Annotated in this window: 44 protein-coding genes and 1 pseudogene (2 of these 45 cut by a window edge); 23 read left to right on the top strand and 22 right to left on the bottom strand. The window is 69.4% G+C overall.

Translation table 11 applies throughout. The features are described from left to right. From AC07PU_RS13950 to AC07PU_RS13965, 4 genes are all read left to right on the top strand, one after another. Positions 1–427 carry the end of an amino acid ABC transporter substrate-binding protein gene (locus AC07PU_RS13950; protein ID WP_203201111.1) on the top strand. It extends 608 nt beyond the left edge of the window, so 427 of the gene's 1,035 nt are visible here — the last part of the coding sequence; the start codon falls outside the window, past its left edge; its stop codon occupies positions 425–427. Further along, on the top strand, positions 424–1,431 hold the full coding sequence (locus tag AC07PU_RS13955; RefSeq protein ID WP_296782811.1) for an ABC transporter permease subunit: 1,008 nt from the start codon (positions 424–426) through the stop codon (positions 1,429–1,431). The genes AC07PU_RS13950 and AC07PU_RS13955 overlap by 4 nt, the downstream gene beginning before the upstream one ends. Continuing rightward, positions 1,428–2,504 carry an amino acid ABC transporter permease gene (locus AC07PU_RS13960; protein ID WP_296782809.1) on the top strand — a complete coding sequence of 359 codons (1,077 nt, stop codon included), beginning with the start codon at positions 1,428–1,430 and terminating at the stop codon, positions 2,502–2,504. The genes AC07PU_RS13955 and AC07PU_RS13960 overlap by 4 nt, the downstream gene beginning before the upstream one ends. A gap of 264 nt (positions 2,505–2,768) precedes the next feature. Next, complete coding sequence (locus AC07PU_RS13965) at positions 2,769–4,124, top strand: homoserine dehydrogenase (protein ID WP_495318159.1); 1,356 nt, start codon at positions 2,769–2,771, stop codon at positions 4,122–4,124. A 7-nt stretch (positions 4,125–4,131) separates the two neighbouring features. On the opposite strand, the gene AC07PU_RS13970 is transcribed toward AC07PU_RS13965, so the two are convergent. Together AC07PU_RS13970 and AC07PU_RS13975 are read right to left on the bottom strand one after the other, a co-directional pair. Then, on the bottom strand, positions 4,132–5,643 hold the full coding sequence (locus tag AC07PU_RS13970; protein WP_495318161.1) for a sodium:solute symporter family protein: 1,512 nt from the start codon (positions 5,641–5,643) through the stop codon (positions 4,132–4,134). Further along, positions 5,640–5,939 (bottom strand): DUF3311 domain-containing protein, encoded by a 300-nt coding sequence (locus AC07PU_RS13975; protein ID WP_495318163.1) that lies wholly within the window; start codon positions 5,937–5,939, stop codon positions 5,640–5,642. The genes AC07PU_RS13970 and AC07PU_RS13975 overlap by 4 nt, the downstream gene beginning before the upstream one ends. Before the next feature lie 203 nt (positions 5,940–6,142). Here AC07PU_RS13975 and AC07PU_RS13980 point away from each other — a divergent pair, with 203 nt between their 5' ends. From AC07PU_RS13980 to AC07PU_RS13990, 3 genes are read left to right on the top strand one after another with little or no spacing between them, the layout of a single operon-like run. Beyond that, positions 6,143–6,679: a helix-turn-helix domain-containing protein gene (locus AC07PU_RS13980; protein ID WP_093342133.1), complete on the top strand. Its 537-nt coding sequence runs from the start codon at positions 6,143–6,145 to the stop codon at positions 6,677–6,679. A gap of 13 nt (positions 6,680–6,692) precedes the next feature. After that, the gene (locus AC07PU_RS13985; RefSeq protein ID WP_495318165.1) at positions 6,693–7,061 is read left to right on the top strand and encodes a TIGR04076 family protein; all 369 of its coding nucleotides are present in this window, start codon (positions 6,693–6,695) and stop codon (positions 7,059–7,061) included. After that, positions 7,058–8,116 carry an aldo/keto reductase gene (locus AC07PU_RS13990; RefSeq protein WP_495318167.1) on the top strand — a complete coding sequence of 353 codons (1,059 nt, stop codon included), beginning with the start codon at positions 7,058–7,060 and terminating at the stop codon, positions 8,114–8,116. The genes AC07PU_RS13985 and AC07PU_RS13990 overlap by 4 nt, the downstream gene beginning before the upstream one ends. Before the next feature lie 13 nt (positions 8,117–8,129). Here AC07PU_RS13990 and AC07PU_RS13995 read toward each other — a convergent pair whose 3' ends face one another. Next, positions 8,130–8,540 (bottom strand): PPC domain-containing DNA-binding protein, encoded by a 411-nt coding sequence (locus AC07PU_RS13995; RefSeq protein WP_495318169.1) that lies wholly within the window; start codon positions 8,538–8,540, stop codon positions 8,130–8,132. 13 nt (positions 8,541–8,553) lie between these two features. After that, on the bottom strand, positions 8,554–10,224 hold the full coding sequence (pgm, locus tag AC07PU_RS14000; protein WP_495318171.1) for a phosphoglucomutase (alpha-D-glucose-1,6-bisphosphate-dependent): 1,671 nt from the start codon (positions 10,222–10,224) through the stop codon (positions 8,554–8,556). Between the two features lie 267 nt (positions 10,225–10,491). Between pgm and AC07PU_RS14005 the strand changes: the two genes are divergently transcribed. Further along, positions 10,492–10,827, top strand: coding sequence for a hypothetical protein (locus AC07PU_RS14005; RefSeq protein ID WP_296782794.1), 336 nt, complete (start codon positions 10,492–10,494; stop codon positions 10,825–10,827). Between the two features lie 200 nt (positions 10,828–11,027). Then, positions 11,028–12,380 (top strand): putative bifunctional diguanylate cyclase/phosphodiesterase, encoded by a 1,353-nt coding sequence (locus AC07PU_RS14010; protein ID WP_093342124.1) that lies wholly within the window; start codon positions 11,028–11,030, stop codon positions 12,378–12,380. A 70-nt stretch (positions 12,381–12,450) separates the two neighbouring features. On the opposite strand, the gene AC07PU_RS14015 is transcribed toward AC07PU_RS14010, so the two are convergent. The 11 genes from AC07PU_RS14015 to map all read right to left on the bottom strand — a co-directional run bounded on the left by AC07PU_RS14015 (position 12,451) and on the right by map (position 31,482). Next, the gene (locus AC07PU_RS14015; protein ID WP_495318174.1) at positions 12,451–16,773 is read right to left on the bottom strand and encodes a cellulose biosynthesis protein BcsC; all 4,323 of its coding nucleotides are present in this window, start codon (positions 16,771–16,773) and stop codon (positions 12,451–12,453) included. Then, complete coding sequence (bcsZ, locus tag AC07PU_RS14020) at positions 16,749–18,002, bottom strand: cellulose synthase complex periplasmic endoglucanase BcsZ (protein WP_495318176.1); 1,254 nt, start codon at positions 18,000–18,002, stop codon at positions 16,749–16,751. Before bcsZ ends, AC07PU_RS14015 begins: the two co-directional genes overlap by 25 nt. Positions 18,003–18,031: 29 nt before the next feature. Further along, the gene (gene bcsB / locus AC07PU_RS14025; RefSeq protein WP_495318178.1) at positions 18,032–20,449 is read right to left on the bottom strand and encodes a cellulose biosynthesis cyclic di-GMP-binding regulatory protein BcsB; all 2,418 of its coding nucleotides are present in this window, start codon (positions 20,447–20,449) and stop codon (positions 18,032–18,034) included. Beyond that, positions 20,446–22,677, bottom strand: a complete 2,232-nt coding sequence (gene bcsA, locus AC07PU_RS14030) for a UDP-forming cellulose synthase catalytic subunit (protein WP_495318180.1) — start codon at positions 22,675–22,677, stop codon at positions 20,446–20,448. Before bcsA ends, bcsB begins: the two co-directional genes overlap by 4 nt. After that, a complete protein-coding gene (bcsQ, locus tag AC07PU_RS14035) occupies positions 22,674–23,501 on the bottom strand; it encodes a cellulose biosynthesis protein BcsQ (protein ID WP_296782783.1) in 828 nt (275 codons plus the stop codon). Before bcsQ ends, bcsA begins: the two co-directional genes overlap by 4 nt. Positions 23,502–23,503: 2 nt before the next feature. After that, the gene (locus tag AC07PU_RS14040) at positions 23,504–24,058 is read right to left on the bottom strand and encodes a hypothetical protein (protein WP_495318183.1); all 555 of its coding nucleotides are present in this window, start codon (positions 24,056–24,058) and stop codon (positions 23,504–23,506) included. Then, on the bottom strand, positions 24,055–24,528 hold the full coding sequence (gene bcsD / locus AC07PU_RS14045; RefSeq protein WP_093342118.1) for a cellulose biosynthesis protein BcsD: 474 nt from the start codon (positions 24,526–24,528) through the stop codon (positions 24,055–24,057). The genes AC07PU_RS14040 and bcsD overlap by 4 nt, the downstream gene beginning before the upstream one ends. A 327-nt stretch (positions 24,529–24,855) precedes the next feature. Beyond that, a complete protein-coding gene (locus AC07PU_RS14050; RefSeq protein WP_495318185.1) occupies positions 24,856–26,880 on the bottom strand; it encodes a sensor domain-containing diguanylate cyclase in 2,025 nt (674 codons plus the stop codon). 4 nt (positions 26,881–26,884) lie between these two features. Next, a complete protein-coding gene (locus AC07PU_RS14055) occupies positions 26,885–27,904 on the bottom strand; it encodes a GGDEF domain-containing protein (protein ID WP_495318187.1) in 1,020 nt (339 codons plus the stop codon). A gap of 115 nt (positions 27,905–28,019) precedes the next feature. Continuing rightward, entirely contained in the window at positions 28,020–30,626 is a 2,607-nt protein-coding gene (locus AC07PU_RS14060; RefSeq protein WP_093342114.1) for a [protein-PII] uridylyltransferase, read from the bottom strand. 31 nt (positions 30,627–30,657) lie between these two features. Then, entirely contained in the window at positions 30,658–31,482 is an 825-nt protein-coding gene (gene map, locus AC07PU_RS14065; RefSeq protein ID WP_093342112.1) for a type I methionyl aminopeptidase, read from the bottom strand. A 185-nt stretch (positions 31,483–31,667) separates the two neighbouring features. Here map and purL point away from each other — a divergent pair, with 185 nt between their 5' ends. From purL to AC07PU_RS14085, 4 genes are all read left to right on the top strand, one after another. Continuing rightward, positions 31,668–35,699: a phosphoribosylformylglycinamidine synthase gene (gene purL, locus AC07PU_RS14070; protein ID WP_495318190.1), complete on the top strand. Its 4,032-nt coding sequence runs from the start codon at positions 31,668–31,670 to the stop codon at positions 35,697–35,699. A 350-nt stretch (positions 35,700–36,049) separates the two neighbouring features. After that, entirely contained in the window at positions 36,050–36,487 is a 438-nt protein-coding gene (gene rnk, locus AC07PU_RS14075) for a nucleoside diphosphate kinase regulator (protein ID WP_296799774.1), read from the top strand. A 133-nt stretch (positions 36,488–36,620) separates the two neighbouring features. Beyond that, positions 36,621–37,658, top strand: a complete 1,038-nt coding sequence (locus tag AC07PU_RS14080) for a Bug family tripartite tricarboxylate transporter substrate binding protein (protein ID WP_296782768.1) — start codon at positions 36,621–36,623, stop codon at positions 37,656–37,658. A gap of 1 nt (position 37,659) precedes the next feature. Continuing rightward, the gene (locus AC07PU_RS14085; RefSeq protein WP_495318192.1) at positions 37,660–38,502 is read left to right on the top strand and encodes an alpha/beta hydrolase; all 843 of its coding nucleotides are present in this window, start codon (positions 37,660–37,662) and stop codon (positions 38,500–38,502) included. On the opposite strand, the gene AC07PU_RS14090 is transcribed toward AC07PU_RS14085, so the two are convergent. The 7 genes from AC07PU_RS14090 to AC07PU_RS14120 form a co-directional block, all read right to left on the bottom strand. Next, positions 38,485–39,453, bottom strand: a complete 969-nt coding sequence (locus tag AC07PU_RS14090) for a helix-turn-helix domain-containing protein (protein ID WP_495318194.1) — start codon at positions 39,451–39,453, stop codon at positions 38,485–38,487. The two genes, AC07PU_RS14085 and AC07PU_RS14090, sit on opposite strands and share 18 nt — an antisense overlap. A gap of 112 nt (positions 39,454–39,565) precedes the next feature. Continuing rightward, on the bottom strand, positions 39,566–40,351 hold the full coding sequence (locus AC07PU_RS14095; protein ID WP_208509384.1) for a peptidylprolyl isomerase: 786 nt from the start codon (positions 40,349–40,351) through the stop codon (positions 39,566–39,568). Between the two features lie 135 nt (positions 40,352–40,486). After that, positions 40,487–40,771, bottom strand: a complete 285-nt coding sequence (locus AC07PU_RS14100) for a BolA family protein (protein ID WP_495318196.1) — start codon at positions 40,769–40,771, stop codon at positions 40,487–40,489. Between the two features lie 2 nt (positions 40,772–40,773). Next, positions 40,774–41,319 (bottom strand): septation protein A, encoded by a 546-nt coding sequence (locus AC07PU_RS14105; protein ID WP_093342103.1) that lies wholly within the window; start codon positions 41,317–41,319, stop codon positions 40,774–40,776. Positions 41,320–41,365: 46 nt separating this feature from the next. Beyond that, positions 41,366–41,779: a peptide-methionine (R)-S-oxide reductase MsrB gene (gene msrB / locus AC07PU_RS14110; protein ID WP_057597047.1), complete on the bottom strand. Its 414-nt coding sequence runs from the start codon at positions 41,777–41,779 to the stop codon at positions 41,366–41,368. Beyond that, positions 41,776–43,302 (bottom strand): protein adenylyltransferase SelO, encoded by a 1,527-nt coding sequence (locus AC07PU_RS14115; RefSeq protein ID WP_490875525.1) that lies wholly within the window; start codon positions 43,300–43,302, stop codon positions 41,776–41,778. The genes msrB and AC07PU_RS14115 overlap by 4 nt, the downstream gene beginning before the upstream one ends. Positions 43,303–43,362: 60 nt before the next feature. Further along, on the bottom strand, positions 43,363–44,475 hold the full coding sequence (locus AC07PU_RS14120; protein ID WP_495318199.1) for an AraC family transcriptional regulator: 1,113 nt from the start codon (positions 44,473–44,475) through the stop codon (positions 43,363–43,365). A gap of 189 nt (positions 44,476–44,664) precedes the next feature. On the opposite strand from AC07PU_RS14120, the gene AC07PU_RS14125 reads away from it, so the two are divergent. The 10 genes and pseudogenes from AC07PU_RS14125 to AC07PU_RS14170 form a co-directional block, all read left to right on the top strand. Next, entirely contained in the window at positions 44,665–46,407 is a 1,743-nt protein-coding gene (locus AC07PU_RS14125; RefSeq protein WP_495318201.1) for a carboxylesterase/lipase family protein, read from the top strand. Between the two features lie 235 nt (positions 46,408–46,642). Then, entirely contained in the window at positions 46,643–48,271 is a 1,629-nt protein-coding gene (locus tag AC07PU_RS14130) for a 3-(methylthio)propionyl-CoA ligase (RefSeq protein WP_495318203.1), read from the top strand. Positions 48,272–48,420: 149 nt separating this feature from the next. After that, complete coding sequence (locus AC07PU_RS14135; RefSeq protein WP_093342095.1) at positions 48,421–49,650, top strand: branched-chain amino acid ABC transporter substrate-binding protein; 1,230 nt, start codon at positions 48,421–48,423, stop codon at positions 49,648–49,650. A gap of 201 nt (positions 49,651–49,851) precedes the next feature. Beyond that, positions 49,852–51,084: a branched-chain amino acid ABC transporter substrate-binding protein gene (locus AC07PU_RS14140; protein ID WP_093342094.1), complete on the top strand. Its 1,233-nt coding sequence runs from the start codon at positions 49,852–49,854 to the stop codon at positions 51,082–51,084. A 78-nt stretch (positions 51,085–51,162) separates the two neighbouring features. Then, complete coding sequence (locus tag AC07PU_RS14145; protein ID WP_093342092.1) at positions 51,163–52,116, top strand: branched-chain amino acid ABC transporter permease; 954 nt, start codon at positions 51,163–51,165, stop codon at positions 52,114–52,116. Between the two features lie 4 nt (positions 52,117–52,120). Further along, on the top strand, positions 52,121–53,431 hold the full coding sequence (locus AC07PU_RS14150) for a branched-chain amino acid ABC transporter permease (protein WP_495318207.1): 1,311 nt from the start codon (positions 52,121–52,123) through the stop codon (positions 53,429–53,431). A gap of 3 nt (positions 53,432–53,434) precedes the next feature. Further along, a complete protein-coding gene (locus AC07PU_RS14155) occupies positions 53,435–54,211 on the top strand; it encodes an ABC transporter ATP-binding protein (RefSeq protein ID WP_093342089.1) in 777 nt (258 codons plus the stop codon). Position 54,212: 1 nt separating this feature from the next. Further along, complete coding sequence (locus AC07PU_RS14160) at positions 54,213–54,908, top strand: ABC transporter ATP-binding protein (protein WP_093342087.1); 696 nt, start codon at positions 54,213–54,215, stop codon at positions 54,906–54,908. Positions 54,909–55,095: 187 nt separating this feature from the next. Next, a complete protein-coding gene (locus tag AC07PU_RS14165; protein WP_431509033.1) occupies positions 55,096–57,198 on the top strand; it encodes a 3-hydroxyacyl-CoA dehydrogenase NAD-binding domain-containing protein in 2,103 nt (700 codons plus the stop codon). Position 57,199: 1 nt separating this feature from the next. Next, positions 57,200–57,671: pseudogene (locus tag AC07PU_RS14170) on the top strand (M20 family peptidase) (its annotated part continues 1,025 nt past the right edge of the window); the annotation flags it as partial.

Below are 57,671 nucleotides of genomic sequence, written 5' to 3' on the forward strand. Positions count from 1 at the left end.
GCTCGCCGGCCTGCGCAACAAGGAAGCGCAGAACCCCGACGACTACCTGATCCTGCCCGAGCTGATCTCCAAGGAACCGCTGGCGCCGCTGGTGCGCCGCGGCGACGACGAGTGGTTCGCGATCGCCAAGTGGGTGCCCAACGCGCTGATCGAGGCCGAAGAGGCCGGCATCACCGAGGCCAACGCCGAACAGCTCAAGGCCTCGAGCAAGGACCCCGCGCAGCAGCGCCTGCTGGGCGCCGGTGAAGACCTCGGCAAGCTGCTGGGCCTCGACAAGGACTGGTCCTACCGCGCGATCAAGGCCGTGGGCAACTACGGCGAGATCTTCGAGCGCAACGTCGGGCCGAAGTCGGTGCTGAAGCTGCCGCGCGGCTCCAACAACCTCTGGAGCAAGGGCGGCCTGATCTACGCACCGCCGGTGCGATGAGCCTGCGGGCCGCGGGCGGCGCGCGCCGCTCGGCCTGGCTGGCCTGGGCCGTGCAGGTGCTCTTGGTGCTGGCCGTGGTGGCCGGCGCCTTCTGGGTCGTGCACCATGCGCTCGAGGTGCTGCGCGCGCGCGGCGTGCGCTCGGGCTTCGACTTCCTCACCGAGCCCGCGGGCTTCGCGATCAGCGAGGGCTGGCTCGACTTCGAGGCCAGCCAGCCATCGTGGCGGGCCTTCCTCGCCGGCCTTGTCAACACCGTGCGCGCCGCGGTGCCGGCCGTCGTCTTCTCGGTGCTGCTCGGCACCCTGATCGGCATCGGCCGGCTCGCGCCGCACGTGCTGGTGCGCGGCATCTGCACCGCCTACGTCGAGCTGCTGCGCAACGTGCCGCTGCTGGTGCAACTGCTGATGCTGGCCTTCGTGATGGCGAACCTGCTGCCCGACCCGACCGAGCCGGTGCGGCTGCTGCCGGGCGTGTGGCTCAGCAAGGGCGGCCTCAGCGTGCCGTGGCCGGTGGCGGGCGAGGGCGGCTGGTGGCCCACGCACCTCGAATGGCCCGAGCGCGGCGACTTCGGCGTGAACGGCGGCGCGGCGCTGAGCCCCGAGTACGTGACCATCGTCGCGGGCCTGTCGCTCTACTCGGCCGCCTTCGTGGCCGAGATCGTGCGCGCGGGCATCCTGTCGGTGTCGCAGGGGCAGGTGCTCGCGGGGCAGGCGATGGGCTTCTCGGCGGTGCAGCTACTGCGCATCGTGATCCTGCCGCAGGCGCTGCGCGTGATCGTGCCGGCGCTCACGAACCAGGTGCTGAGCCTGGTCAAGAACTCCTCGCTCGCGGTGGCGGTCGGCTATCCCGAGCTGGTGTCGGTGGCCAACACCACCATCGGCGCGAACGGCCGCGCCTTCGAGTGCATCGCGATCATCATGGCGGTCTACCTGTTGCTGTCGCTCGTGATCTCGCTGGGCATGAACCGCTACAACGCGCGCGTCGCGCTGCGGGGCTGGCGATGAGGGTCGTGCGAGGCCCGATCGCCTGGCGGCACGAACTCTGGGGTTCGCCGCTGCGCACGCTTGCCACGCTGCTGCTCGCGGCGCTGTTGGCCTGGGCCGGCTGGCACCTGGTCGAGTGGGCCGTGGTGCACGCGGTGTTCCGCCCCGATGCCGAGGCCTGCCGGGCGGTGCAGCACGGCGCCTGCTGGGGCGTGGTGGCCGAGAAGTGGCGGCCGATGCTGTTCGGCCGCTTCCCTTATGAAGACCAGTGGCGCCCCGCGATCGCGGTCGCGCTGCTGTCGGCGGTCACGGTGCTCAGCGCCTGGCCGCGCAGCTGGCGCTGGTGGCTGCCGCCGTTGTGGCTGCTGGCGCTCGCGGCCTTCGTGCTGCTGATGCGCGGCGGCGTGTTCGGCTGGAGCCACGTGCCGACCAACCGCTGGGGCGGCCTGCCGCTGACCATCGGGCTCGCCGTGGTCGGACTGGCGCTGGCCTTTCCGCTCGCGCTGCTGCTGGCGCTCGGACGCCGCTCGGGCTGGCCGGTGGTGCGCACGCTCTGCGCGAGCTACATCGAGCTGGTGCGCGGCGTGCCGCTGATCTCGGTGCTGTTCATGGCCTCGTTCCTGCTGCCGCTGCTATGGCCCACGGGCTGGCAGCCCGACGTGCTGGTGCGCGTGCTGGCCGGGCTGTCGCTGTTCGTGGCCGCCTACCTGGCGGAGATCATCCGTGGCGGCCTGCAGGCCGTGCCGCGCGGCCAGACCGAGGTCGCGATGGCGCTGGGCTTCGGCCGCTGGCCGGTGCAGCGCGACATCGTGCTGCCGCAGGCGCTGCGGCTGGTCGTGCCGGCGCTGACCAACAACGTGGTCGGCACGCTCAAGGACACCTCGCTGGTCACGGTGGTGGGGCTGTTCGAGCTCACGGGCGCACTCGGTCTGTCGCTCGGCGGCGATCCGACCTGGCGGCCGTTCTACCTCGAGGGCTACCTGTTCATCGCGGCGATCTACTGGCTGCTGTGCTTCGGGCTCTCGCGCTACAGCGTGTGGCTCGAGGAGCGCTTGTCGGCCGTGCCGCGCGTGGTCCAGGCCGAGCCGGCCTGAAGCGTCCTGTACACTCCGCCCCCATGTCGTGTTTCCACCCCGCCTTCGCATCGAGCGCCGCCCTCATGGGCCGCATGATGCCGTCCGCTTCCGCGCGGACCGGATGGGCAATGGATGCACGAATGATTACCACCATTAACACCGCGGCCACCTGAGCACGCGCAGGTGGCCGTTCCGGCAGCCACCTGGTGATCGCTCTTCCCCCGAACGAATGAAACCCAGCTCTGGCAGCTGGGTTTTTGTTTTTGTCGTTTGGAGAAGCCCATGTACCGCGATCCCGTCCAGTCCCTCGAAACCGTCGTGCCCAGCCAGGCCATGCGCCCGCTGCGCGTGGGCATGATCGGCATCGGCACCGTCGGCTCGGGCACCTTCCGCGTGCTGGCACGCAATCACGACCAGATCGCCGCGCGCGCCGGGCGCGGCATCGAGATCGTCATCGTGGCCGCGCGCAACCTCGCGCGCGCCGCGGGCATCGTGGGCGAGGGCGTGGCGCTCACCGACGATGCGATGCGCGTCGCGACCCATCCCGAGCTCGACGTGGTGGTCGAGGTGGCCGGCGGCACCGGCGCGGCGCGCGACTGGGTGCTGGCGGCGATCGCCCACGGCAAGCACGTGGTGACGGCCAACAAGGCGCTGCTGGCCGAGCACGGCGGCGAGATCTTCGAGGCCGCGCGCCGCCACGGCGTGGCGGTGGCCTATGAGGGCGCGGTGGCGGTCAGCATCCCGATCGTGAAGGCGCTGCGCGAAGGCCTCGTGGCCAACCGCATCGAATGGGTGGCGGGCATCGTCAATGGCACCACCAACTTCATCCTGAGCAAGATGCGCGACGAGGGCCTGGACTTCGGCGCCGCGCTCGCACAGGCCCAGGCGCTCGGCTATGCCGAGGCCGATCCGACCTTCGACATCGAGGGCATCGACGCGGCCCACAAGCTCACGCTGCTCGCGGCCAATGCCTTCGGCATGCCGCTGCGCTTCGCCGACGTGCAGGCCGAGGGCATCACGGCGCTGCAGGGGCTGGACGTGGCCTGCGCTGAGCAACTGGGCTTTCGCGTCAAGCTGCTGGCCGTGGCGCGCCGCCGTGAGAAGGGCGTCGAGCTGCGCGTGCAGCCCGCGCTGGTGCCCGCCGAGCATCTGATGGCGCATGTGAACGGCTCGATGAACGCGGTGATGGTCAAGGGCGATGCCTCGGGCGTGACGATGTACTACGGCGCCGGTGCCGGCTCGGAACAGACCGCCTCGGCCGTGATCGCCGACCTGGTGGACGTGGCGCGGCTGGCCGGCACCCCGGCCGCGCAGCGCGTGCCGCACCTGGGCTTCCATGCGCATGCGATGAATGCGCTCGAGGTGCTGCCGCGCGCGGCGGTGCGCAGCGCGCACTACCTGCGCGTGCCGGTGCATGCGGCCGGCGGCATCGAGGCCGTGACGGCCTGGCTCGCCGGCCAGCAGGTGCCGGTGCGGCAGGTGACGCTGGCCGCGCCCTGTGCGGCCGGCGCGCAGGTGCTGGTGCTGACCGAGCCGATGGCGCAGGGCGCGCTCGATCTCGCGGTGCATGCGCTGCAGTCGCACCCGGCCGTGGCCGGCGCGGTCGCGACGCTGCGCGTGGAAACGCTGGAAGGCTGAAGCCCGCTCAGGCGGCGCGCATGGGCAGGCCGCCGGATGCGGCCCGCAGTGCCTCGTCGTCGAACTGCCCCAGTGCCAGCGCGGCGGCGCGCGGCCGTGCCGTGACCAGGCTCACGGCCACCACCACCGCCGCGTTGATCGCCATCGCGATCAGCCCGGCCTCCCATTGCGGCAGCGCGGTCGCCCAGAACTTCGCGGCCGGCGGCGCGAGCAGGGCCGCGAAGCCCGCGAGCAGCCCGGCCAGCACACCGAGCGCGCTGGTGCGCTTCCAGAGGAAGCCGAGGAACACGCCGGGTGCCAGCATGCCGATGGCCGAATAGGCGTCGAGCAGGATCTTCACCAGCGAGCCCTTCTGGCTGATCGACAGCCACACCGCGATCGCCGCGAAGCACACCAGCGAGCCGCGCGACAGCGCCAGCGCCGCGCCTTCGCCGAGCGCGGGCCTGAAGGGCCGCACCACGTTGCGCGTGAAGATCGAGCCGGCCGTCAGCAGCAGCAGCGAGCCCGGCGCCAGCGCCAGCAGGAAGCCGGTGCCCGCGAGCAGGCCCACGGTCCAGGCCGGGTAGCGGTCGGACACGAACTGCAGCAGCGCCGCGTTGAGGTTGCCGCCCGGCGGCTGCGTGCCCGCGATCAGCGCCGCGAAGCCCAGCAGGATGATGAAGAAATAGGCCAGCGAGTAGATCGGCTGCCAGATCGCGTTGCGCCGGATCGCGGTGGCGCTGTGCGCCGTGTACGACATCTGGAACAGGTGCGGGAACACCCAGTTGCCCAGCGCGATGTTGATGGCCGAGGTCATGAGCCAGATCGCGGTGGTCGGCGAGCTCGCATCGAGGCCCGGGAAGCTGCCGATGCCCGGATGCTTCGCCTCGGCCAGCGCGAACAGGTCGAGCAGCGAGGCCGCACCCACCTTGCTCGCCACCGTCACGCTCAGCAGCACCACGACCAGCACCATCAGCACGTCCTTCACGCCGGCCGCGAAGGCCGCCGAGCGCACGCCGGCCACGAACACGAAGGCGATTATCAACAGGCCCGCGCCGATGGTCGCGGCCTCGCTCGACACCGCGCCGTCGAGCGTGAGCTGCACGATCAGGCCCAGGCTCACGAGCTGGATCTGCACGTAGACCACCAGCGAGGCGATGCCGACCACGCCGGTGAGCACGCCGAGCCAGGGCGCCTCGTAGCGCGCGGCGAAGAAGTCGGACTGCGTGAGCAGGCGCCCGATGCGCCCCGCGCGCCAGATCTTCGGCATCAGCCAGTAGCCGACCGCATAGCTCATCGACACCGAGCAGAAGGCCAGGTAGGCCGGCGCGCCCAGCGCCCAGGCGTAGCCCGAGATGCCGAGCACCGCGAAGGTGGTGTAGACCTCGCCCGCGTTCATGAACCAGAACAGCAGGGTGCCGAGGCTGCGGCCGCCCACGGCCCATTCGGCCAAGGTGGCGGCGCGCCGGGTGCGGCGGCCGTAGGCGATGGCGCCCGCGACCGTGGCGAGCAGGATGGCCAGGACGATCGCGAGTTTCATCGTGCGCTCCCGTGGCCGTCGGTGCCGGCGTCCTGGTGCCGCGCGAGGAAGTCGGCTTCCTCGTCCTCCACGCCATGGCGCGCGTCGAGCCGGAACACCAGCGCGATCGCCACGCTCGTGAGCACGATGCCCGCCATCTGCCAGGCCATCGGGAACGGCAGGCCGAAGGGCCGCAGCGCGATGTCGTTGACCACGGGCGCGAGGCCGGCCTGCCAGACGAAGGGGAAGGCCAGCAGCCATCGGTAGGCGCGGCGGCTGGGAGGCGATGCGATGGAGGAGGGAGACGGGCCGGCCATTCGAAACTCCTGTGAAGTGCTGCTGCACGAGATGGGCGCGGAGTGTGCAGCGAAAGTGCACGAAGCACAAGCGGGTCGAGTTCGGGTTTTCCTTCTAAATAACGCGCCAATCCTGGGCGTTCAGCCAGCTTGACGTGCACCGTCATGGCACATAGCATTGCCTCATTCGTGCTGCCAGACTGCACAAAAGGAAATCCCCACCCATGATCGGCGAACGGCTCAAGGAACTGCGCACCGCACGCGGCCTCTCGTTGCGCGAGCTCGCGGCCCAGGCCGGCGTGTCGGCCACCTTGCTGAGCCAGATCGAGCGCGCGGTCACCGACCCCAGCCTTGAAACCCTGCGCCGGCTGGCGGGCGTATTCGGCGAATCGGTGTCCTCGCTGTTCTCCGACCCCGCGCCGCCCACCGTCTGGGTCAGCCGGCCGGGACGGCGCGCGATGCTCACGGCGCCGCAGGGCCAGGTCGCCTACGAGCGGCTGACCGCGGGCGTGGGCCAGCTCGAGGTGCTGCGCGCCGTGCTGCAGCCGGGCCAGATGTCGGCCGACGAGCCGCGCGGCCATGCCTCGGCCGAGTGCGTCTACGTGGTGGCCGGCGCGCTGGTGGCGCAGGTCGCGGGCGTCGACTACCCGGTGCAGGCCGGTGAGAGCATTTCCTTCGACGCGCGGCTGCCGCATCGCTACATGAACGCCTCGCAGGCACCGACCGAAATCATCCTGTCGGTGACGCCGCCCAATCCCTGAGCAGGAGCCTCCCATGAGCACACCGACCGATTCCGCGTCCGAGCGCAGCTTCACGCTGCACGACCTGCGCGTCGAGGTGGTCGCGCCCGAGGGCGCGCGCATCTACTGCGGCCAGCCCGGCGACCACTTCGAGCTGCGCGGCGAGATGCTGCACCTGCCGCCGGGGCAGGGCTTCTCGATCTACTCGCTGGGCGCGGTGCTGCCGCTGCTGGCCGCCAAGCAGCGCGCCACCGACGGCAACGACTGGATGAGCACCGACGCCGAGATCGCCTGTCCCGACCCGAACTGCCCCTCGCGCCTGCGCATCACGCGCATCGGCACGCGCGTCTTTCGCCACGCCGACACCACGGCCGTGGTCCACCCTTCCGACCTTCGATCATGAGCACCGTCCCCCGCACCGAACTCGCTCCCGGCTATTCCATCTCGCGCATGCTCAAGGGCGGCTGGCAACTCGCCGGCGGCCATGGCGGCATCGACCGCGCCGCGGCCATCGCCGACATGTCGGCCTACTACCAGGCCGGCATCACCACTTTCGACTGCGCCGACATCTACACCGGCGTCGAGGAACTGATCGGCGAGTTCCGCCGCGAGCACCGCGCGCGGCACGGCGCCGACAGCCTCGCGCAACTGCGCGTGCACACCAAGTTCGTGCCCGACCTCGCGCTGCTGCCGAGCATCGACAAGCGCCAGGTCGAACAGACCATCGACCGCTCGCTGCGCCGCCTCGGCGTGGAGCGGCTCGACCTGGTGCAGTTCCACTGGTGGGATTACCGCGTGCCGCGCTATGTCGAGGTCGCGCACTGGCTGGCCGAGCTGCAGCGCGCCGGCAAGATCGAGCTGCTGGGCGGCACCAACTTCGACACGCCGCGCGCGCGCGAGCTGGGCGACGCGGGCCTGCCGCTGCGCAGCATGCAGGTGCAGTACTCGCTGCTCGACCAGCGGCCGCGCACGCGGCTCGCGGCCTGGTGCGCGCAGGCCGGTGTGAAGCTGCTGTGCTACGGCAGCGTGGCCGGCGGTTTTCTCTCGGAACGCTGGCTCGGGGTGAGCGAACCGGACGAGCCGCTGGAGAACCGCTCGCTGGTCAAGTACAAGCTGATCATCGACGACTTCGGCGGCTGGGATCTGTTCCAGGCGCTGCTGCAAGCCTTGCAGAAGATCGCGCAGCGGCACGGCACCTCGCTGTCGGCGGTCGCGATGCGCTGGGTGCTCGCGCAGCCCGAGGTGGCGGCCGTGATCGTCGGCGTGCGCCGCGGCGACCATCTGCCCGACCACCTGCGCATGCTCGCGTTGCAGCTCGACGCGGCCGACCTCGCGGCGCTCGACGCGGTGCTCGCGCAGCGCCGCCCGGACAGCGGCGACGTCTACGAGGTCGAGCGCGACATCGAGGGGCGGCATGGCCGCGTCATGAAGTACGACCTCAACGACAAGCCGCACTGAGCTCCTGTCCGGCTCAGTCGCGCTCCAGCGGTTTCCCGTACATCCTCAGTTCGGCATAGCCCGTGGCCTCGTCGTGCTCGCGCGAGAAGCGCCATTCGGGCAGCAGCGCCAACAGCACTTCAGCGGTGGTGCGCACCACGCAGCCCGGCGCCGCATGGCCGCCCCAGACCCGGCCCTGTGCGTCCGCCACGCTGATGTGCAGGTGCGAACCCGTGGGCGAGAGCGAGCCCGCGAGCGTGAGGATCTCCAGGTCGCCCTCGAGTGCCGCGGGCTCGGGCGCGCCCGCAAAGCGGATCCGCGCACCGCGCAGGCTGCCGATGCCCGAGAGCACGAAGGCCGCGTCCACCGCCTGCTGCGCGAGCACGCGGTCGAGCGCCGCGCGCAGGTCGTCGCCGGGCGAGAGGCGCAGGGGCAGCGTGCGCATCGCGCGACCGGTGTCAGGGCGCCGCGAGCGCGCCGTCCACCACCTGCTGCGCTTCCTCGAGGATGCGCGCGAGGTGCTCCTGGCCCTGGAAGCTCTCGCCGTAGATCTTGTAGATGTTCTCGGTGCCCGAGGGACGCGCCGCGAACCAGCCGTTCTCGGTGATCACCTTCACGCCGCCGATGGCCGCGCCGTTGCCGGGCGCATGGCTCAGCACCTCGACGATCTTCTCGCCCGCGAGCTCGGTCGAGCGGATCTGCGCGGGCGACAGGCTCGACAGCCGCTTCTTCTGTTCGACCGTGGCCGCCGCGTCGACGCGGTCGGACACCGGCCGGCCCAGCGCCTGCGTGAGTTCTGCATAGCGCTCGCCCGGATCGCGCCCGGTGCGCGCGGCGATCTCGGCCGACAGCAGCGCCGGCACGATGCCGTCCTTGTCGGTGGTCCAGGCGGTGCCGTCGCGGCGCAGGAAGGTCGCGCCCGCGCTCTCTTCGCCGCCGAAGGCCAGCGAGCCGTCGACCAGCCCGTCGACGAACCACTTGAAGCCCACCGGCACCTCGTAGAGACGGCGGCCCAGGCGCTGGGCCACGCGGTCGATCATGCGGCTGCTCACCACGGTCTTGCCGACGGCCGCGGCGGCGGGCCAGTCGGGGCGGTGCGTGTAGAGGTAGTCGATCATCACCGCGAGGTAGCTGTTGGGCTGCATCAGGCCGCTGCTGCCCGCCACCACGCCGTGGCGGTCGTGGTCGGTGTCGCAGGCGAAGGCGATGCCGAAGCGGTCCTTGAGCGCGATCAACTGGTGCATCGCATCGGGCGAGGACGGGTCCATGCGGATGCGGCCGTCCCAGTCGAGCGACATGAAGCGGAAGGTCGGGTCGACCTCCTGGCTCAGCACCGTCAGGCGCAAGAGCTTGTAGCGCTCGGCGATCGCGGGCCAGTAGTGCACGCCCGCGCCACCCAGCGGATCGACGCCCAGGTCGATCCGAACGTCGCGGATGGCGTCCATGTCGAGCACCTGCGCGAGGTCTTCCACATAGGTGTTCAGGTAGTCGTGCCGGTGCGTGGTCGAGGCCTGGAGCGCCTGCGCCAGCGGCAGCCGCTTCACGCCCTGCAGGCCGTTGGCCAGAAAGCCGTTGGCGGCGGCCTCGACCGCCGAGGTGATGTCGGTGCCGGCCGGTCCGCCGTTGGGCGGGTTGTACTTGAAGCCGCCGCTCTCGGGCGGGTTGTGCGAGGGCGTGATCACGATGCCGTCGGCCAATCCGGTGGTGCGGCCGCGGTTGTAGACCAGGATCGCGTGCGACACCGCGGGCGTGGGCGTGTATTCGTCGTCCTGCGAGAGCATCAGCTCGACGCCGTTGGCCGCCAGCACCTCGACCGCGCTGTTGAAGGCCGGCGTGGAGAGCGCATGGGTGTCGATGCCGAGGAACAGCGGCCCGTCGATGCCTTTCTGGCGCCGGTAGTCGCAGATCGCCTGGCTGATCGCGAGCACGTGCCATTCGTTGAAGCCGTTGTCGAAGGACGAGCCGCGGTGGCCCGAGGTGCCGAAGGCCACGCGCTGCGCGGCCACCGAGGGATCGGGCCGGCCACTGTAGTAGGCCGAGATCAGTCGCGGCACGTTCACCAGCAGGTCGTGCGGCGCGGGCTGGCCGGGGAGGGCGGCGGGGGCCGAGGTCTTGGAGGCAGGGCTCATCGGTGTGTGTCCAGGGTTCTGAAGGCGGCGCCGGGCCGGGTGTTCCGAGGATACGGTGGCTGGCGCCGATGGCACAGTCGGAGATCGGCGCGTCATCTTCACTGGACCGGTCGCCGGATCGCATGCCAAGATTGCGCAAACGTTTCCCCTCCCGAATCCAGTAGGGAGATCGTGAATTTTGTCGATACTTTTGTTCTCGTTTCGCCCAGATCGCCCAAATTCGCGTCCGCGCCCGACTAAGCTACCCCCCGTTCAAGGAACCCCCGAATGCGCATCCACGGCCGACACTGGCTTTCTCTCACGGCGCTGCTCCTGCTGGCCGCCGGCTGCCAGGCGCCGCCCAAGGACCGTCCCCTCACCTCCGAGGTGCCGGAGCCGCCGGCCTTCGCGCCGCCGCCCGAAAGCTGTCTGGCCGAGGGCGTGCGCTTCGCGCTGGGCCTGCGCGTCACCGCGCCGCTGCTCGAGGAAATGCGCCAGCGCAGCGGCGCGAAGTTCGCGCGCACCCTGCTGGTCACCGACCCGTCCGACCCCGTGCTCGATCCGACCCGGCTCAACGTGAGGGTCGAACCCTCGGGCCGCATCGTGGGAGCGAGCTGCCAATAGAAGAGAGCCCGACCCGCCACTTCGATCCCGCTTCCCCGTTCCAGGCGCCGCATCCGCGAACGCTTGGGTGCCACGGTGTTGCGCGAAGACCGCGAACCTCACAATTCGCCCCGCACGGATCGCTCCACGGTCAGTTTTGAGAGAACAATAGATTGCGATTTTCCGGACTCAGCCCTTTGTCGACCAAGCAACCTCCCGCCATGGCCCTGCCGGATTCCGGACTCAACCGCCTTCCGCCCGATGAGGTGCTGCGCCCGCTGCTGGCCGACTGGGCCCGCGAGGGCAAGCGGCTGGCCATCGTCTGCTTCATCGACCTCGATCGTTTCGCCGACGTGAACCAGCGCCTGGGCATGGCCGGCGGCAATGCCGCGCTCGAGGAAGCACGCCGCCGCCTCAAAGCCCAGCTGCCGCGCGAGGGCCTGCTGGCCCATGTCGGTGGCGACGAGTTCGCGGCCGTGTTCGCGGGCATCGGCAATTCGCAATGCCACCAGGTGCTCGAACGCATGCTGGCCGCGCTGTCCGAACCCTGGGAATGGCGCGGCCATGCCGTCAGCCTCGAGGCCAGCCTCGGCGCGCGGCTGCTCGACGCCAGCGGCCCGCCGCCCGAGCTCGCGCTGCGCCAGGCCAGCCATGCGGCCTTCTTCGCCAAGCGCGCGGGCGACGGCCGGGTGCATTACTTCGACGCGCCGCAGGCCCATGCCGACGAGCAGATGGTGCGTGCGCGTCAGCGCATCCAGGAAGGCCTGGAGCGCGACGAATTCTTCCTCTGCTACCAGCCCAAGGTCGACATGCAGCGCGGCGTGATGGTGGGCGTCGAGGCGCTGATCCGCTGGCAGCATCCCGAGCGCGGCCTGCTGCAGCCCGGGCAGTTCGTGCCGCTCACCGAGGGCGACGAACTGGCCGAGCGCATGGGCGACTGGGTGATCGGCGCGGCCCTGCGCCAGGCGCACGAATGGCGTTCGGCCGGCCTGCGCACCGCGATCAGCGTCAACGTGAGCCCGCGCCATATGATGCGCTGGGACTTCGTCGACCGGCTCGCGCAGCATCTGGCGCAGTTCCCCAAACTGGGTGCCGGCACGCTCGAGCTCGAAATCCTCGAGACCACCGCCATCAGCAAGTTCTCCACCGTGGCCCGCTTCGTCGAGGCCTGCAAGGGCCTGGGCGTGCCGGTGGCCATCGACGACTTCGGCACCGGCTATTCCTCGCTGACCTACCTGCGCCAGTTGCCCGTGTCCTCGGTCAAGATCGACCAGTCCTTCATCCGCGGCATGCTCGAGAGCGAGCAGGACCGCGCGATCGTGCAGGGCATCCTCGCGCTGCTCAAGGCGCTGGGCCGCACGCCGGTGGCCGAGGGCGTCGAGACGCTCGAGCTCGGTGAGGCGCTGCTCGAGATGGGCTGCACGCTGGCCCAGGGCTACGGCATCTCGATGCCGCTGTCGGCCTGCGACATCCCGCAATGGGTGCAGGACTTCGAGCGCGTGCCGCTGTGGGGTCCGCAGCAACACCGCGCGCAGGCGGTGCCTGTCGCGGGGCCATCGGTCTCGGGCGGCTGAGCCCTCCCCAAAGAACAAAAGCCGCGCGAGCCCCTCGGGGCCGCGCGGCTTTTTCGTGGGCCGTCGCCGTTCAGAGCAGCGGCGTGTACGGCGACACCAGCGGCCGCAGCGTCGTGCCCGTGGGCACGCCCAGCGTGCTCGAGCCGTCGAACACGTAGCGCAGGTAGAGGCTGCCGGTGAACTGCCGGTAGTCCTGCGCGTTGTTCAGGCCGACCGAGCCGCCCAGGTACATCTTCGGCGCGAGCTGGTACTCGAGCACCGCGGCGAGGTTGTAGGCCAGGCCGGTCTTCGAGGTCTTCGGATAGCGGCCGTTGTAGATCGTGCTGGTGAGGCCGAGCGACGCCGCGCCGGCGGCCGCGCGGCCGGCATCGCCGTTGCGGCTGCTGTCGGTCGGGAAGTAGGGCGTTTCCTTCTGGTTGAAGGCCTGCACGCCCAGCGAGGCATTGACGCGCCACGACAGCCGGTTGTTGCGACCGCTCCAGTCCACCGGCAGCGCGAGGCTCACGAAGCTCTGCGGGCTGAAGTAGCCGCCATGGCCGAAGGTGTAGTAGCTGAGGTTCTTGTCGTAGCCCATGATGCCGAGGTTGAGCCCCAGCGTGAGCTTGTTGCCGGGTTCGCTCAGCAGGTGGATGTAGCTGCCGCCGCCGATCTCGAAGCGCGAGTTGCTCGCCACGTTCTTGCCCGTGAGGCCGTGCAGCGCGCCGTAGCCGTAGAAGCCGTAGGTGCCGTCGTCGTAGCCGATATCGCCGCGCGCGCCGGTCGCGACCACGCCGCCCCAGCGCTCGCCGGTGCGCTCGTCCTTCGCACCCGCGAAGGACAGCAGGCTGTCGGTGACCGGCCGGCGCGACAGGTCGGCCTTGTACGACCACGCATCGCCGAAGGCGCCCTTGAAGGTCGCGTTGCCGATCAGGTTGACCTGCTGGAAGCCCAGCGGCGTGGTGCCGATGCTGGCGCCGAAGTTCTTGCCTTCGTAGCCCACGCTCAGGCCCAGGCCCGAGGCGTTCTGCTGGCCTGCCGTGGTGCCGTTCAGCAGGCCCGTGAAGGCCGAGCCGGGTCCGCCGCCGAAGCGGCTGGCGGTGGCCCAGTCGCCCGCGGGCGAGCCGGCGTCGAGGAAGGTGGGCGTGACGCCCACGACGATCTTGCCGTCGCCGACCGGGAAGCGGGCCTCGAACGGAATCTCGAAGTCGGTCAGCCGGCTCAGGCCGGCTTCGCCCGCGCGGTTGCGGAACACGGTGCCCGCGGTGATGGAGACCGAGCGCGCGGCCTCGAGCTCGCGCAGTTCCGCCGCGGCCGAATCGGCCGGCGGCTGGGCACGCGGTGCCGCGTTCCAGCCGAGGTCGGCCGGCGCCGAACCAGGGCGCGGCAGCGGCAGCAGGCCGCCGCCCTGCACGTAGGCCGGCGGATAGCCGGCCTGCGGCGCCTGCGCGTAGACCGGTGCCACCGGCTGCGCGCCGGCCACCGGGTACTGCTGCAGCGGCGGCGCGATGTAGGCCGTGGCCTGGGGCGTGTTGGCCGTGCGCGCGGCGGTGCGCGTGTTCGCGGCCGGCGCGGCGGTGCTCGTGGTGCGGCGCCCCTTGGCATTGGCCGCGGGCTGCGAGCCCGCGGGCCACGGCGTCGCGCCCGGATAGCCCGCGTTCGCGGGCGCGGCGGGATAGGCCGGGTACTGCACGGGATAGGCGGCCGGGTACGCGCCCGCGGGGGCAGCCGCCGCGTAGGCCACCGGCTGCATCCGCGCCTGGGCGAAGGGATTGCCGCCGGCGCCCGCGGGCACCGGCAGGGCCGTGCTCGCGGCACCGCCGGTCATGCCGGCGAAGGGGTTCGCGGGCGGCAGGCCGCCCGGCACACCGGGCGCGCCGGGCGAACCGCCGGCCGCGAGCCGGCTGTCGGCCTCGACCGCGGCGCGCAGGTACTGCTCGGCCTTGCGGCTGTCGCCGGCATTGCGGTAGACGCGGCCGGCCGCGGTCAGCACGCGCGACTCGTCCGGCGCCTGCTTGAGCGCGGCCATCACGTAGCTCTCGGCGTCGCTGTGGTTGCGCTGCGCGCTCGCGCTCGCGGCGGCGGCCAGCAGGGTATCGAGGTCGGTCGGGCTGCGCTGCAGCACGCGCTGGTAGAGCGCCAGCGCCTGGCTCTCGTCGCGCGCGGCCGAGTACAGCCGCGCGAGCGCGGCCAATGCCTTCGGATCGTCGGGCTGCTCGGCCAGCACCGGCGCCATCGCGTTGTAGGCGGCCTCGAGGTTGCCGGCCTCGCGCAGCGCATCGGTCTGGCGCAGCGCGTAGGCGATGCGCAGCGCATCGAAGTCGGCGCGCTGGGACGAGGTCATGCTGGTGCTCGCGAGCTGGCGCAGCACGGCCGACAGTTCGATGTCCTGGCGCGTCTTGAGCAGCACCGAGGCATAGAGCAGGCGGTTGGCCACGGTCGGTGTCGGCGTGCGCGCGAGCAGCTGGCGGCTCATCGCGAGCGCGCGCGGCGCATCGCCGATGTCGGCATAGGCGCCCGCGAGCTGGCCGAAGATTTCGCTCGGCATGTCGCTGCTCAGCGAGGCTTCGGCCTGGCCCAGCAGCTGGCGCGCGGCGTCGACCTGGCCCTGGCGTGCCAGCGCCTGCGCGCGCTGCGCCTGCGACTGGGCCCAGAGCCGGCGCTGCAGCGCGGCCATCTCGCGGGTGCGCGAGCCGGCCGGGATGCGTTCGAGGTACTGGATGCCGGCGGCGGCGTCGCCGGTCTCGGAAGCCAGCAGGGCGCTCGCGAACAGCGCATCGGGCATGTCGGGCTGGGACATCAGCAGGCCCTCCATCACGCCGCGCGCCTCGGCCACCAGGCCCTGGCGACGGTAGATGTTGGCCAGGTCCAGCCGCACCCACGGGCTGTCGGGCGCGGCGAGCATCGCGTCTTCCAGCGTGCGCTGCGCGCCGGCGGCGTCGCCGGCATCGGCCTGCTGCTTGGCCTTGGCGCGCGCCTGCTCGACCTGGATGTCGCGCAGGCCGCCGAGCTGGGCCGCCTGCTCGGGCGTGAGGCGGCGCGAGAGTTCGAGCGCCTCGTCGGCGCGGCCCTGGCGGCCCAGCACCGCGATCAGGCCGCGCAGCGCCTGGCCGTCCGAGGGCTTGCTCTCGAGCACGCGGCGGTAGCCCTGCTCGGCCTGCGGCAGTTCGCCGGCGGCGGCGCGCAGGTCGGCCAGCGCGACCTGGCCCACGGGCTCGCGCCCGTCGATGCGCACCGCGCGCTCGAGCAGTGCCTGCGCATTGCGCAGGTCGTTGCGGCCCTGCGCGGCGCGGGCCTGGTTCACGAGGTTCCAGTAGGTGGCGCTCTGCAGTGCCGAATTCCACTTGGTGTTGCCGCCGCGCGCGGCCTGCTCGAGGTACTGCTGCGCCTCGGCGAAACGCTCCTGGCGCAGCCGCACCAGGCCCAGGCCGCCGAGCGCCTCGCTGTCGTCTGCCTTGGCGCGCAGCGCCTGCTGGAAGCGCTGCTCGGCGGTCGCCGGATCGCCGCGCTCGAGCGCGCGGTAGCCCTCGCCGAGCGGCACGCCCGGGCCCGAGGCCGCGGTGGTGCGGCCGCTCTCGAGCGCTTCGAGGCGCGCGGCCACGGCGGTGTCGTTCTGGTTGTTGGCGAGGAACTCGCGGTACAGCGGGATGTCGGGCGCGCGTGCGTCGAGCCAGATCAGCGCCTGGCGCCAGCTCGCGCGCGCGGCCGCGCCCACGGCGGGCTGCTTCGAGAGCTCGACCAGCGCGCGGATGCCTTCGCGCCGCGTGCTCTCGCTGTAAGTGCGCAGTTGCGCGAGCGCGAGCTTGTAGCTGGCGTTCTCGGGGTATTCGCGCGCCAGCTGCTCGATGCCGCGGCGGCCTTCGTCGGCGCCCTGCGGCGTGCTGCTCAGCGTCTGGTAGTACTCGAGCGCCAGCGCCTCGGGCGGCGGCCGGTTGTCGAACTGGTCGCGGTACAGCTGCACGGCCTCGGCCGCGCGGCCGGCGCGCGCCGCCGCGCGGGCGCGCTGCAGCAGGCTGCCCTGGCCGGGGTTCTGCGCCTGCTGCTGCAGGCGCGACAGGCGCGGGTCGTTGGGCGCGGCCGCGCGCAGCCGCGCGATCCAGCTGCGCGCCGGCTCGGCATTGCCGCGCGAGAGCTCGACCTGCGCCATGCCGTACATCGCGTCGGCCGATTGCGGGTTGACGCTCAGCAGCTTGCGCCAGCTCTCCTCGGCGAGGTCGACGCGGCCCTGCGACTGCCAGTAGTTGCCCTGTTCGATCAGGGCGGTGGCGGCGTCGGCCTGGGCGTGCGCCGGGTTGGCGGCGCCGAGGGTGGCGAACAGGCCCAGGCAGGCCAGCCAGCGCGCGGAGGGCAAGCCTCCCGGAGCGCGGCGCAACCGGGTCGGGCGCGGCGATGTCATGCCGTGCGGGTGGGTCGACATAGCAGTCTCCATGAGGTTTGCAGCTGGCCGTTCCGAAGGAACTGGTAGCGCCCGTCGAGCCAGGCCTGGCCGAAGAGCAGCAGCATTTGTTCGTAGTAGGGAAGCAGGGCGGTCGACGGCTGGCCGTCGGCGCGCGAATTGGGCAGGCGCGCCAGCTCGGTGGCCAGCGCCTCGGGCATGTCCTGCGCCTTCAGGTAGGGCAGCAGCGCGCCGGCGAAACCCAGCGGCCCCATGCCGCGCACGGTGCCGGTGGCGGTGTCGACCAGCTCGGGGATCGGCTGCCGGTCGGCCAGCAGGCGCTTCGGGCCGGTCAGCGCCTGCAGCAGCGGCCGGCGATCGGGCGAGGACTCGGCCAGCATGCCGGCCCAGAGGTAGACGCGGATCGCATCGTAGCTGCCGACCGTGCCCTTCTCGGGATCGGCGACGAAGGCGCGCGCGTCCTCCGACCAGGCGCACCAGTCGGGCGAGAAGCCGCGCGGCGCCGTGGCCGCGAGCAGGCGCACCGTGTTGTCGGCCACCGCGGCCCAGGGGCCCTGCGGATCGGTCTGCTGGAAATAGCGCAGCAGCTGCAGCGGCATGTAGCTCGGGTTGAGCCGCCACACCGAGCCGGTGGCCACCGACTTGGGCCAGGGCAGCAGCATGCGGCCGAAGCCCGGCAGCAGCACCACTTCCTCGCGCGCCACCATGGCCAGCAGGCTGCGCCCCATGCTCGCGTAGCGCGGCTCGTTCCAGAGCCGGCCGGCCTCCATCAGCGCATAGGCGATCCAGAGGTCGGCGTCGGAGGCGGGATTCGGATCGAGCACGCCCCAGCCGCCGCCGGGCTTGCGGCCCCACTGCCAGGCCGGCAGGTTCTTCGCGATGCTGCCGCTGGCGAGGTTGGTCTCGGCCCAGCCCAGCACGCGCGCGAACAGCTCGCGGTCGTTGTGCACCAGCGCCAGGAACATGCAGTAGGACTGGCCCTCGGAGGTCGAGTGCTGCTGCGGCGTGTTGAAGTCGATCACGCGGCCGTCGCGCTGGATGTGGCGCGCGACGAAGGCGTTCCAGTCGGCGGCGGGATGGCAGGTGGCGGGCATCGGCGCGGCGGGCGGGGTGGACGCGGCGGGCGGCGTGGCCTGCGCGGCCGCGCGCGTGCCGGTCCAGGCCAGCGCGGACGCGGCCATCGCCGCGAACAGCGAGCGGCGCCGCCGGTCTGGAACGGAAGGGGGAAGCGTGGGCTTCGAACCTGGCATCGTGGGGTCGGTCTCCGGGGCGAGGGTCGTCACTTGAGGCGGCGGCGCGCGCGAATCTGCAGGCTGGCATAGGCCACCGCGGCGCCGATCACGGCCAGCAGCACCACCAGTGCCGCCAGCAGCAGCGGGCTGCGCGAGAGGTTCCATTGCAGCCAGGCGATCGGCGGCAGGCGGCCGACGTAGTAGGTCTCGCTGCCGAGCACGCTGTGCACCTGCGCGTCGCGCACGATGGCCATGCTGCCCTGCACGCGCTTGAGCAGGTCGGGTGTCATCAGCGCGTTGAGCAGCGCGTCCTTCGAGGTGCTGTTGGAGATCGCGGCGACCACGCTGCGGCCGCTGCGCAGCGGCGACTCGAAGCCCGCGAGTACCGCGTCGCGGCCGTCGTCGCTGACCGCGATCTGCATCGAGCCCGGCAAGTCCTCGCGGGTGCGCGCGCCGATCACGAAGTCGATCGCGGTGTCGATCCAGCTCGAGAGCTTGAACTGCGGCGAGCCGTCGCCGCTGCCGTTGGCGGCCGCGGCGCGCTTGAGCGGCATGCGCTCGGCCCACTGCGTGAACAGCGGCTGGTTCTGCAGGTTGCCGATCACCAGCAGGTCCTTGTCGGCCCACTGCGAGACCTCGGCCGAGCGGCCCACCTTCACGCGCAGCACGGGGTAGCCGGTGGCGCGGCCGATCTGGCCCATCAGGCCGAGGTAGGTCTCGGTGTCGGAGGTGTCGGCCTGGTCGGGCAGGATCACCGCGGTGTCCGACAGGTCGGCCATGCGCGAGAACGGGAAGCCGCCGTTGGCGTAGGCCGCGAGCTCGGGCATGGCGATGAAGTGCGGGAAGCCCGAGACGTCGATCTTCGAGGTCGGGTCGATCGAGCCGCGCACGTTGTCGAGCTGCGGGATGCAGCGGCCGGCCACGGGCTCGAAGTAGTAGTGCAGCCGCAGCTGGCTGCGCGGGCCCAGCGCCAGCGGCGGCAGGATCACTTCCTTGCGCTCGGCCAGGGTGCCGTCGGGCATCAGCTTGACGGCCAGCGGGTTGTACCAGCGGTCGCCGGCCGGGTTGGCCGAGCGCAGCGGGATCGCGCCGATGAAGTTCTCGTTGACGTTGACGTTGAGCGTCGACTGGTCGGGCCGCACGCGCGGCGTGTAGCGGTAGAGCAGGTCGAGCGGGATGCCGCGGCTGCGCCAGGTGAACAGGTCGGGCGGCAGCTGCAGGTTGACCCGCACCACGTCGGGGTTGTAGCCGGTGACGGAGAGATCGGCCGCGGTCGTGAGCTCGCCGAACTGCAGCGCGCGGTCGCTGGGCACCCAGCGCGGCGCGTCGTAGGGCTTGCGCGCGGGCGGTTCCTGGAAGGCGGCGATCGCGCTGGTCGCGCCCGACAGCGCGCGGCTGTTGAGCGCCAGCGAGGCGGCGGCGGTGCGCAGCTCGTTGGCGTCGCGGCCCATCACCAGCAGCAGCTTGGCGGTCGGGTCCTGCGGATGGTCGACCACGGCCAGCGCCGGCCCCTGGATCGCGGGCAGCACCAGGCCGGGCAGGCTGGTTTCGGGCGTGGCGAACACCACCGAATGGCCGCTGGGCAGCTGGCCGCGCGAGACCGGGAACACGGCGCCGCGGTAGTCGGCCAGCGCGCCGAACCACGACGAGACCACGCCCGCCGCTTCGAGCAGCGGGCCCGATTCGGCGCTGCCGAAGACGAAGGGAATGCGCGCTCGGCGCACGTCGCGGCGGTCGAAGAAGGGCTGCGGCAGCGTCGCGAGGTCGTTGCTCAGCTTGAGCGGCGACACGTTCAGGCGCAGCGTGCTCGAGGCATCGATGCGCGCCCACAGGCTGGTGTGGGCCGGGTCCTCGCAGTCGCGCGTGTAGTGGCCGATCAGCTCGACGTTGATGCGGTTGAATTCGGTGATCAGGCGCCGGTCGATCGGGATGTCGGCGGTCTGCGGCTTGCCGCCGTCGGCGCGGTTCACCGGCAGCGTGGCGACCAGCACGTCGTTGACCGTCACCTTCAGGTGCGACAGCTCGGGGATCAGCGAGGGCGAGTAGGCGTAGTTGAGACGCAACGAGGCCGAGGTCACCAGCTCGTCGGCGCGGATGTTGAACGGGATGCCGATGGTGCCGCTGATGCCGCGCAGCTGGATCGCGTAGTCGATGCCCAGTTGCGTGAGGTTGAGTTCGCGCACCGTGCCGCCGGCGGCGGCCGTGCTGGCGACGGGCACCGGCACGCCGGCCGCGCCGGGCAGTTGCTGGGGCGGCAGCGCGAGCGTGGGCACGGCGGCTGGCGCGATCGAGGGCACGGTCGCCGGTGCGAAGGCCGGCGCGGCCGCGGCGGGTGCACCCGGGCGCTGCTGCTGCGTCGAGGCCGTGCCGGCCGCGGTCAGCGCCAGCAGGGCCAGCATGGCGCCGGCGGCCGGACGGAAGGAGGGGGCGGCGCCGCGGCGCGGCGCTTTCGGAGTGATCGTCACGCGGTTTCCTTCTTCGTTCCGACGGAGCGCTTGGGCAGCCGCAGCCGCGAGAGGCCGGCCCGGTAGTAATGGGAGAACATGTCCTTGAAGCCGACCAGGCTGATGCTCGTCAGGTGGGCCAGCACGCGGTGCACGCCCACGCGCGGATGGTTGCCCCAGCGCGCGGCCCAGATGTCGGCGCGCGCGGTCGTGCACTGCACCAGCGCGCGCTCCTGCGCGAAGCTCATCGGCGCGAAGCGGATGCCCAGGCGCTTGCCGTTGCTGAAGCGCACGGTGGCGGGGAAGCGCGATTCCGCGTCGCCGCGGAACAGCGCCACCTCGATCGGTTCGTCGGGCGCCAGCTTGACCTCGGTCGGCAGCTCCAGGCCCAGGCCGCCGGTCGAGAAGTCGAAGGTGTTGCAGCGCATCGAGTGGCCGTTGGCGAAGTACAGCGCCGCCGGCACGTCGAGCGTCACGCGGTGCGCGGCCCTTACCTGGCGCGACTCGTTGGCGGCCGCCACGCAGGCGCCGAGGATCATCAGGTTGTAGATGGTCCAGGCCAGGTTCAGCCACACGGTGGCGATGTTCTGCGGATCGACCCAGGTCAGCCGCCAGATCCCGAGCGCCACGCCGATGAAGTTCAGCGCCAGCAGCACCAGGCTGGCCTTGGCGATCGAGGTGTCGAAGTACTGCTCCTGGATCAGGCCGCCCTTGGCCGTCACGTTGAAGCTGCCGAGCTTGGGATTGATCAGCGCCACCAGCGTGGGCCGGAAGATGTACCAGGCCAGCACCGCCTCGTAGACCTCGTTCCACAGCAGGTAGCGGAAGCGCCCCTGGATCCGGCTGTTGGTCAGGTTGGCGTGCAGGATGTGCGGCAGCGCGAACGCGAAGATCATCGAGGCCGAGGCATGGATCACGCTCGCGCCGAAGTACAGGTAGGCCAGCGGCGCCGTCAGGTAGATGAGCCGCGGCAGCCCGTACAGGAAGTGCAGCATCGCGTTGAGGTAGCACAGCCGCTGTGCCCAATGCAGCCCGCGGCCGAACAGCGGGTTGTCGACGCGGAAGATCTGCGCCATGCCGCGCGCCCAGCGGATGCGCTGGCCCACGTGGCCCGAGAGGCTCTCGGTCGCGAGACCCGCGGCCTGCGGCAGCGCGAGGTAGGCGGTGTTCCAGCCGCGGCGGTGCATCTTCAGCGCGGTGTGGGCGTCCTCGGTCACGGTCTCGACCGCGATGCCGCCGACTTCCTCGACCGCCGTGCGGCGCAGCACCGCGCAGGAGCCGCAGAAGAAGCTGGCGTTCCAGAGGTCGTTGCCGTCCTGGATCAGGCCGTAGAACAGCTCGCCCTCGTTGGGCACCGTGCCGAAGGTGTCGAGGTTGCGCTCGAAGGGATCGGCAGAGAAGAAATAGTGGGGCAGCTGGACCATGGCCAGCTTCGCGTCGCGGTTGAACCAGCCCATCGCGATCTGCATGAACGAGCGCGTGGGGATGTGGTCGCAGTCGAAGATCGCGACGAACTCGGCGCTGGTGTTCTTGAGCGCGGCATTGATGTTGCCGGCCTTGGCATGGCGGTTGTTGTCGCGCGTGACGTGGGTCACGCCCACGGCATCGCAGAACTCGCGGAACTCGGGACGCCGGCCGTCGTCGAGCACGTAGATCTTGATCTTGTCGCGCGGCCAGTCGATGGCCTGCGCGGCCAGCACCGTCGGGCGCACCACCGACATCGGCTCGTTGTAGGTCGGGATGAACAGGTCGATGCTCGGCCACTCGGCCGGGTCGGCGGGCAGCGGCGAGGGCTTGCGGCCCAGCGGCCAGGCGGTCTGGATGTAGCCCAGCAGCAGCACGATGAAGGCGTAGAGCTCGGCCATGAGCAGGCCCACGCCCAGCACCAGGTCGACGATGTTGTCCATGTACATCGTCTCGGTGATGCGCCAGTAGGTGTAGCGCGAGGAGACGATCACCGACAGCAGCATCAGCACCAGCCCCGCGAAGTGGCCGCGGAAGCGGTTCACGAACAGGGCCGCGAGGAAGATGCCGATCGACAGCACCAGCTGCTGTTCGAAGGTCATGGGCGCGATGATCAGCGCCGGTGCCGTCGTGAGCAGGATCAGCCAGCCCAGCAGCCGCACCGGCCACAGGCGCAGGAAGGCCGGCGCGGGCCGCGGCGGGCGATCGGCGCCCAGCGGGGTATCGGGCGAGGGAGGCGGCGCGGAGCTCGCCTCGGATGCCGGCTGCGCCTTGCTGCTGCTCATCGGGACTCCATCTGCCAGGCCGGATCGGCCGCGGGCTGTGCGTGGGCGGCGCGGTTCGCGGCGGCCGCGGCGATGCGCGCCAGCAGCCGGTCGGCGCACACCGAGAGGTCCTGCGCCGCCTGGCTCAGGGGCGCGTAGCGGTGCACCGGCAGCGCCGAGGCCAGCGCCTCGGACACCGATTCGTCCTGGTGCAGCACGCCCAGCAGTTCCGACTGCAGGCGCGCGCGCAGCATCTCGAACACGTCGTGGTTGAGCCGGCGGCTCGGCGCCACCTGGTTCACCACGTAGGCGCTGCCGCCGTAGTCGGCGCGCGGGCGGCAGTACTTGTCGACCATGCGCTCGATGATCGGCAGGGTGGCGAAGGAGCCGGCATCGGCCAGCACCGTGACCACGCAGAAGTTCGCCGTGCGCAGCGCCTGCTGCATATAGACCGTGGGGCCGGGCGGGGTATCGAGCACCACCAGCGTGTCGTCGGGCAGCGCGAAGCGCGCGAGCGTGTCGCCGAGCCAGCCCGGGTAGCGCGCGAGCTGCTGCTCGAGTTCGATCTGCTGCTCGTCGTCGACCGTGCCGAAGGGCAGCACCACGGTGCCGCCATGGCCGGGGCGCATCGCCTGGGTCCAGGTCAACTGGCCGGCCGCGACCTCGGCCAGGCCCTCGACGCACTGGTGCGGATCGTTGGCGAGGTGGAAGCGCAGCGCGTTCTGCGGATCGAGGTCGATCGCCAGCACGTGGTGGCCGCGCTCGGCGAGCACGGTGCTCAGGTTGGCGGCGACGGTGGTCTTGCCAACACCGCCCTTGGATGAAATGACGGGGATGACGACCATGGTCACGTCGGCCGGCGCCAGCGTGACATGGGGCCCGGCGGGGGCTCGGGGCGCTGCGGTCCCGCCAGGCGCGCGAACAGCGCGTCCAGCTCGGTCGGGCTCCGTGCGTCCGAGGCGGGAGGTGTCGGCGTGGCGGTGGAGGGAAGGGCCGGGGCGGGCCCCGGGGCGAAAGCGGGAGCGGGCCGGGCGGCGGCCCAGGCGGGCACGGGCTGGGCCGGCGGCGGCACGGTCGGCGCCGGGCCGAACGGACTCGCGAGCGGGGCGGCCGGCCGGGCGGGCGCGATGGCCGGCGCGGGGCGCACCGCCACGGGCGGTGGGGCCATGACCGGGGCCGGCGGCGGCACGGGCGCGGCCTGCACCACCGGCTTCACGGGTGCGACAGGCGGCGGCGGTTCGGGCGCGCGCTCGATCGGCGCGCCCGACAGCAGCGGCCAGCCGGCGCGGCCTTCGCCGTCGGTGGGCTCGGGCGGCGCGAATTCCTTGTAGACATGCGAGTCGCCGCCGAACTTGCGGAACAGTCCGGCCACGTCCTCGGCGGATGGATCGTCGTTGTTCATGGGGAAGACCTCGCCAATCGGAGTTCGATCACCGCGCCGGGCTGCGGATGGGATGGCAGCGCCTGCACCCGCAGCGCGGCGGGCAGGCGCTGGCTGCCGAACCAGGTCTGGTAGACGCCTTCGAAGAAGCCGCTGCTCCAGCCGGTGGATTCGGGCCCGAAAGCCATGGCCAGCGGGCTGCAGGCATGGCGGATGCGCAGGCCGTCGGCTTCTTCGCGCAGGGTGCTGTAGCCCCAGTCGATGCCGTCCCAGCGGGCGTTGAACTCGGCTTCCAGTTCGGCCAGGCTCGCGCAGGGAGGCACCGGAAAGGTGCGCGCCACGTTCTCGCCGATGCGGAAGAAAAGCTGATGCAGATCCTCGGGCGGGAGCCCGGCGGCAAGCTCGGCTGCCATGCCGCGATTGAATGCGAGCCACTGCGCGCTGCAGGCTCGGCGTTCAAAGTGATCGAGGTCCCCGTTTGTTTCTTCCATGCTGGGGCATTCTCTGGGAATGGTTAACGATTGACAACAATCGTTTACTGAGTTGGTATTAGTTCACGGCTGATTGTCGGGAATTCGTGACGAACCAGTCGCATTCCGTCCTGTTCCGTTCAGTGCGATCCGTGGCCCCGACTTTCGCGTGGGGCCCGTTGCATCGAACTGGTAACTTAGGTGTTACGTATTCGTCAGCCAAATGGATTCACTGGATCCGGGGTTTCCCCAGGAAGTGTGAACTAGTGTGATTCTGAAGGGCCTTGTGGCCCCGGCCAGCGATGGCGGGTTGGCGATGAAACCCGAAGGATGTCGATAGTCGGCCGCTCAACCCGGCACGCGCTCGGCCGGCGCCGAACCCGCCCGGACCACGCCGCGCCCCGCGGTCTTGGCCGCATAGCAGGCCTCGTCGGCGGCGCGCAGCCACGCGTCCACGCTCAGCGTCTGCGGCGTGAGGCTGGCCACGCCGATGCTCGCGCCGATGCGCAGGTCCTCGGGCAGCGAGGGCATGGCGATCTCGGCGATCGAGGTCACGATGGCCTCGGCCACGCGCACCGCGTCGGCATGGCGGCAGCGTTCGAGCAGCAGCACGAATTCGTCGCCGCCCAGCCGCGCCGCGAGGTCGCCCGCGCGCACCCGTGAGGCGATGGCGCCCGCGGCCGCGCGCAGCATCGCGTCGCCGGTCAGGTGGCCGCCGGTGTCGTTCACGCGCTTGAAGTTGTCGAGGTCGATGAAGACCATCGCCGCCGGCATGGTGCCCGGCAGGCCCGCGATCAGCCGTTGCGCATGGGCCTCGAAGCGCTGGCGGTTGGCCAGCCCGGTCAGGCTGTCGTGCGCGGCCGACCACTCGAGCGCCGCGCGGGTGCGGCGCTGCTGGTCGATGTCGGTCAGGATCCAGATCGTGCCGAGCTCCATGCGCGCCGCGTCCACCGGCTTGCTGCGCAGCCGGGCCCAGAAGCGGCTGCCGTCGGCGCGCTGCACCTGGCATTCGCCCACGTAGGCCTGGTCGGCGCCGAAGGCCAGTGCCTCGAGCGCGGCCAGCGGGGTCTCGCCGGGCTCGGGCGGCACCAGCACCTTGCTGGTCAGCCGGCCCAGCAGGTCTTCGCGCGCGCAGTCCAGCAGCCGGCAGAGCTCGTCGCTCGCGAGGTCGAAGCGGCCATCGCGCACCAGCGCGATGCCGACCGGCGCCGCGCGCATCACCGAGCCGAGCTTGGCGATGCTTTCGCCGTTGAGCCGTTCGAGTTCGGCGCGCTGGATGCCCACGCGCCGCAGCACGTTGCCGAGCTGGCCGATCTCGCCGCCCGCGCGCGGCCAGCCGTCGGCCGCGCCCAGGCTGCCGTCGAACAGGTGCTGGGCGCGCCGCTCCAGCAGGCGCAGCGGCCGCAGCCCCCACCACAGCAGCGCGAACAGCGCGAACGCCAGCGGCGCGACGATCAGGCCGGCCCAGCGCAGCGACTGGGCGCGCGCGGTGGCGAAGGGCGCGGTCAGTTCGGACTGGGGCCGGGTGCGCCACACCATCCAGTCGGGCCCGGCCACGCCCGCGGCGCTGGCGATCTCGCCGGGCTGCGGCAGCGCCACGCCCGCGGGCTCCGCCGGGCTGTGCTCGGCGGTCCAGGCCTTGAAGGCCTGTCCCAGGCGCGGTTCGTCGGCGAGCGAGCTCATGATGCGGCGGCGGTCGGGATGCGCGAGCACGCGGCCATCGAGCGTGGTGACGACCAGCAGCGCGTTGTCGTCGCCGGCCTGCGGATCGACCAGGCCGTCGAGCAGGTCGCGGCTGGACAGCCGCAGCACGCCGCCGAACACCGCGTAGATGCCCGAGGCATTGCGCGCCGGCTGCGTGAACACCACGATCGGCTCGCCCGACAGCGGACCGTTCAGCGGCTCCGAGACGATCGCCCGGCCCTCGGCCAGGGTGCGGCGAAAGTAGCTGCGCTGGGTCAGCGGCAGCGCGGGCCGCGAGACGCCGTTCTCGGCATCGACCAGGATGCGCACCTCGCCGTCGGGCCGCGCGATGTAGAGCACGGTGAAGAGCCCGCGCAGGATCGGCTTGCTGTCCATGAAGCGCGCGAGCGCCACGGGGTCGTCGAGCGTGGCCTCGTCGAGCGATTCGGCGACCGACAGCAGCGCGCGCTGCAGCTGGACCACGCTGCGCGAGAGCAGGGCGGCGGTGCGGGCCGATTCGCCGAGTTCGCGCTGCTGCTGCGCGGCGAGCAGGTCGCGCTCGGCGATGCCCAGCAGCACGCTGGTGCTGAGCGCGATGCCCAGGGCCAGCGCCACGATGCCGCCCAGCGTGAGGCGGACCTTGAGCGATCCGAACACGCGCTCGAGGCGCCCGCGTGGCCGGCCGATCATCAGGTCATCCGTGCGGTCGGCCGCTGCGTCCGCGCTTGTCGAGGTACATCGCGGCATCGGCCAGGCGCAGCGCCTCCTCAGCCGTGGTGAAGCGCGGGTCGACGGACACCGCGCCCACGCTGGCGCCCTCGTAGCCGATCCGGACCGTGCCGAGATGGAAATCGCCGACCGTGGCCGCCGCCACGCGCTGGCCGAGCGCCTCGGCCGCGGCCGGCGACTCGCCGCCCGCGAGCGCAGGGCCCGGGCCGACCACCACGAACTCGTCGCCGCCGAGGCGGGCCAGCAGGTCGCCGGCACGCAGCGTGTCGTGCAGCCGGCGCGCGATCTCCACCAGGAAGTCGTCGCCGGTCTCGTGGCCGTGCAGGTCGTTGATCTTCTTGAAACCGTCGAGGTCGACGAAGGCCACCAGCACGCCGGTGCCGTCGCGCTGGCCCTGGGCCAGCATGCGGCGCAGGCCCTCGAGGAAGGCGCGCCGGTTCGGCAGGCCGGTCAGCGCGTCGGTCGCGGCATGGGTGGCGAGCTCGGCATTGGCGGCCGAGAGGCGCTGGAACAGCTGCTCGCGCTCGACCTGGTGGCCGATCAGCCGCGCGAACAGGCCCAGCACGTTGGTGGCGTTGGCCGGCAGCGGCTGGCGCTCGGCACTGGCCGCGCACAGCGTGCCGTAGAGGCCGCCGCTGTCGGTGCGCACCGGGGTGCTCACATAAGTCTGGATGCCGAGCTCGCGCGCGGCGTCGGAATCACCCCAGCATTCGGCGACGTTGTCGGTGTAGACACGGCCTTCGTCGAGGGCGCGCTTGCACAGGGTGTCGCCCCAGGGCACGGCGAGGCCCTCGGGAATCTGCAGCCGCCGCACGTTGCGCGCATACAGGATGTGCTGGAGCCCCTGCTCCAGGTCGATGCGCGTGAGGTAGGTCGACTCCAGGCCGGTCACGGCCTCGAGCATCTCGAGCATGGGACGGGTCAGGTCCTCGAGGGTCCTGGCCGACGATACGGAACTCGAAAGCTGGGTCAGCAATGTGTCCATGGGGTCCATTCTGCCGTTCAGACAGAAAAAAGAAACATTTGGTATTCAATTCACAAGAATCTGTGAACTTTTGTCGCGAAACTGGCCCGGCGGAGCGGGCCGCCGGGCGGGCCATTCAGGCCTCCAGGGCTTCCATCAGCTCGGTTTCGATCGCGGCCTGGGTGCGCTGGCCTTGCAATTCGGGACCGCTGATGAGGAAGCTGTCTTCCACGCGCTCGCCCAGGGTCGTGACCTTGGCGAGCTGCAGGTTCAGGTGGTGCCGTGCCAGCACGCGTGCCACCGAATAGAGCAGGCCGGCGCGGTCGCTGGCCGAGATGCTGAGCACCCAGCGCTGTGCCTTCTCGTCGGGCACCAGGCTGATGCGCGGCTTGATCGGGAAGCTGCGCACCCGGCGCGACACCCGGCCCATGCTCGGCAGCGGCAGGGCGCCGGCCTCGGTCAGGGTCTGCGCGAGCCCGGTCTCGACCATGTTGATCAGGTCGCGGTAGTGGTCGGGCAGGAAGGTGGTCACCACCTGGAAGGTGTCGAGCGCATAGCCGTTGCTCGTGGTGTGGACCTTGGCGTCGAGGATGCTGAACGAGGCCTGGTCGAAATAGCCGCAGATGCGCGCGAACAGGTCGGGCTGGTCGGGCGTGTAGACCACCACCTGCAGCCCTTCGCCCACCGGCGACAGATGCGCGCGCACCACCGGCGGCGCGGCCGGGTCGATCGGCACGTTCTTCGGCGGCACGAAGCGCGACAGCTGCATCGCGTGCCAGGCGATCTCGCTGGCGTCGTGGCGCATGAAATAGCCCACGTCGAGCGTGTCCCACAGCGCCTTGTGCGCCTCGAAGCGCTGGGCATGCAGCGCGAGCTGCACCAGCGCCTCGCGCTTGCGCGACTCGACCTCGGTGTCGGGATCGGGCATGCGCCCGCCGAGCGCGCGCAGGGTGTAGCGGTACAGGTCCTCGAGCAGCTTGCCCTTCCAGGCATTCCACACGCGCGGCGAGGTGCCGCGGATGTCGGCCACCGTCAGCAGGTAGAGCGCCGTGAGGTAGCGCTCGTTGCCCACGCGGCGCGCAAAGGCGCCGATCACCTCGGGGTCGCTCAGGTCCTGCTTCTGCGCCACCTGGCTCATCACCAGGTGCTCGGAGACCAGGAACTCGATCAGCTTCGAGTCTTCGCGCGAGATGCCGTGCTGCTTGCAGAAGCGCGCCACGTCGCGCGCGCCCAGCGTGGAGTGGTCGCCGCCGCGGCCCTTGGCGATGTCGTGGAACAGCGCGGCCACGTACAGCAGCCAGGGCTTGTCCCAGCCGGCCGCGAGCTGCGAGCAGAACGGGTACTCGTGGGCATGCTCGGCGATGAAGAAGCGCCGTACGTTGCGCAGCACCATCAGGATGTGCTGGTCGACCGTGTAGACGTGGAACAGGTCGTGCTGCATCTGCCCCACGATGCTGCGGAACACGCGCAGGTAGCGCCCCAGCACCGAGGTCTGGTTCATCAGCCGGAAGGCATGCGTGATGCCGTAGGGCTGCTGCAGCATCCGCATGAAGGTCTCGTGGTTCGCCGGATCGTTGCGGAACTTGCTGTCCATCACGTGGCGCGCGTTGTAGAGCGCGCGCAGCGTGCGCGCCGACAGGCCCTTCACGCCGATGGTCTTCTGGTAGAGCAGGAAGGTCTCGAGGATCGCGTGCGGCTCGCTCTCGTAGAGGTCGTCGCGCGCGATCTCGATCAGGCCGGCGCGCTCGAAGAAGCGCTCGTTGATCGGCGTCGGCAGCTCGTCGATCGGCTGCAGCCGCTCGGAGATGTTGAGCAGCAGGATCTGGTTGAGCTGCGAGACCGCCTTGGCGGCCCAGTAGTAGCGCCGCATCAGCGCCTCGCTCGACTTGCGCTGCGATTCGCTCACGTAGCCGAAGCTCGCGGCCACGGCGGTCTGCAGGTCGAACACCAGCCGGTCCTCGCGCCGGTTGGCGATCACGTGCAGCCGGGCGCGGATCAGCGACAGCAGCGCCTCGTTGCGCTTGATCTGCTGCGCCTCGAAGGGCGTGGCCAGGCCGTTGCGCGCCAGGTCGTCCCAGCGGCTGCCGAAGCCCGCGGCCTTGGCGACCCAGAGGATGGTCTGCAGGTCGCGCAGGCCGCCGGGCGATTCCTTGCAGTTGGGCTCGAGCGCGTAGGGCGTGTTGTCGAACTTCTGGTGCCGGTGCCGCATCTCCTGCGACTTGGCGATGAAGAAGGCCTGCGGGTCGATCACCGTGCCGAAGCGCTTGCGGAAGGTGGCGAACAGCTTCTTGTCGCCCACGATCAGCCGCGCCTCGAGCAGCGAGGTCTGGACCGTGACGTCCTTCTCGGCCTCGGCCAGGCATTCCTCGATGGTGCGCACGCTCGAGCCGATCTCCAGGCCGGCATCCCAGCACTGGCCGATGAAGGCTTCGAGACGTGCCGGCTCGACCGCCTGCTCGCCGCCCTCGGGCGGCAGCAGCAGCAGCACGTCGACGTCGGAATAGGGGAACAGCTCGCCGCGCCCGTAGCCGCCGACCGCCACCAGCGCCAGGCCGTCGCCGAACTCGGCGTCCTGCCACAGCGTCTGCAGGCTCTCGTCGGCCAGCGCCGCGAGCTGGCGCAGGACCGTGTGCACGCTGCGCGTGGGCGCGCGCGCGAAGCGCAGGGTTTCGAAAAGGGCGAGCTTCTTCGCGCGGTAGGCTTCGCGCAGCGTCGCGACGTCGTGTCGGGCGGCTTCGATCATGGCGGTGGGGTGGCGCGGCCGGCCGCGCGGCTCATGTCTTGATGGCGCTCACGAAGGAAGGCAGCGGCGGGCTGCCCTCGGACAGGGTCAGCACCTCGTAGCCCGTTTCGGTGACCAGCACCGTGTGTTCCCACTGGGCCGAGAGCGAATGGTCGCGCGTGACGATGGTCCAGCCGTCGTACTGGCCGCCCTTGAAGTCTTCCTTCACCTCGCGCTTGCCGGCATTGATCATCGGCTCGATGGTGAAGATCATGCCGGGCTTGAGCTCCTCCATGGTGCCCGGGCGGCCGTAGTGCAGCACCTGCGGTTCTTCATGGAAACGCTGGCCCACGCCGTGACCGCAGAACTCGCGCACCACCGAGAAGCCCTGGCCCTCGGCGAACTTCTGGATCGCGTGGCCCACGTCGCCCAGGTGGGCGCCGGGGCGCACCTGCAGGATGCCGTGCCACATGGCCTCGAAGGTGATGTGGCACAGGCGCTTGGCCGCGATCGAGGCATCGCCCACGACGTACATGCGGGAGTTGTCGCCGAACCAGCCGTCCTTGATGACGGTGACGTCGACATTCATGATGTCGCCCTTCTTCAGGGGCTTGTCGTTCGGGATGCCGTGGCACACCACGTGGTTGACCGAGGTGCACAGCGACTTGGGGAAGGGGACGCTGCTGGCGCCCATGTAGCCCACCGTGGCCGAGGTGGTGCCCTGCTTGACCATGTACTCGGCGGCCAGGCGGTCGACATCGTTGGTCGTGATGCCGGGCTTGATGAAGGGCGTGAGGTAGTCCAGCACCTCGGACGCGAGGCGGCAGGCGACGCGCATGGCAGCGATGCCCGCGGCGTCTTTGTAGGTAATGCTCATGCATGGAATTATCCCATCCGGGCGAAGAAATCAGCGCCCGAACGGGCTCTGGCCGGCCGCCCGGGCGAGGCTTTCGCCATGACCTAAAATTCGCGTCCTGCGCGGACGGCCCCAGTCAGCGGCCGCCCGCCCACGGATTTCCAGACCTCTCCAAAGCCCAACGCGGCCCCAAGGCCCCACCCATCGTGACGCAGTCCGCTTCCGTTTCCACAGCCCTTCCCGTCGTAACCATCTTCGAGGGCGGCAGCGCACTCAGCGAATTCCGCGCGCGGCAGCTCCTGCCGAAGCTCCAGGCCGTCGATCCGCGCATCGAGGGCATCGCCGCGCGCTTCGTGCACCTGGTGGTGACCGACGGCGCGCTCGACGCCGCGGGCCGCGAGCGCTTCGAGGCGCTGCTGAGCTACGGCGAGCCCTTCGAGGCGCCGGCGGCCAAGGCCTCGGCGGCGGTGGTCGTCACGCCGCGCCTGGGCACCGTGTCGCCGTGGGCCTCCAAGGCCACCGACATCGCCCACAACTGCGGCCTGGCGCTGCGCCGGGTCGAGCGCGTCACCCAATACCACCTGAAGCTCAAGGCGCCGCTGCTGGGCAAGGCGCCGGTGCTCGAGGGCGAGGCGCTGGCCGCCGCGGCCGGCCCGCTGCACGACCGCATGACCGAATCGGTGCTCGCCACGGTCGACCAGGCCGCCAGCCTGTTCAGCGAACTGCCGGCCCAGCCCATGGCCACGGTCGACGTGCTGGCCCAGGGCCGCGCGGCACTGGAAGCCGCCAACACCGGCTTCGGCCTGGCGCTGGCCGAGGACGAGATCGACTACCTGGTCGATGCCTTCACCAGGCTGGGCCGCAACCCCAGCGACGTCGAGCTGATGATGTTCGCGCAGGCCAACAGCGAGCACTGCCGCCACAAGATCTTCAACGCCGACTTCACCATCGACGGCGCGGCGCAGCCGCAGAGCCTGTTCTCGATGATCCGGCACACCGAGCGCCAGAACCCCCAGCACACGGTGATCGCCTATGCCGACAACGCCTCGGTGATGGAAGGCGGCGAGGTCGAGCGCTTCATCCCGCGCGGCGCCGATGCCGCGGGCACGCCGGCCTACACCAAGGACACGGCGCTGACCCACGTGCTGATGAAGGTCGAGACCCACAACCACCCGACGGCGATCTCGCCGTTCCCGGGCGCCTCGACCGGCGCCGGCGGCGAGATTCGCGACGAGGGCGCGACCGGCCGCGGCTCCAAGCCCAAGGCCGGCCTGACCGGCTTCACGGTCTCGAAGCTCTGGCCCGAGGACGGCCACTACGGCAAGCCCGAGCACATCGCGAGCCCGCTGCAGATCATGACCGAGGGCCCGCTGGGCGGCGCCGCCTTCAACAACGAGTTCGGCCGGCCCAACCTGCTGGGCTACTTCCGCGAGTACGAGCAGGCCCTGGCGAGCGACCTCGATACCGTGCAGCGCGGCTACCACAAGCCGATCATGATCGCCGGCGGCCTCGGCAGCATCGACGCCACGCAGACCAAGAAGATCCGCTTCCCGGCCGGCTCGCTGCTGATCCAGCTCGGCGGCCCGGGCATGCGCATCGGCATGGGCGGCAGCGCCGCCAGCTCGATGGCCACCGGCGCCAACGCGGCCGAGCTCGACTTCGACTCGGTGCAGCGCGGCAACCCCGAGATCGAGCGCCGCGCGCAGGAGGTCATCAACCACTGCTGGCAGCAGGGCGCGGCCAACCCGATCCTCGCGATCCACGACGTGGGCGCGGGCGGCTTGAGCAATGCCTTCCCCGAACTGACCAACGACGCCGGCCGCGGTGCGCGCTTCGACCTGCGCGCGGTGCCGCTCGAGGAATCGGGCATGGCGCCGAAGGAGATCTGGTGCAACGAGAGCCAGGAGCGCTACGTGCTGGCGATCGCGCCCGAGTCGCTCGAACAGTTCAAGGCCTTCTGCGAACGCGAGCGCTGCCCCTTCGCGGTGGTCGGCGTGGCGACCGAGGAACGCCAGCTGCTGGTGGCCGACGAGGGCGCCGCGCTGCAGCCGGTCGACATGCCGATGGACGTGCTGCTCGGCAAGCCGCCCAAGATGCACCGCGACGTGCAGTCGGTGGCACGCAGCTTCCAGCCGCTCGACCTCACGGGCGTCGACCTGCAGAAGGCGGCGATCGACGTGCTGTCGCACCCGACCGTCGCCTCCAAGCGCTTCCTGATCACCATCGGCGACCGCACCGTGGGCGGCCTGAGCCATCGCGACCAGATGGTCGGCCCGTGGCAGGTGCCGGTGGCCGACTGCGCCGTGACCCTGGCCGACTACCGGGGCTTCGCGGGCGAGGCGATGAGCATGGGCGAGCGCACGCCGCTGGCCGCCTACGACGCGCCCGCTTCGGGCCGCATGGCGGTGGCCGAGGCGATCACCAACCTGCTGTCGGCGCCGATCGAGCTGTCGCGCGTCAAGCTGTCGGCCAACTGGATGGCTGCCTGCGGCGAGCCCGGCGAGGACGCCGCGCTCTACGCCACGGTCAAGGCCGTCGGCCTCGAGCTCTGCCCGGCGCTCGGCATCTCGATTCCGGTCGGCAAGGATTCGCTGTCGATGCGCACGCAGTGGAAGGAGGGCGGCGAGACGAAGAAGGTGACCTCGCCGGTCAGCCTGATCGTGAGCGCCTTCGCCTCGCTCGACGACGTGCGCGGCACGCTCACGCCGCAGCTCGACGCCAATGAGGAGGACAGCACGCTGGTGCTGGTCGACCTCGGCCGCGGCCAGCACCGCATGGCCGGCAGCATCCTGGCGCAGACGCTGGGCCAGAGCGGCGACACCGTGCCCGATCTCGACGATCCGGCGCAACTGGTGGCGCTGGTCAATGCCGTCAATGCGCTGCGCGCCGACGGCAAACTGCTCGCCATGCACGACCGCAGCGACGGCGGCCTGTTCGCCGCGGCCTGCGAGATGGCCTTCGCGGGCCATGTGGGCGTGGCGCTCAACGTCGACATGCTGGTCACCGAAGGCGACGGCATCTCCGACAGCCGCATGGAGACCGGCGACGCCAAGAACTGGGCGCAGCAGGTCAGCGCGCGGCGCGAGGAGCTCACGCTCAAGGCGCTGTTCAACGAGGAGCTCGGCATGCTGCTGCAGGTGCGCACCGCCGAGCGCAACGAGGTCATGCAGGTGCTGCGCGCCCATGGCCTGAGCACCCACAGCCATTTCGTCGGCAAGACCCGGCCCGCGAGCTCGGCCATCGAGGCCGGCAAGGGCAAGCTCGAGGTGTGGCGCGATGCCAAGTCGGTGTTCAGCGCCAGCCTGCACGACCTGCACCAGGTCTGGGACTCGGTGAGCTGGAAGATCGCGCGCGAGCGCGACAACCCGGCCTGTGCCGATGCCGAGCACGCGGCGGCCGGCGAGCCCGCCGACCCGGGCCTCCACTGGCACCTGCCGGCCGGCGCCGAGCCCGCCGCACCCGCGGTGCTGGCTTCGCGGCCCAAGGTCGCGATCCTGCGCGAGCAGGGCGTGAACTCGCACGTCGAGATGGCCTATGCCTTCAACGAGGCCGGCTTCGAGGCCTTCGACGTCCACATGACCGACCTGCAGTCGGGCCGCGCGCGGCTCGCCGACTTCAAGGGCGTGGTGGCCTGCGGCGGCTTCAGTTACGGCGACACGCTGGGCGCCGGCATCGGCTGGGCCCGCAGCATCACCTTCAACCCGCGCCTGGCCGACGAGTTCAAGCGCTTCTTCGGCCGCGCCGACACCTTCGGCCTCGGCGTGTGCAACGGCTGCCAGATGTTCGCCGAGCTGGCCGACATCATCCCGGGCGCCGAGGCCTGGCCGCGCTTCACCACCAACCAGAGCGAGCGCTTCGAGGCCCGCCTGTCGATGGTCGAGGTGCTCGATTCGCCGAGCCTGTTCTTCGCGGGCATGGCCGGCACGCGGCTGCCGATCGCGGTCGCGCACGGCGAGGGCTATGCCAACTTCAAGCACCGCGGCGATGCCTCGAAGGCCATCGCGGCCATGCGCTTCGTCGACAACCACGGCCAGCCCACCGAGCAGTACCCGTTCAACCCGAACGGCAGCGCGGGCGGCCTGACCTCGGTGACCACGGCCGACGGTCGCTTCACCGCCGTGATGCCGCACCCCGAGCGCGTGTTCCGCAACATCCAGATGAGCTGGACCGGCGGCGACGCGAGCGCGCACAGCCCCTGGATGCGCATCTGGCGCAACGCCCGCCGTTGGGTGGGCTGATCGCCGACGGCAAGGGTCCAAATCCGGCAGGGCCGGTGGGGCCTTTGATGGCCGCTTGCGCCACCGGACCGGTAGACTCGGCCGCATGCTGCGCACTTCCGCTTCCACGCTGACCGCACCGGCCCTGCCGGGCGCGCTCGCGCGTGGCCGGCGCCGCGCGGCGCGGATGACGGCGCTCAAGCGCCGATCGCCCTGGCATTCCTGAGCCCGGCGATCCTTCCTCCTCCCTTTCTTCTTTCGCGCACCTCCTGATCGCCGGGCCTCCTCCAAGCCCGCGCGCCGGCGCGTCCGTTCTGTCCCGCTCCCTCGATGGAGCCCGCGGCACGCCTTCACTTCATCAGGAGCCATCCATGCAAGCCACCGCCTCTTTCACGCGACTCGAACGAACCCTCACCCAGCTCGACCACGCACGCCTGCACAAGCTCGCCGCGCATGCGCTGCAGACGCGCGGCGCGACCGATCCGATCGCACAGGCCCTCGAGGAGATGCTCGACTGCAGCGAGATCGTGGCGCCGCAGGACGCGTCGCCCGACCTGGTCACGATGAACTCGCGCGTCGAGCTCGAGGACCCCGCGAACGGCGAGCGCTACACGATCACGCTGTGCTATCCGCGCGATGCCAAGCCTTCCGAGGGCGAGGTCTCGGTGATGTCGCCGGTGGGCGCGAGCCTGCTGGGCGCGCGCGTGGGGCAACTGGTGGAATGGACCACGCCGGCCGGCGTGCACGGTTCGGCGCGCGTGGCCGCGCTGCAGTTCCAGCCCGAAGCGGCGGGCGAATACCTGCGCTGAAGCGCGGTCGGGCGCGCAGGCGCCGTGGCCTCTGATTCATATTTCGATGTTATTAATTCATATGACATCTAAATTTCCCCAATTACTGGTGGTGCGATGCAATGGCGCTCCGAGTCATGAAGGGAGCAGGGATATGAAAAAAGAGGAAATGGTGACCGAGGTCCGACGGTCGCTTGCCGGGTCGTCGCGCGGACCGAGGCGCCGGGACTGGCTGCAAGGCGCTGCAGCGTTTGCCGGCCATGCGCTCTGGGGTTCCGCGGCGGCCCAGACCGGATTTCCATCCAGTCCGGTCAAGCTGGTCGTGCCCTTCGGGCCGGCAACCGGGCCGGACATCCTGGGACGGGTGGTCGGGCAGAAGCTGGCCGAGAAATGGGCGCAGCCCGTGGTGGTCGAGAATCGGTCGGGTGCCAGCTCGATGATCGGCACCAAGTACCTGGCTGCGGCGACGCCCGATGGGCATCATCTGCTGGTAACGGCCAACACGCTGGTTCTCAACAAGAGCCTGCGTCCCGAGGCCCCCTACGACCCGGTCAAGGACCTGCAGCCCATCGCTCCCCTTGCCATCGGGCGCCTGGCGCTCGTGGCGCATCCGAGCCTCGGGGCGAACAACCTGCAAGAACTGGTCCGATTGGCCAGGGCCGCGCCGGGCGCCATCGACTACGGCTCGCCCGCCAACGGAACGCCGCATCATCTGACGATGGAACTGCTCAAGCAAAGCCTGGGCATCAGCCTCACGCACATCCCGTACACGAACACGCCCGGGGTCGTGAAGGGCCTGATCGGTGGCACGGTCAAGCTCGGCTTTCTGCCGATCCATGTCGCATTGCCGCATGTGCGATCCGGCCGGCTGGCAATGCTGGCGGCGGGAGGCAGGCAGCGCGCCGATGCCACGCCCGAAGTGCCGTCGCTGGCCGAGGCCAGCGGCGTGAAGGATATCGACGGCGACATCTGGTATGGGATGTACGCACCCGTGGGCGTGCCGGCGGATCGGGTCCAGCGCATTCATGCGGATGTGAATGCCGTGCTGACCACGCCGGAAATGAAGCAGCTGTTCGACCAGCAGGGGTTGTCTGTGCTTTCCGGCAGTCCGCAGGAGCTGGCGGACCTGACGCGCAAGGATCTGGCCCGATGGACCCGGGTCGTGCGCGTCGCCAACCTGAAGGCGGATTGAGATGAACACCACGCTCGAGGTGCACAAGCTGCTGACGGACGACGGTGTCACCGTCCAGGTCGCCTGGATTCCTCCCAGGGCACCGGACCTGCCGGTTCTTCTGTGGACGCACGGTGTGGGCAGCAGCTTCACCTTGTCGGGACTCTGGACGGTCTGCCAGCATCTCGCGAGCCAGGGGTGGGGAGTGGCTTTCATCAACAACCGCGGCCACGACTGGGTTGCGCTGAACCCTGGCGATCGACGCTGGATCGGCGCAGCCTTCGAACGTTTCGAGGACTGCGTGCTGGATTTCCAGGCCGCGCTGCGATGGCTGCGCGAGCGTGGCTGTCGCCGCATCGTGATCGGCGGCCACAGCCTCGGTGGCCTCAAGGCGGCATATACCCAGGCCTTCCATCCGGTCGATGAGGTGATCGCGCTCGCCATGCTGTCCTCGCCGCGCCTGCCTGACGAGCAGGTCTGGGATTGGCCCGCGCATGAGCGCTTGCTGGCGTATTGCGGCGATCGGATCGCCGAAGGGCGGGGCGAGGAACTCATGCACATCGACATGCCCACCAGCACGCCGGCGGCGAAGGGCGTGATGTGCCATCGGACCTACGTCAACAAGTACGGCCCCGACGCCGCGACGACGGCGTTGCGTTTCGCCGACCGCATTCGCGTGCCCACGCTGTTGCTGGCGGGCGAACTGGAGCGGCCGCAGCTTTCCTTCTCGGTGGACATGGAGCGCGCCCTCGTCCATGCACCCGCGGTCCGGCGCATCGCGGTCGAGGGCTGCGACCACATCTACACCGGCTCGCACGCGCGGGTGGCCGGCGATGTGCAGGGCTGGCTATCGGGTCTGGTTTAGCGCAACCATCGTGCCGCCCGCGCCGCGCAGCAGCGTTGCGGGCGTGGTGCCGTAGGCGCTCTTGAAGGCGCGCGAGAAATGCGAGAGGTCGCTGAAGCCGCACTGGTAGGCGGCCTGCGTGACCTGCTGCACGCGGCCCTCGGACAGGATGTGGAAGCTCTGCTCGAGTCGGCGCTTCCACAAGTGGTGCATCACGGTCGTGCCATGGGCCGCGAACACGCGCGTGAGCGTGCGCGGCGAGACATGCGCGGCCTCGGCCACGCCGGCCATCGACAGGCCGGTGTCGTCCAGGTGGGCGTCGATGTAGCGCACGGCCTTCTCGTAGATCGAGCCGTGGCGCGTGGCTGCGGCGGCGCCCTCGGCCACGTCCTGCAGTTCCATCGCGGCGCTCAGCGTGTCGAGGAAGGCCGCGGCGAAGCGCGCCTGCGCGGCCAGCGCCGAGTCGCGCGCCTCGAAGCGCAGCGCCTCCTCGGCCATGCCGTGCAGCAGCCCGGCCAGCGAGCTGCCGTCGGCGATCTTGAGCGCCATCATGTGCTCGGCCTTCGGGAAGCGCGACAGCAGCTGCTGGCGCGGAAAGCGCACCAGCAGCAGCGATTCGGGCGCGAGCTCGTGCACGAAGGGCCGTGCCGCGTCGTACAGCACGATGTCGCCGGCCGAGGCGCGCAGCGTGCGGCCCTGCTGCGCCATGTTGGCCTGGCCGCGCTGGAAGAAGGCGGCCACGATGTCGTCGTCGGGCGCGACGCGCGCGAGCTGGTCGGTGCGGATGAAGGTGTGCGGCTTCGACTGCATGCGGCACACCGTGAGGCTGCCGAGCTGCTGGCCCGAGAGGCAGCCGTCGAAGTCGCGTGCGAATTCGCCGCGCGCCGGTATCAGGCGCCGGCACACCGATTCGCGCCAGAACTCGGTCTTGTGCCGCGGCGCGAGCGCCTCGGTCGAGTGGTAGAAGCCCATGGTCGACACCCTCCGCGCCGATGGCGCGCCGCGGATTCTTGCAAGAAACAAGCCCAAAGAAAAACGGCCCGAAGGCCGTTTTGCATGGGGGAGGGCGGGCAGGGCGCGCCGCTTACTCGATCTTCGCCTTGGCGCGCAGGTCTTCCTGGTACTTCTGCAGGCGCTGCTGCTGCAGCTGCTGCGTGATCTGCGGCTTGATGTCCTCGATCTTCGGCAGCTGGGCCTGGCGGATGTCGTCGACGCGGATGATGTGCCAGCCGAACTGGGTCTTGATCGGCGCCGGCGTGGTCTCGCCCTTCTTGAGCTTGATCATCGCTTCCGAGAACTCGGGCACGAAGTTGGCGGGGTTGGCCCAGTCGAGGTCGCCGCCGTTGGCGCCCGATCCGGGGTCCTTGCTCTGCTTCTTGGCGATGTCTTCGAATTTGCCGCCCTTCTTCAGGTCGGCCATGATCTTCTTGGCCTGGTCCTCGGTCTCGACCAGGATGTGGCGCGCCTTGTATTCCTTGCCGCCGTTGGCCGCGACGAACTTGTCGTACTCGGCCTTCACGTCGGCGTCCGAGACCGGGTTGGTCTTGCGGTAGTTCTCGAACAGGGCACGGATCAGGATCGCCTGGCGGGCGAGCTCGAGCTGGTTCTTGTAGTCCTCGGTGGCGTCGAGGCCCTGCTTCTGCGCTTCCTGCATGAACACTTCGCGCGCCACGATTTCCTCGCGCAGCTGGCCTTGCATCTCGGGCGTGACCGGGCGGCCGGCCGCGGCCAATTGCTGGGCCAGCGCGTCCATGCGTGCCTTGGGCACCGCCTTGCCGTTGACGATGGCTGCGTTCTGCGCCAGGGCAGCCATGGGAACGGCACCAAGCAGCGCTGCGGCCGCGACGGCCTGCAAGATTTGTTTTTTCATGGATTGAATGTCAGGCTGAGAAATGCGCGTTGGATGAAAGTGCGCGTGGAGGAAACCGGAGCAAAGACACAGGGGAGGGAGCGCCGCCGCGGAGAACCGGGCCCGGCAGCCGGAGGCTGGCGGTGGATGGACGACTCAGAGCACCTCGATGGCGATGGCGTGCAGACCCTGTGCGATGAAAAGTTGGAGGGCATCATACACAAGCCGATGACGCGCCACGCGTGGCTTTCCCTCGAACAGCCGGGAGGCGATGCGCACGCGGAAATGGGTGCCGAATCCCTCGGCATTGGCCCCCGCGTGGCCTGCGTGCGCGGCGCTCTCGTCGATGACTTCGAGCGCCGTCGGCTGCAGTGCGGCGCGCAGCGCGGCCTCGAGGGCGGCCACGGTCGGTAGCGGATGCGAAGCGGTGGTGCTGCTCATGCTCAGGCGGCCGGCTTGTCGTCGCCGCTCTTGAGGTGCGGCGAGATGTACAGGCCCTGCGCCACCAGGAACACGATCGGGAACACGTAGCCCCAGAGCTTGAAGTTGACCCAGGCCTCGGTCGTGAAATAGGCCGCGACGTAGCCGTTGATGGCGGCCATGAACAGGCAGTAGCCGATCCACGCGATGTTCAGCCGCATCCAGATGCGGTCGGGCAACTCGAGCTGCGAGCCCAGCAGCATCTTGAGGAAGTTCTTGCGGAAGGCCCACAGGGCCACGGCCAGCGCCACCGCCATCGCGCCGTACAGCACGGTCGGCTTCCACTTGATGAAGCGGTCGTCGTGCAGCACCAGCGTGAGCGTGCCGAACAGCAGGATCAGCACCAGCGTGGCCTTCTGCATCGCCTGCAGCTTGCGTTCCATTGCATAGATGATCGCCATCTGCACCACCGTGGCGGCCATCAGCACGCCGGTGGCGGTGTAGATGTCGGCGAGCTTGTAGGCCCCGAAGAACAGCAGGATCGGGAAGAAGTCGAGGATCAGTTTCATGCAGTCGGATGGTGGCGGGGCCGGAAGAAAAAGGAGAAGGCGCCGCTCAGGGCTTCTTCTGGAAGTCGAGCGAGGCCGAGTTCATGCAGTAGCGCAGGCCGGTCTCGGTCGGTCCGTCGGGGAAGACGTGGCCCAGGTGCGCGCCGCAATTGGCGCAGACATTCTCGGTGCGCACCATGCCGTGCGAGCGGTCGACGATGTTGCGGATCGCGCCCGGCACGGCTTCCTCCGAGAAGCTGGGCCAGCCGCAGCCGGCGTCGAACTTGGTGGCGGACTCGAACAGCTTGGCGCCGCAGCAGACGCAGTGATAGGTGCCGTCGTCCCAGTGGGCTTCGTACTTGCCGGTGAAGGGGCGCTCGGTCGCCGCATGGCGGGTCACCTCGAAGGCGGCCGGCTCGGCACCCTTTTCGGCGAGCAGCGCTTTCCATTCGGCATCGGTTTTCTGGACGGGTGTGTTCATGATGAGCAGCTGATTTCGATCGTGGAAGCCCAGTCGGGCGGGAACCCGGCATACGCCTGCGCGCCGGGATGTTCTTCAAATGGGGATTCCAGCAGGGCCAGCAAGGTCGCCACGCCCGAGAAGTCCTTGCGGCCAGCCGCTTCGATGGCCTGCTGGCCCAGGTGGTTCCGCAGCACGTATTCCGGATTGCTGCGCAGCATCAGTTCGGCCGCCTGCTCGCGCGGGGTGTGGGCATGGCGCTCCAGAAACAATAGCAGCCAGGCGTCGAAGCCGGCGCGGTCGATGAACAGTTCGCGCACCGGCTCGATGTTGCCGTCGGCCCGGTAGCGGGCCAGGCGGCGCCAGAAGATCGTGTAGTCGGTCTTTTCGGCCGCCAGCAGCTTGAGCACGCCCTCGATCAGCGCGCGGTCGCCGTCGGCCGCATCGGCGAGGCCGAGCTTGGCGCGCATGCGGTTCTCGAAGGCGTTCGGGAACGCGGCCTTGTACGACTCGAGCGCGGCCAGCGCGAGCTCCTGGTCCTCGATCAGTGGCAGCAGGGCCTGGCCGAGGCAGAACAGGTTCCAGTAGGCCACGTTGGGCTGCTGGTTGAAGGCATAGCGCCCGCCGGTGTCGCTGTGGTTACAGATGTGGCGCGGATCGAAGCCGTCGAGGAACTGGAACGGCCCGTAGTCGATGGTGAGCCCGAGGATGCTCATGTTGTCGGTGTTCATCACGCCATGGCAGAAGCCCACGGCCTGCCAGTGCGCCAGCAGGGTGGCGGTGCGTTCGCTCACGGCCTCGAGCAGCGCCGCATAGGGGTTGCCGCCGAAGCGCTCGTTGTGGCGGCAGGCCGGGTAGTAGCGGTCGATCACGTAGTCGGCCAGCGCGCGCAGTTCCTCGTGCTGCTGGTTCGCCGCGAAGTGCTCGAAATGGCCGAAGCGGATGAAGCTCGGTGCCACCCGCGTCACCACCGCGGCGGTCTCGATCTCCTCGCGGCGCACGCGCGCGTCCGAGCCGGTCACGCACAGCGCGCGCGTGGTCGGGATGCCCAGGCCGTGCATGGCTTCGCTGCAGAGGAACTCGCGGATGCTCGAGCGCAGCACGGCGCGGCCGTCGCCCATGCGCGAATAGGGCGTGCGGCCCGCGCCCTTGAGCTGGATCTCGAGGCCGTCCGCGGTCTCTCCGAGCAGGATCGCGCGCCCGTCGCCGAGCTGGCCGGCCCAGACGCCGAACTGGTGGCCGCTGTAGACGCTGGCCAGCGGCCGCGCGCCCTCGAGCGGGATGTTGCCGCTCAGCGCCTCGAGCAGCGCGTCGCTGCGCCAGCCTTCGGGCAGGCCCAGCTCGCGCGCGACCTGTTCACTGTGGCCGACCCAGTAGGGCGGCGTGGGCGAACTCAGCGGGGTGGGGCGCAGCTCGGTGTAGAAGCGCGGTCCGAGCGTGGAGAAGCCGGTGGTGGCCCAGCCCAGGCCCAGATCGGCGCTCCCGGGCCGGGTTTCGGTCGACGTGGGGCGGTTCTCTTCGGCAAGCAGGCTCGTGGGCGTCATGCCCCGATTGTCCGGCAGAGCGCTAGACCCCTGGCCAAGGGGGGCCTCGGAGACCAGAAACTAGGCGGCGGCGCGCAACAGCGAGCCGGTCGTGTCGCCGTGCCACAGCCGCGTGCGGTACTGCGCCGGCGGCAGGCCGAACCAGCGCTTGCAGGCGCGGAAGAAGTTGCTGCTGTCGACGAAGCCCAGCAGGTCGGCCACGTCGGTCAGCGTGTGGCGCTCCTGCGCCAGGTACTGCTGCGCCAGTTCGCGCCGGGTGCGGTCGAGCAGCGCCTGGAACGACACCGATTCCTCCTGCAGCCGGCGCTGCAGCGTGCGCTCGGCCAGGCCCAGGCCCGAGGCCACGTCCTGACGGCGCGGCTCGCCGTGCGGCAGGCGGCGCGCGATCTCGGCGCAGACCAGGGTGCTGGTGGTGGTCTGGCCCAACTGGTCGAGCTGGTCGTCGAGCAGGTGTTCCTGCATCTCGCCGAGCTCGGGGTGGCTGGTGGGCAGCGTCATCGCCAGGTTGGCGGCCGACAGCAGCATGCGGTTGGCCGGGGCGCCGAAGCGCACCTCGCAGCCGAAGGCCTCGCGGTGCGGGCGGTCGTCGTCGGGGGGCGGATAGGCGAACTCGATCGCCAGCGGCTCCATCTCGCGCCGGATCAGCCAGCGGCACTGCATCAGCATGGTGAGCAGGGCGTACTCGACGCGCTGGCGCGGGATCGGCAGGCTGCCGCCCGTGTGCTGCATCACCATCCAGCTGCCGCGCGCCTCGGGCTGCACCGAGAAGGCGGTGGCATCGGAGATCACGGGCATGTAGCGCGCGAGCCGGTCCATCGCCTCGCCGAGATCGACGCAGCAGGCCATGACGTGGGCGACGGTGCCCAACTTGCTGTGGGTGGCGGCCAGGCCGCGGTGCAGGCCCAGCGTGGGCCGGCCCGCGCGCGTCACGGCCAGTTGCCACAGCACGGTGATCTCGTCGACCGGGATGCGCGCGTTCTGCCGCAGCAGCGATTCGGGGTCGAAGCCGGCGTCGCGCAGCAGCGAGGGCACGTCCAGGCCCTCGGCCTCGAACATCCTCAGCACCCCCTCGAGCCATGCCGACGAGCTGGTGCGCAACTCGGGCTGCGGCATGCAGCCCGGACGGCGCGCAGGCCGGCGCGCGTGGCGCGGGTTGGAGGCTCCTGAAGTCATTCGATTGGCTCGCTTGCGATAGCGGTGGAAACGGCACCCGTTCCTAGAATTTTTTTCGGGTTCGGCGGGCCGGAGTATGGCCGCGGGGCACCGATGCAGGAATTCCGATTAACCCGGTGTGGAGACAAACACATGCAAGAAATGGCAACGGCACGAAAAAGCCAGGGTGCGGCAGGACAGAAGACAAGGGTGGCTTCGGCCATCGCCATGGCCGCGATCGCGGCCGCCAGCATGGCCCTCGTGGCCTGCGGCGGCGGCGGCTCGGGGTCGAGCGGATTCTTCCCGGTGGCACCGCCACCCCCGCCGCCGCCCGCGCCGCCACCGGCCGCGGACGGCCCGATGGTGCGCCAGACCACCGCCGGCAAGATCGAGGGCGTGGACGACAGCGCCGGCACCGGCACCTTGTCGTGGAAGGGCGTTCCGTTCGCCCAGGCCCCCGTCGGCGCGCTGCGCTGGGCGCCTCCAGCCGATCCCAAAGCCTGGGAAGGCGTGCGCTCCGCCGCCAAGTTCGGCCGCAGCTGCGCCCAGGGCGGGCGCTACTTCAGCCCGGCACCCGACGACGCACCCTTCGGCCTCGGCACCCGCGAGGGCTTCGGCAAGCCGGTGGGCGACGAGGACTGCCTCACGCTCAACATCTGGCGCCCGAGCGGCGACGCCGCCAAGCTGCCCGTGATCGTCTACATCTACGGTGGCAGCAATATTTCGGGTTACACGGCCGATCCGGGCTACGACGGCGCCCAGCTCGCCAAGCGCGGCAATGCCGTCGTCGTGACGATCAACTACCGGCTGGGCGTGCTCGGCTGGCTCGACCTGCCGCAGCTCAAGACCGGCGAGGCGAAGAACGACTCGGGCAACTTCGCGCTGCTCGACCAGATGCAGGCGCTGAAGTTCATCCAGGCCAACATCGGCGCCTTCGGCGGCGACGCGGGCAACGTCACGGTGATGGGGCAGTCGGCGGGCGCGGTCAACACCTGGGGCCTGGTGGTCTCGAGCGCATCGGCCGGCCTGCTGCACAAGGCGGTGCCGCTGAGCGGCGGCATGGCCTTCTCGACGCGCGCCACCGCGCAGACCTATTCGAAGGGGCTGCTCGCGGCCATCGCCATCGCCGACGGCAAGGCCGTCGACACCACCTCGGCCAATGCCTGGGTGGCCTCGCAGACCAATGCGCAGATCGCCACCTACCTGCGCGGCCTGCCGGCCGACAAGCTGCTGACCATCGTGCTCGCGAACCCGCAGCTGGGCAACGCGCCCGCGCCGATCGAGGACGGCACCATCCTGCCCGTGAACTCGCGGGCCGAGGTCGATGCCGGCCGCTTCAACAAGGTGCCGATGCTGATCGGCAACACGCGCGACGAGGGCACGCTGTTCGCCAACCTGTTCGGCACCTTCACGGGGCAGGGCCTGGGCTTCAAGCCGACCGACTACGAACGCTTCGGGCTGCAGTACAACTTCAACCCCGATGCACCGGTCACGCTCACCGAGGCCGACCTGATCAACGCACCCTACCTGCCGGTAGGTAAGCCGCTGACGGGATGGAAGGCCGCCTCGGATTTCGCGACCAACGCGATCTTCCTCAACGGCCTGCCCGCGCAGATCGACTCGGTCGCGAAGTACCTGCCGACCAAGACCTGGTACTACCGCTTCGACTGGAGCCAGCAGGTGGCGCCGTTCAATACCGTCTACGGCGCGACGCACGGCCTCGACACGGTGTTCATGTTCCACAACTTCGGCACCAACATCTTCTCCTTCGCCTATGGCGAGGCGAACCGGCCGGGCCGCGAGGCGCTGTCGGACGCGATGGTCGGCAGCCTGTCCGCGTTCGCGCGCACCGGCGATCCGAACCATGCGGGCCTGGGCGTGACCTGGCCCAACTGGCCGCGCAAGATCGTGCTCGACGCCAGCAAGACGCAGCTGCAGAACAGCGCGCCTTGAGCACTGCGCGCACCGGCAAGGCACGCCACCGCGACGGCCATGGCCGTCGCGGTGGTGGCGAAGGTCGCGCGAGGGGCGAGGCGTCTGCATGCTCCGGCGGACGCCAGCTGTCATCCGGACGACAGATCGGTCCTCGCAGACTGCGGGTTTCTGTCATTGTGCGAACGCACATAAATTGCGTGAATCGCCGTAATCTTTGAAACCGCTGAATTTTGTTGAAAGAAGGAGCCTGTAGATGCTGGGTTTGATGCAAGACCGACCGCTTTTGATCTCGTCGCTGATCGAGTTCGTCGAGCGCCACAACGGTGACGGCGAGATCGTCTCGCGGCGGGTCGAGGGCGACATCCACCGCTGTACCTGGAGCGACATCGCATCGCGTTCCCGGCAGGTGGCCAATGCGCTGGACGGCGAGCAACTGCTGTTCAGCGACCGCATCGCGACCCTGGCCTGGAACGGCTACCGCCACCTGGAGCTCTACTACGGCGTCAGCGGCAGCGGCCGCGTGCTGCACACCATCAACCCGCGCCTGCATCCCGACCAGATCGCGTGGATCGCCAACCACGCCGAAGACCAGATCCTGTGCTTCGACCTCACCTTCCTGCCGCTGGTGCAGGCCGTGCATGCCAAGTGCCCGACCATTCGCAAGTGGGTCGCGCTGTGCGGGCCCGACAAGCTGCCGGTCGACAGCGGCATCCCCAACCTCGTGAGCTACGAGGACTGGGTCGGCGGCCAGTCCACCGACTACCAATGGCCGGTGTTCGACGAGAACTCGGCCTCGAGCATGTGCTACACGAGCGGCACCACCGGCAATCCCAAGGCCGCGCTCTACAGCCACCGCTCGACCATGCTGCACGCCTACGCGGCGGCGCTGCCCGACGTCATGCGCATCTCGGCGCGCGACTCGGTGCTGCCCGTGGTGCCGATGTTCCACGTCAACGCCTGGGGCATTCCGTACTCGGCCGCGCTGGTCGGCTGCAAGCTGGTGTTCCCGGGCCCGGCGCTCGACGGCAAGTCGGTCTACGACCTGATCGAAGGCGAGGGCGTGACCTTCGCGGCCGGCGTGCCCACCGTGTGGCAGATGATGTTGGGCCATATGCAGACCAACGGCCTGAAGTTCAGCGCCCTGAACCGCACCGTGATCGGCGGCTCCGCCTGCCCGCCGGCCATGATCAAGGCCTTCCAGGACCTGTACAACGTCGAGGTGCTGCATGCCTGGGGCATGACCGAGATGAGCCCGCTGGGCACGCTGTGCACGCTCAAGAACAAGCACCTGAAGCAGTCGCCCGAGGAGCAGCTCGCGGTGCGCCTCAAGCAGGGCCGCGCGATCTTCGGCGTCGACATGAAGATCGTCGACGGCGAGAACAACGAGCTGCCCTGGGACGGCAAGGCCTACGGCGACCTGCTGGTCAAGGGGCCGTGGATCGTCAAGGAGTACTTCAAGGGCGAGGGCGGCGATCCGCTGATCGACGGCTGGTTCCCCACCGGCGACGTCGCCACCATCGATGCCGACGGCTACCTGCAGATCACCGACCGCAGCAAGGACGTGATCAAGTCCGGCGGCGAATGGATCAGCTCGATCGACATCGAGAACATCGCGGTCTCGCATCCGGCCATCGCCATGGCGGCCTGCATCGGCGTCTACCACCCCAAGTGGGACGAGCGCCCGATCGTCGCGGTGGTGAAGAAGCCCGGTGCCGAGGTCACGCGCGAGGAGCTGCTGAAGTTCTACGAAGGCAAGACCGCCAAGTGGCAGATCCCCGACGACGTGGTCTTCGTCGAGGCGATTCCGCTGGGCGCCACCGGAAAGATCCTCAAGACCCGGCTGCGCGAGCAGCTCAAGGACTACAAGCTGCCCGGCCTGTAAAGCGGGTGGGGCGGTGGCCGTGTCGCCTAGGCGATAGCACGGCCACCTCCGCGGCCCGGCTTGCGGGCAATCCCTGTGCGGACGAAAAAAGTGCGCTTGTACGCTGCGGATGCAGCCAATCGGGCAGCCCTTCAACCTGGAGACTCTTCATGCGTTTTGCCCTCAAGTCCATCGCCGTGTGCGCCCTGCTGGCCGGTGCCGGCGCGTCCTTCGCCCAGAAGGGCGAGACCGTCAAGATCGCCTGGCTCGATCCGCTCTCGGGCCTGATGGCCGCGGTGGGCACGAACCAGCTCAAGACCACGCAGTTCCTGGCGGAAGAGTTCAACAAGAAGAACGCCTCGGGCGTGAAGTTCGAGATCATCGGCATCGACAACAAGCTCAGCCCGCAGGAGACCACCGCCGCGCTGCGCTCGGCGCAGGACCAGGGCGCGCGCTACATCATGCAGGGCAACGGCTCGGGCCCGGCGCTCGCCATCATCGATGCGGTCGAGAAGAACAACGCGCGCAACCCGGGCAAGGAACTGCTCTTCATGAACTACGCGGCGGTCGACCCCGACCTGACCAACAGCAAGTGCAGCTACTGGCACTTCCGCGTGGACGCCGACACCTCGATGAAGATGGAGGCGCTGACCACCTGGATGAAGGACCAGACGGACATCAAGAAGGTCTACATCCTCGGCCAGAACTACGCGCACGGCGTGCAGGTCAGCAAGTACGCCAAGGAAAACCTCAAGACCAAGCGCCCCGACATCCAGATCGTGGGCGACGACCTGCATCCGCTGGCCCAGGTGCGCGACTTCGCGCCCTACATCGCCAAGATCAAGGCCTCGGGCGCCGACACCGTGATCACCGGCAACTGGGGTTCCGACCTGTCGCTGCTGATCAAGGCGGCCAACGACTCGGGCCTCAACGTCAAGTTCCTGACCTACTACGCGCCCGGCGCAGGCACGCCCACCGCCATGGGCGCCACCTCCGACGGCAAGGTCTACACCGTGGCCTATGCCCACTACAACATGGGCGGCGACATCCAGCGCCTGCTCGGCGGCTACAAGAAGAAGATGAACGACGACCTCACGCAGGCGTCGATCTACCACGTGTTCGCGCTGCTCGACGCCGCCTTCGCGCAGACCAAGTCGACCGACCCGGTCAAGGTCGCGGCCGCGCTCGAGGGCATGAAGATCAAGAGCTTCAACGGCGAGGTCGAGATGCGCAAGACCGACCACCAGTTGCAGCAGGGCCTGTACATCTCGCGCTGGGAGAAGGCCAGCGCCAAGTACCCCTATGACGCCGAGAACACCGGCTACACCAATGTTCCCGTGAAGTATTACGAGTCGTACGTGGCGAGCACCCCGACGACCTGCCAGATGAAGCGCCCCTGAGGCTATTCGTGCGCGCATTTCCTACCCGTCGGTAGCAACAGCCTACCGGTGGGTAGAAATTGGAGAAATGCGCTGTCGCCTGCGCGATAGAAACGGGCCTCGCGGCATCTCCCTTACGGGCATTCCCTGAGGGGAGGGGCTGCGAAGGCTTGTACGCTCGTGCAAGGTTTTTTGAATCGGTTTGACCAGGAGATATAGATCGTGAAGTTCGCTCTGAAAATCGCTACCGCAGCCATCCTTGCCGCCAGCGCCGCCGGCGCCCTGGCCCAGAAGGGTGAAACCGTCAAGATCGCATGGCTCGACCCGCTGTCGGGCCTGATGGCCGCGGTCGGCACCAACCAGCTCAAGACCTTCCAGTTCCTGGCCGAAGAATTCAACAAGAAGAACGTGGCCGGCGTGAAGTTCGAGATCATCGGCATCGACAACAAGCTCAGCCCGCAGGAAACCACTGCCGCGCTGCGCTCGGCCATGGACCAGGGCGCGCGCTACGTGGTGCAGGGCAACGGCTCGGGCCCGGCGCTGGCCATCATCGACGCGCTCGAGAAGCACAATGCCCGCAACCCGGGCAAGGAAGTGCTCTACGTCAACTACGCGGCCGTCGATCCCGACCTGACCAACAGCAAGTGCAGCTACTGGCACTTCCGCCTCGATGCCGACACCTCGATGAAGATGGAAGCGCTGACCACCTTCATGAAGGACCAGCCCGAGATCAAGAAGGTCTACCTGATCAACCAGAACTACTCGCACGGCCAGCAGGTCTCGAAGTTCGCGAAGGAAAACCTCAAGACCAAGCGCCCCGACGTCGAAGTCGTCGGCGACGACCTGCATCCGCTGGCCCAGGTGCGCGACTTCGCGCCCTACATCGCCAAGATCAAGGCCTCGGGCGCCGACTCGGTGATCACCGGCAACTGGGGCTCCGACCTCGCGCTGTTGATCAAGGCGGCCAACGATGCCGGCCTCAACGTCAAGTTCTACACCTACTACGCCGTCACCAACGGCACGCCGACCGCCATGGGCGCGGCTTCGGACGGCAAGGTCTACCAGGTCGGCTACAGCCACTACAACGCGCCGGGCCCGGTCCAGCCGCTGATGGGCGAGTTCAAGAAGCGCTTCAACGACGACCTCTACACCACCGACGTCTACACGGTCTACGCGATGCTCAGCGAAGCCTTCGTGCGCGCCAAGTCGACCGAGCCGGTGAAGGTGGCCGCCACGCTCGAGGGCATGAAGTTCAAGAGCTTCAACGGTGACGTCGAGATGCGCAAGGCCGACCACCAGCTGCAGCAGGGCCTGTGGATCACGCGCTGGCAGAAGGCCGACGCCAAGAACCCGTATAGCCCGGAGAACACCGGCTACACGCTGGCCCCGGTCAAGTACTACGAAGCCTACGTGGCGAGCACGCCCACCACGTGCCAGATGAAGCGGCCCTCCTGAACGCGGGACGCCCCTGAACGGTCGAGGCCCGACTTCAACACTCGGGCCTTTTTCTTTTTCATGTGATCCGAAAGACCGATGAACGTCGAATTCTTCGTCATCTCGCTGCTCAACGGCGTGAGCTACGGCCTGCTGTTGTTCATGCTGAGCTCCGGCCTCACGCTGATCTTCAGCATGATGGGCGTGCTCAACTTTGCCCACGCCAGCTTCTACATGCTGGGTGCGTACATCGCCTACACGCTGTCGAACATCGTCGGCTTCTGGCCGGCGCTGTTCCTCGCGCCGCTGCTGGTGGGCGCCCTGGGCGCCGGCTTCGAGCGCTACTGCCTGCGGCGCGTGCACAAGTTCGGCCACGTGCCCGAGCTGCTCGTGACCTTCGGTCTTTCCTACCTGATCCTCGAGCTGGTGCAACTGGTGTGGGGTCGTTCGACCGTGCCCTACGGCCTGCCGGCGCAGCTCCAGGGCCCGCTGTTCACGCTCTACGGCACCCAGTTCCCCAAGTCGCGCTCCTTCATCATGCTGGTGGCGGTGCTGATGCTGGTGTCGGTCTGGCTGCTGCTCACGCGCACGCGCATCGGCCTCGTGATCCAGGCCGCGCTCAAGCACCCCGACATGGTCGAGGCGCTGGGCCACAACGTGCCGCGCGTGTTCATGCTGGTGTTCGGCGGCGGTGCCGCGCTCGCGGGCCTCGCGGGCGTGGTCGGCGGCAACACCTACGTCACCGAACCGGCGATGGCGGGTTCGGTCGGTTCCATCATCTTCGTGGTGGTCGTGGTCGGCGGCATGGGCTCGCTGGCCGGGGCCTTCCTGGCCTCGCTGCTGATCGGCGTGATCCAGACCTTCGCGGTAGCCATGGACCAGTCGCTGGCCGGCGGACTGCAGGCGCTGGGCATGGCGGTCAACGATCAGACCTTCGGCTACGAGCTGCTCAAGCTCACCATCTCGCAGGTCGCACCGATCCTGCCGTACCTGTTCCTGGTCCTCATCCTGATCTTCAGGCCCAAGGGTCTGCTGGGCACCCGGGAGGACTGACGCCATGACATCGACCACGCAAGCTTCGCGCTACTACCGCTTCAAGCCCTGGAACATCGGCCGCTACCTGATCTGGGCGCTGTTCGCCATCGCCCTGATCGTCGCGCCGCACCTGTTCAAGAGCAGCCTGGCGCTGACCATGCTCTCGCAGATGGGCTACCTCATCGTCATCTGCCTGAGCTACAACATCCTGCTGGGGCAGGGCGGCATGCTGAGCTTCGGCCATGCCGTCTACGTCGGGCTGGGCTCGTTCATCGCGATCCACACGATGAACCTCGCGAGCAAGGGCTCGGTGCCCGTGCCGCTGGTGCTGATCCCGCTCGTGGGCGGGCTCGCGGGCATGTTCTTCGCGATCCTGCTGGGCTTCGTCACCACCAAGAAGTCGGGCACCACCTTCGCGATGATCACGCTGGGCATCGGCGAACTGGTGGCCGCCATGGCGCTGATGTTCCCGAGCTTCTTCGGCGGCGAGGGCGGCATCACCACCGACCGCGTCTACGGCACGCCCTTCCTCGGCATGACCTTCGGGCCGCAGATCCAGGTCTACTACCTGATCGCGTTCTACTGCTTCGTGTGCACCGCGCTGATGTTCGCCTTCACCGGCACGCCGCTGGGCCGCATGCTCAACGCGGTGCGCGACAACCCCGAGCGCGTGGAATTCATCGGCTACAACACGCAGCGCGTGCGCTACTTCGCGTTCATCATCGCGGGCTTCTTCGCCGGCATCGGCGGCGGCCTGGCCTCGATCAACTTCGAGATCGTGAACGCGGCCGACAGCCTCAACGCGGTGCGCTCGGGCGGCTACCTGCTGTTCACCTTCCTCGGCGGCGCGGTGTTCTTCTTCGGCCCGATGATCGGCGCGGTGCTGCTGGTGTTCGCCTCGATCCTGCTGTCGGAGCTCTCGAAGGCCTGGCAGCTGTACTTCGGGCTGGTGTTCGTGTTCATGGTGATGTTCGCCCCGGGCGGCATCGCGAGCCTGATCATGATGAACCTGCGCGTGGCCAAGTTCGGCAAGTTCGACCGCTTCTGGTGGCTCTACCTCGCGCTCGCCGCGGCGCTGGTGCCGGTGGTGATCGGCGCGGCCGCGCTGATCGAGATGATCTACCACATCCAGCTCAACGCGGCGATGGGCTCGCGGCTGAACTTCTTCGGCGTCTCGCTCGACACCGCGGGCATGGGCAGCTGGCTCGGCGCGGTCGCGATCCTGGCCATCGGCCTGGGCGCGCTCGAGGTCGCGCGCCGCCGCTTCGTGCGGGTCTGGGGCCAGGCCCAGGAAGAGATCGAAACGGAAATCAAGCGTCGGGAGGCGGCGTAACACATGAGCGCTGAATACGCACTGGAACTCAAGGCGCTGCGAAAGAATTTCGGCAAGACCGAGATCATTCGCGGCGTGGACCTCGCGGTGAAGGCCGGCGAGCGCGTGGCCGTCATCGGGCCGAACGGCGCGGGCAAGTCCACGCTGTTCAACCTGATCAGCGGGCGGCTCGCGCCCACCAGCGGCGAGGTGCTGCTCAACGGGCAGCGCATCGACGGCAAGAAGCCCTACGAGATCAACCGGCTGGGCCTCTCGCGCAGCTTCCAGATCACGAACATCTTCCCCAAGCTCAGCGTGTTCGAGAACCTGCGCTGCGGCGTGCTCTGGAGCCTCGGCTACAAGTACACCTTCCTGCGCTTCCTCTCGAACCTCGACGACGCCAACGCGCGCACCGAGGAACTGATCCGCCAGATCGGCCTGGAACGCAAGCGCGACGTGCATGCGGTGAACCTCACCTATGCCGAGCAGCGCGCGCTCGAGATCGGCGTGACCATCGCCGGCGGCGCCAACGTGATCCTGCTGGACGAACCCACGGCCGGCATGAGCAAGACCGAGACCTCGCACTTCATCGCGCTGATCAAGCACGTGACCACCGGCAAGACCCTGCTCACGGTGGAGCACGACATGGGCGTGGTGTTCGGCCTGGCCGACAAGATCGCGGTGGTGGTGTATGGCGAGGTGATCGCCTTCGACACGCCCGCGGAGGTGCGCGCCAATGCGCGCGTGCAGGAGGCGTACCTCGGTTCGTCGGTGGCCGATGCACAGGGAGCGGGACACTGACATGCTGAAGCTTCACGACATCCACGCCTACTACGGCAAGAGCCATGTGCTGCATGGCGTTTCCTTCGACGTGCAGCCCGGTGAGATCGTCGCGCTGCTGGGCCGCAACGGTTCGGGCCGATCGACCACCGCCAAGGCCATCATGGGCCTGGTGCATGCCGAGGGCACGCTGCGCTGGAAGGAGCAGGACATCCTGCGCCGCAAGGCCTACGAGATCGCCCACCTGGGCATCGGCTACGTGCCCGAGAACCGCGACATCTTCCCCAAGCTCACGGTGCACCAGAACCTGCTTCTGGGGCAGAAGGGCTCGGGCAAGGGCAGCCGCTGGCAGTTCGACGACATGTACGGCATGTTCCCGCGCCTCAAGGAGCGCCAGCACACCGAGGCCGGCGTGCTCTCGGGCGGCGAGCAGCAGATGCTCACGCTGTGCCGCACGCTGATGGGCGACCCCGACCTGATCATCATCGACGAGCCCACCGAGGGCCTGGCGCCGAAGATCGTCGAGCTGGTGGGGCAGTACCTGCGCACGCTCAAGGACAAGGGCATCTCGGTGCTGCTGATCGAGCAGAAGCTCACCATCGCGATGGCGATCTCCGACCGCGCGCTCGTCATGGGCCACGGCAGCATCGTGTTCGATGGCACGCCCGCCAGCCTGCGCGCCGACGGCGCGACGCGCAAGGAATGGCTCGAGGTCTGAGGTAGGCTGTGGAAGGCGGATGGCCGGAGGCGAAGGGCGGGAAGTCCTTGGCGTCCGGCGTCCGCCTTTGCTCCTTGTCCCTCCAGCGACTGCGTGCCATTGTTGCGCCGCGCCAAAGGCCTAAAATCCCCGGAAAAAGAACACTCGTGCTTTTTCTTTTTTCTCTTCACACACCAAGGAACGCAGCATGACGGCTGAATACAAAGTGCTCGGCGATGTCGCCGTGATCACCCTGACCAATCCCCCGGTCAACGGTCTCGGTTTCTCGACCCGCATCGGCATCACCGACGGCCTGTCGAAGGCCCATGCCGACGATGCCGTCAAGGCCATCGTCATCACCGGCGCCGGCAAGGCGTTCTCGGGCGGCGCCGACATCAAGGAATTCGGCACGCCCAAGGCGCTGCAGGAGCCCAACCTGCTGAGCGTGATCCTCGCGCTCGAAGCCGCCACCAAGCCCATCGTCGCGGCCATCCACTCGGTGTGCATGGGCGGCGGCCTCGAACTCGCGCTCGGCTGCCACTACCGTGTCGCGGCCCCGGGCACCAACGTCGCGCTGCCCGAAGTCAAGCTGGGCCTGCTGCCCGGCGCCGGCGGCACGCAGCGCCTGCCGCGCGTGCTGGGCGTGGAAACCGCCCTCAACATGATCGTGAGCGGCGAGGCCGTGAAGTCCGAAGTGCTCGCCAGCCTGCCGGGCCAGAAGCTATTCGACAAGCTCGCCGCCTCGCCCGAGACCGTGTTCGACGAAGCCGTCGAGTTCGCGAAGTCGGTCGCGGCCAAGGGCGGCGACCTGCCGCTGGTGCGCAGCCTGCCGTGCCGCCATCCGCAGGGCGATGCCTACTTCCAGTTCACCAAGAACATGGTCGGCGGCATGTCGAAGAACTACCCGGCGCCGCTCAAGTGCATCGACGCCGTGCAGGCCGCCACCAAGCTCAAGTTCGACGAGGGCATGGCCGAGGAACGCCGCCTGTTCACCGCGCTGATGTTCACGCCCGAGTCGCTGTCGCTGCGCCACCTGTTCATGGCCGAGCGCGCCGCCTCGAAGATTCCCGACGTGCCCGAGGACACGCCCAAGCGCGAGATCAAGTCGGTCGGCGTGATCGGCGCCGGCACCATGGGCGGCGGCATCTCGATGAACTTCCTCAACGCGGGCATCCCCGTGAAGATCCTCGAGATGAAGCAGGAAGCGCTCGACCGCGGCATCGCCACCATCAAGAAGAACTACGAGGCCCAGGTCAAGAAGGGCAAGCTCAAGCAGGACAAGTACGAGCAGCGCATGGCGCTCTTGAGCACCACGCTGAGCTACGACGACCTGAAGGACGCCGACCTGATCATCGAAGCGGTGTTCGAGGAGATCGGCGTCAAGGAGAAGGTCTTCAAGGAACTCGACCGCGTCGCCAAGAAGGGCGCGATCCTGGCCTCGAACACCTCGACGCTCGACGTCGACAAGATCGCATCGTTCACCGAGCGTCCGCAGGACGTGGTCGGCATGCACTTCTTCAGCCCGGCCAACGTGATGAAGCTGCTCGAGGTGGTGCGCGGCAAGCAGACCGCCAAGGACGTGCTCGCCACGGTCATGGCCATCGGCAAGAAGATCAAGAAGACCTCGGTGGTCTCGGGCGTGTGCGACGGCTTCATCGGCAACCGCATGATCGAGCAGTACAGCCGCCAGGCCGGCTTCCTGCTCGACGAGGGCGCGACGCCGCAGCAGGTCGACAAGGCGATCGAGAAGTTCGGCTTCGCGATGGGCCCGTTCCGCATGGGCGACCTGGCCGGCAACGACATCGGCTGGGCGATCCGCAAGCGCCGCGCCGTCGAGCGCGCCGACATGAAGTACAGCCGCACGGCCGACAAGCTCTGCGAACTGGGCCGCTTCGGCCAGAAGACCGGGGCAGGGTGGTACGACTACCAGGCCGGCAAGCGCGACGCGATCCCCTCGGAACTCGTCAACAAGATGATCGAGGACCACCGCAAGGAACTGGGCATCACGCCGCGCAAGATCTCCGACGAGGAAATCGTGCAGCGCCTGGTCTATGCGCTGGTCAACGAAGGCGCGCACATCCTCGAGGACGGCATCGCCTCGAAGTCGGGCGACATCGACATGGTCTACCTCACGGGCTACGGTTTCCCGATCTGGCGCGGCGGCCCGATGCACTACGCCTCGCAGGTCGGCCTGTACAACGTGGCCGAGACCATGAAGCGCTTCGCGAAGAACCCGCGCGACGACGCCGAGTTCTGGCAGCCCGCGGCGCTGATCCAGAAGCTGGTGGCCGAAGGCAAGTCCTTCGGCTGATCGTCCGGGACCGCGACCGCCCATGTTGAAACGCATCCTCCTGGGACTGCTGCTGGCGCTCGTCGCGCTGGCGGCGGTCGTGGCGGTCAAGACCTGGACCACGCCCTCGCGCCAGCTCGCGGTGGCGCCCGCGCCCAAGCTCGACATCGACCTGCAGGCCGCCGCCAAGCGGCTCGCGGGCGCGATCCCGATCCGTACCGTGTCCAGCCTCGACGACCCGGCCGCCAATCTGGCCGAGTTCGACCGGCTGCATGCCTACCTCGAGCAGAACTTCCCCAAGGTCCACGCCACCCTCAAGAAGGAAGTGGTGGGCCAGAAGGCGCTGCTCTACACCTGGACCGGCAGCGATGCCGCGGCCAAGCCGATCGCGCTGATGGCGCACCAGGACATGGTGCCGATCGCGCCGGGCACCGAGAAGGCCTGGAGCGTCGATCCCTTCGGCGGCGAGATCAAGGACGGCTTCGTCTGGGGCC

Source organism: Variovorax sp. GW821-FHT10D07 (assembly GCF_059415325.1).

Bases quoted from the DNA above. Each gene is read 5' to 3' on its own strand.
- AC07PU_RS14150 (WP_495318207.1), top strand. From the start codon at position 52,121: ATGACATCGACCACGCAAGCTTCGCGCTACTACCGCTTCAAGCCCTGG.
- AC07PU_RS14090 (WP_495318194.1), bottom strand. From the start codon at position 39,453: ATGGGCTTCTACCACTCGACCGAGGCGCTCGCGCCGCGGCACAAGACC.
- AC07PU_RS13960 (WP_296782809.1), top strand. From the start codon at position 1,428: ATGAGGGTCGTGCGAGGCCCGATCGCCTGGCGGCACGAACTCTGGGGT.
- AC07PU_RS14100 (WP_495318196.1), bottom strand. From the start codon at position 40,771: ATGAGCAGCACCACCGCTTCGCATCCGCTACCGACCGTGGCCGCCCTC.
- rnk (WP_296799774.1), top strand. From the start codon at position 36,050: ATGCAAGCCACCGCCTCTTTCACGCGACTCGAACGAACCCTCACCCAG.
- AC07PU_RS13995 (WP_495318169.1), bottom strand. From the start codon at position 8,540: ATGCGCACGCTGCCCCTGCGCCTCTCGCCCGGCGACGACCTGCGCGCG.
- AC07PU_RS14155 (WP_093342089.1), top strand. From the start codon at position 53,435: ATGAGCGCTGAATACGCACTGGAACTCAAGGCGCTGCGAAAGAATTTC.
- AC07PU_RS14015 (WP_495318174.1), bottom strand. From the start codon at position 16,773: ATGTCGACCCACCCGCACGGCATGACATCGCCGCGCCCGACCCGGTTG.
- AC07PU_RS13970 (WP_495318161.1), bottom strand. From the start codon at position 5,643: ATGAAACTCGCGATCGTCCTGGCCATCCTGCTCGCCACGGTCGCGGGC.
- AC07PU_RS13980 (WP_093342133.1), top strand. From the start codon at position 6,143: ATGATCGGCGAACGGCTCAAGGAACTGCGCACCGCACGCGGCCTCTCG.
- msrB (WP_057597047.1), bottom strand. From the start codon at position 41,779: ATGAACACACCCGTCCAGAAAACCGATGCCGAATGGAAAGCGCTGCTC.
- AC07PU_RS13955 (WP_296782811.1), top strand. From the start codon at position 424: ATGAGCCTGCGGGCCGCGGGCGGCGCGCGCCGCTCGGCCTGGCTGGCC.
- bcsD (WP_093342118.1), bottom strand. From the start codon at position 24,528: ATGGAAGAAACAAACGGGGACCTCGATCACTTTGAACGCCGAGCCTGC.
- AC07PU_RS14130 (WP_495318203.1), top strand. From the start codon at position 46,643: ATGCTGGGTTTGATGCAAGACCGACCGCTTTTGATCTCGTCGCTGATC.
- AC07PU_RS14080 (WP_296782768.1), top strand. From the start codon at position 36,621: ATGAAAAAAGAGGAAATGGTGACCGAGGTCCGACGGTCGCTTGCCGGG.
- AC07PU_RS14115 (WP_490875525.1), bottom strand. From the start codon at position 43,302: ATGACGCCCACGAGCCTGCTTGCCGAAGAGAACCGCCCCACGTCGACC.
- AC07PU_RS14005 (WP_296782794.1), top strand. From the start codon at position 10,492: ATGCGCATCCACGGCCGACACTGGCTTTCTCTCACGGCGCTGCTCCTG.
- AC07PU_RS14010 (WP_093342124.1), top strand. From the start codon at position 11,028: ATGGCCCTGCCGGATTCCGGACTCAACCGCCTTCCGCCCGATGAGGTG.
- bcsZ (WP_495318176.1), bottom strand. From the start codon at position 18,002: ATGCCAGGTTCGAAGCCCACGCTTCCCCCTTCCGTTCCAGACCGGCGG.
- pgm (WP_495318171.1), bottom strand. From the start codon at position 10,224: ATGAGCCCTGCCTCCAAGACCTCGGCCCCCGCCGCCCTCCCCGGCCAG.
- AC07PU_RS14165 (WP_431509033.1), top strand. From the start codon at position 55,096: ATGACGGCTGAATACAAAGTGCTCGGCGATGTCGCCGTGATCACCCTG.
- AC07PU_RS14060 (WP_093342114.1), bottom strand. From the start codon at position 30,626: ATGATCGAAGCCGCCCGACACGACGTCGCGACGCTGCGCGAAGCCTAC.
- AC07PU_RS13990 (WP_495318167.1), top strand. From the start codon at position 7,058: ATGAGCACCGTCCCCCGCACCGAACTCGCTCCCGGCTATTCCATCTCG.
- map (WP_093342112.1), bottom strand. From the start codon at position 31,482: ATGAGCATTACCTACAAAGACGCCGCGGGCATCGCTGCCATGCGCGTC.
- AC07PU_RS13975 (WP_495318163.1), bottom strand. From the start codon at position 5,939: ATGGCCGGCCCGTCTCCCTCCTCCATCGCATCGCCTCCCAGCCGCCGC.
- AC07PU_RS14145 (WP_093342092.1), top strand. From the start codon at position 51,163: ATGAACGTCGAATTCTTCGTCATCTCGCTGCTCAACGGCGTGAGCTAC.
- AC07PU_RS14050 (WP_495318185.1), bottom strand. From the start codon at position 26,880: ATGATCGGCCGGCCACGCGGGCGCCTCGAGCGCGTGTTCGGATCGCTC.
- AC07PU_RS13965 (WP_495318159.1), top strand. From the start codon at position 2,769: ATGTACCGCGATCCCGTCCAGTCCCTCGAAACCGTCGTGCCCAGCCAG.
- AC07PU_RS14095 (WP_208509384.1), bottom strand. From the start codon at position 40,351: ATGAAAAAACAAATCTTGCAGGCCGTCGCGGCCGCAGCGCTGCTTGGT.
- AC07PU_RS13985 (WP_495318165.1), top strand. From the start codon at position 6,693: ATGAGCACACCGACCGATTCCGCGTCCGAGCGCAGCTTCACGCTGCAC.
- bcsQ (WP_296782783.1), bottom strand. From the start codon at position 23,501: ATGGTCGTCATCCCCGTCATTTCATCCAAGGGCGGTGTTGGCAAGACC.
- AC07PU_RS14135 (WP_093342095.1), top strand. From the start codon at position 48,421: ATGCGTTTTGCCCTCAAGTCCATCGCCGTGTGCGCCCTGCTGGCCGGT.
- AC07PU_RS14105 (WP_093342103.1), bottom strand. From the start codon at position 41,319: ATGAAACTGATCCTCGACTTCTTCCCGATCCTGCTGTTCTTCGGGGCC.
- AC07PU_RS14055 (WP_495318187.1), bottom strand. From the start codon at position 27,904: ATGGACACATTGCTGACCCAGCTTTCGAGTTCCGTATCGTCGGCCAGG.
- AC07PU_RS14040 (WP_495318183.1), bottom strand. From the start codon at position 24,058: ATGAACAACGACGATCCATCCGCCGAGGACGTGGCCGGACTGTTCCGC.
- bcsA (WP_495318180.1), bottom strand. From the start codon at position 22,677: ATGAGCAGCAGCAAGGCGCAGCCGGCATCCGAGGCGAGCTCCGCGCCG.
- AC07PU_RS14085 (WP_495318192.1), top strand. From the start codon at position 37,660: ATGAACACCACGCTCGAGGTGCACAAGCTGCTGACGGACGACGGTGTC.
- AC07PU_RS14120 (WP_495318199.1), bottom strand. From the start codon at position 44,475: ATGACTTCAGGAGCCTCCAACCCGCGCCACGCGCGCCGGCCTGCGCGC.
- AC07PU_RS14160 (WP_093342087.1), top strand. From the start codon at position 54,213: ATGCTGAAGCTTCACGACATCCACGCCTACTACGGCAAGAGCCATGTG.